The sequence below is a fragment of the Streptomyces sp. ISL-66 genome (assembly GCF_018614135.1).
Lineage (GTDB): Bacteria > Actinomycetota > Actinomycetes > Streptomycetales > Streptomycetaceae > Streptomyces.
Map to the genome: position 1 here is coordinate 1 of NZ_JAGGOW010000117.1, position 55,904 is coordinate 55,904.

The window sequence follows — 55,904 nt, forward strand, 5'->3', positions numbered from 1 at the left end:
TTCAGCCGGGAGAGCACTTCAAGGTTCCCGTGACGTTCAACGCGGTGTGCTGGAGGCATGAAGGGTGCTGACCTGGGGTGCGTGTGGTCCCACTGCTGTGGGTTTGACGAGCTGATCGCGCCGTACACGGTTGGCTCGGGAGAGACCCTCGATCCGCGCACGGACTGGGCGGCGCGCTGGACGGCAACCTGGCGGGTCGACGGAAGCGAGGTCGTCAGTCCTGCACGTGATCTGGCCGCCTTCCCCTGGAATCGCGCCCGGCCTGTTCGCGCGTTCTCCTGGTGTCCGGGACAGCGGCATCGGCCCGGGCTGGCGTTCATAGGGTCGACTGGGCGCGTGCACGGCCTGGCCCGGACGGCAACGGCTGGACTTTGCGGCAGCTTCCCGGCCGAGCCCTGTCGTCTTCGAGACCAGGGCAACTCATCGACCTCGAAAACGCCGTCGACTGTCACCAACACCGGCCCGGCGAGGCCGAGGAGATGCGTCGCCCGACACGGGCGGCGACCGGGGGCTACGTTGTCGCCCGTTCCGCGACACCGATGACGGAGGATCGCCGCGTGCCGACCCGTTTAGCTGAGGACGCCGGCAAGCGAGTGGTGTGGGGGGTATCCCTCGTCCTGATCGCGGTCACCGCGCTCCTCGGGGGAGCGCCCGGGGCCGCCACGGCGACAACCCTCGCCGCGCCACCGGGTCCCGTCCTGTCCTGGGGGCCCTGCGAGCGAGCGGACGCCGCCGGCCCGGCGGACGGGTTCGAGTGCGCGACCGCCCGAGTACCCCTGGATTACCGTCAGCCCACCGAGCGTACGATCCCGCTCGCGGTCACCCAGCGGCTCGCGGCCGACCAGGCCCACCGCACCGGTGTCCTTGTGCTGCACCCCGGCGGACCGGGCAACTCCGGCGTGGACTTCGCCCGTAACAGCCACGACGCGCTCCCCGCCTCCCTCCGTGGCTCCTTCGACGTCGTGGGGTACGACATGCGCGGCGTGGCGCGCAGTGGACAGGTGGAGTGCTGGAACGACAAGGAGCACTCCGCCGCCGATGCCGCGCGGGGCGTGCCCGGGCCCGGAGCTCTGCAAGGCGCCGTCCGGTAGGGTCTCGACTTCGCGGCCGCCTGTCAGGAACGCTCCGGAGACCTGGTGCCGTTCATCGGCACCGCGTCGAACGCCAAGGACATCGAGCTGCTGCGGCAGGCCCTCGGCGAGGAGACGCTCTCCTTCTACGGCCGTTGCTTCGGCAGCTACGTCGGCACCGTCTACGCGGCGCAGTTCCCCCGGCGCGTCCGCGCCATGGTCCTGGACGGGGCCTACGATCCGCGTCGCTATGTGCCGTACGCCTACGACGCCGGGCAGTTCGTCGCTCTGGACGGGGCGGTCGGCCGGTTCCTGGACTGGTGCGCGCAGAAATGCCGTCACCTGCGGATTCGGCGAAGGCCGGCCGCGGCAGGCCTTCGAAGACCTCAAGCGGGCGCTGGACGCCGACCCCGTCATCACCGTGAGCGGACGCCCGGCCACCGGCTACACGCTCGCCTACCGGCTGATGTTCAACATCAACGCGGGCAAGGAGATCTGGCCCTGCCTGGGACAGGCCCTGCGGGCGGCCCAGGCACACCAGGGTTCGTTCCTGCTGTCACCGCCCTCCCCCTGGCCGTGGAGTGCGCCGACCGTGTCTACCCGGCCAGCTACCTGCTCCTGGGCACGCTGGTCAGTGCCCACGTCGCGGAGTGGCCCGCACTGCGGCGGGACCATCGCCCGGGGAGCGGCACCCCCGGAGTGGGTGCCGCTCGGCGGTGGGGCGCGAGCCCGGCTACTGGAGGGTGTAGACCCGGCGGAGGCCGTTGTCGCTGATCGCGGAGATGGAACCCGGGTCGACGGTCTGGGACATGACCGTGCCTTCGGCCCAGCCGTTGCCGCCGTCGAACTCGCGGAGGCGGCCCTGGGAGTCGACGGCGTAGATCAGCCGGACGCCGTTGTGGATTACCGCCGAGACGGTGCTGACCGTCGTGGCCGACACCTGGGAGTTGGACCAGCCCGCTCCCCCGTTGACCTCGTACACCCTCCCGTTCTGGACGGTGTAGAGCATCCGGGTGCCGCTTCTGTTCACCGCCGACACCGCGGTCACCTGGCTGGTCGAGGGCAGCGGGGAGTCCGACCAGCCCGCGCCGCCGTTCACCTCGTGGACGACTCCGTTCTCGACGACGTACACGAGCCGGACGCCGTTGAGGCTGATCGCCGAGACCGCCGTGACGGGCGCGGTAGTGGGTATGAGGCCCATGGCCCAGCCGTTGCCGCCGTCCAGTTCGTACAGACGGCCGTCGCGGATGACGTACACCAGCCGGACGCCGTTGTGTTCCATCGCGCTGACCGCGCTGATGTCCCCGCCGGTGGGAATGTACCCGTCACCCCAGCCGGTGGCGGCGCTGCGCTCATGGAGCTGGCCGTTCTGGATCGAGTACACGGTGCGGTATTCGTTGAACATCATCGCGCTGACCGCAGACGTCGAAGCCCCGGCCACGGTCCCGTCTTGCCAGCCCGAGGACAGGCCGCTCACCTCGTGCAGACCTGCGCCCAGACCCACGGGGGCGATGTACGCGCTCGCGTGCTGTCCTCCCGCGTTGGTCCCTTGGCGCCAGTTCCAGCTGGTCCGCTGAATGGTGTTGCTCTCGTTGCCGCCAACCGTGGTGACCGTGTCGCCCGAGACGGCGACGACGACGTTGACGTGGTCCGCGTAGGTGCCGTCGCTGTTGAGGTTGTAGACGACCGCGTCACCGACGTTCGGTGTCTGGTCGACGGTGTTGTGCCGCACGCCGTACTGGTAGAAGTCCTTCGCGCTGATGCCGAGGCCGCCCAGATCGGTCACGCCGGCCTGCCGCCAGACCCAGGTGGCGAACACCGCGCACCAGCCTCCGCCGGGGCAGTCTCCGTAGTACGAGCAGCTGTGCGGCTGATTCGCCTCCTGGTTGGCGACGCGGGCGATGTCCCCGGTGGTGGCCGCTTGGGCGGCCGGGGCTGCCGTCAGTGCCGTGGCGAGCAAGGCCAGCATGCCAAGCACTATGGTGAACAGGCGGTTCAGCAGGGGTGGTTTCACGAGCTACTCCTCCATCGGACAGGGCGCTTCGGGCGCTGGTGGAGAGACTCTCGTGGGGCGCTGTAGAACCACTGCAAGAACTCAGGAAGAGCGGGGGGCGCGGGCAGCGGTCCGTGCGGACAGCTCTGCGTACTCACGCGCGCCGAACTCGGCGAATACCAGTAGAGCTTGTTCGCGGCACCGAGCCGCCGCAGCGTGGTCGCCGGTGGCCTCGTGTACGTCGGCCAGGTCTCGCCGGGCGCGGGCGCAGAAGAGCGGCAGGTCCAGACCCTCCCAGATCCGGAAGGCCGCCATGAGGTGCCGTTCGGCCGCAATGAAGTCGCCGTCGGCCAGAGCCAGTTCGCCGAGCGTGCGCAGCACCAGCCCCTCGCCGAGCGGGTCTCGGTGGTCGACGCATTCCCGCAGGGCCGCTGCCAGGATGCCCCCGGCGCTCCGGGTCTCGCCGAGCCGAATGCGCGCCTTGACCAGCGCCTGGTCGGCATATGCGGCCATGAGCCGGTCGTCGAGCCGGCGGAACATGATGCCGGCCTCGGCGCAGAGGTCGGAGGCCGTGCGGTAGTCCCCGGCGGCCCGGTACACCAGGCCGCGCGTGCGCAGGGCAAGCGCCTCCCCTCGTACGCTGCCGATCCGCCGGTAGGCCGCGAGGGACTCGGCGAGCAGTCCGTGGGCCGCGGGGTAAGCCCCCTCCTCCAGGTAGACGGAAGCCGCCAGGCGGGCCGTGTGCCCGATTGCCGCGTGGCCACCGAGATCCTTGAACGTGTGCAGGGCCCGGGTCAGTTGATCGCGTGCGACGGCGAACCGTGCGCGTTCCCTGTTCACGGAACCGAGACCGGACAGCACCGCGGCCACGCCGCGGGTGTCGCCGGCGGATTCGAGGAGAGGCAGGGCGTGGTGGAAGTGCCGCTCGGCGTCGGTGTACCGGTCCTCCTCGTAACGGAGTTGCCCAAGGCCCGTCAGGACGCCGGCTTCCGCCGCGTGGTTTCCCGCCTGGCGGGCAGCGGCAAGGGCCGTGGCGTGCACACGGTCCCACTGCTCGAAGCGGTTGCCGACGGCGTACGCGGAGGCGGCGAGCGCGGTGGCCAGTTGGCAGGCGGCCGTGTCCAGTCCGAGTGCCGCGGCCTGATCCACTGCGGCCACCAGCGCCCGTTCCTCCACCGCGAACCAGGCCAGCGGGTTGGCGGTCGCCGCGGCGGCCGCCTGCTGGAACACGGGCGGGAACACCTTACGGGTGGTCGGGGGAGGTACGGCTCCCGAGGGCTGGGCGGCCGCGGCACGCCCGACGAGCGCCAGCCACCCGTCGAGTACACGGCTCATGGCGGCGGATCGTTCCGGCATCGTCTGGGTCCCCTCGGCCTGTTCACAGGCGTAGAGGCGCAGGAGGTCGTGGAGCCGGTAGCGGGGTGGCTGCACCGGGGTGCCGTAGCCGGTGCCCCTGAGCTGGAGGGCGCTGTGAGCGGTTGCGTCGGCGTAATGTCCGAAAGATTCCAGGAGCTGGGAGTCCACGAGGCGTTCGCAGACCTCCTCGGCGACCCGTTCCGGTACGTCCAGCAGGAGGGCGAGCACCCATCCGGCGAAGTCCGGCACGCCGAGGAGGCCCAGGCGGGCGAAGGCCGTACGGGCTTCGGGGTCGAGGGCGCGAAAGCTGAGGTGGAAGCAGGAGCGGACCTCAAGGTCACCGGCCCGCAGTTCGTCCAGGCGTCGTCGTTCGTCGGCCAGCCGGTCCACCAGGGCCGCGAGCCCCCAGTGGCTGCGGGTGGCGAGCCGAGCCCCGGCGATGCGGACGGCCAGCGGCAGGTTCCCGCACAGCCGGACCACCTCGGCAGCGGCGCCCGGCTCCTCGGCGACCCGGTCCGTACCGGCGGTGCGCGCCAATAGTTCCACGGCGGCGGAATCGGAGAGCACACCGAGCTCGATCCGGTTCGGTCCGACGAGTCCCGCCAGCCGGTTCCTGCTGGTGATCACCACTCCGCAGTCGGGGTTTCCGGGCAGCAGCGGTCTGATCTGGGCCTCGTCAACCGCGTCGTCCAGCACGAGCAGCATCTGCCGGCCGCCCAGCTCGCTGCGCAGTCGGGCGGTCCGGGCCTCGAGCCCCTCGGGTATCGCGGCATCCGGCGTGCCGAGGGCGCGCAGGAAACCGCCGATGGCCTCACCGGGCGGGACGGACGGCCCCAGGGTCCCGCGCAGGTCCACGTACATCTGGCCGTCCGGGTAGGCGCGGGCCAGCCGGTGTGCGGCGTGGACCGCGAGTGCGGACTTCCCCACTCCGCCGCTGCCGGACACCAGCCACACGGGTTCGGCGGCGTTCAGCCCTCCGACAAGTGCGGCAAGCTCCCGATCCCGGCCCACGAAACCACGAACGGCCGGGGGCAGTTGGGCTGGAGCCGGTAGGGCCGGAGCCGGTTGGGGAATCCCTGCCGGTGCGGACTCCGGTGGTGGTGGCGACACGGTGCGGGGGTCCGCGGTATCGGGCTCGCCGCGCACGATCAGCTCGTACAGGCGCCGTAGTTCCGGGCCGGGGTCGACCCCCAGCTCGTCGGCGAGTAGCCGACGCCCCTCGTGATAGACCTCGAGGGCCTCAGACTGCCGGCCGGTCCGGTAGAGGGCACTGATGAGCTGGGCCCGGAACCGCTCTCGCAGGGGCGCCTCGGCAACCAGCGAAGAGAGTTCGCCAATGAGGTCGCCTGCCCGTCCGAGGGCCAGGTCGGCGGCGGTCCGTGCTTCCAGGGCCGTCAGCCGCAACTCGGCCAGGTGCTGCGCCTCGCCCCGCAGCGCCCCGCCCGTCCCGTCCAGCGCGGTGCCGCGCCACAGGTTCAGCGCCTCGCGGAGCAGGCCGGCGGCGCGTACCGGGTCTCCGGACGCGAGCGCGTCCCGGCCCTGCCCGGCGCGTTCCTCGAACAGCGCGATGTCCAGACGATCGGCGGGTACGTGGAGAGCGTAGCCCGGAGGGCGGGTCTCCAGGAGCCCGTTCACTCTCAGCGCGCGGCGCAGCGAGGAGACGTACGTCTGGACGAGCGCCCGCGCGGTGGACGGCGGCTCCTCGCTCCACACCTGGTCGACGAGGCGGTCCACGGACACGACACGCCCTCGTGCCAGCATCAGGGCGGCGAGCAGGGTCCGCGGCTTAGGCCCGCCCAACGCCAAGGACTTTCCCTCACGGACCACTTCGACCGGTCCGAGCAGTCGGAACTCCATCGCTTCCCCCGAGTGTGACGATGCCGGGCGCAGTCTACGGTCGGCTCCGGCCGCGATCACAGAGTTCTGGCCCACGTGCGCGAGAGCTGGCCCGCAGGAGAGCGCGCCGATCTCGGGGACGGCGGGCCGCCGCTGTCTCGGCAGCCCGTCCCAGAGGTGTGCTACGTCATGGCAAAGTGATCACGTTGGACTGTCTGTGGTGGGGGGAGACACGTGAAGCAGCAACTTAGGTCGGTGGCGGTGGCGACGATGGTCGCGGCAGCGCTGGCTGGCTGTGGCGGTAGTGGAGAAAGTGGAAGCCCGCCGATGAACGGCCCGGGTCAGGCCTCCGTTCCGTCAGAGCGCTACCGGTTGCAGTTGCCTGGGGCGGTACTCAACGGGACCTTCACGGGGTCCGATCATTCCGAGCCCGATCAGAACATCGCGTCGATGCTCTCCGGCCAGATCGACAACGGCATCTCCGCATTCGCCGCCTATCAGCCGACCGACCGAAAGTCGCAGACATCCGGGCCTGTGCTGGCGGTGACTGGGGTGTACGGAACCGTGCTCAGCCCGGTCACGGCTCGCGACGAGTTTCTTAAGATCCTTGACCGCCGACACACCTTCCCCACGCAGTCCACCGTGATCATCGGTCCCCGTACGATCATCCCCAAGGGCTCCTCGGAGCCCGTCTCATGTCGGATCGTTCAAGAGACCGATGAATTTGGAACGACCTGGGGCCCGGACTGCTCCTGGGCGGACGGATCGGCCGTTGTCGACGTAACCCAGAGCGTGGACTTCACCAAACAACGCCCAGCCGAATTCGACCTTGAGGCCTTCGCGGCCAAGACCGCGACCATCCGCAATGAGGTCCGCGCCCCTATGGCGCCATAGCCGTTCGAGCCTTGTCGAACCGAGCCGGTGCCTCAGCCCCCTGCAGTCCTCACGGGGCGGTTCCGATTCTGAGCATCGCAGTTGTCCATCCGGGCCAAGTATCGCGCTCAGTCACAGCCGCCTGCGCGGCGGCCGTCGCGGGGACATGGGTGTTCGCCGGACTGCGCAACCTGGAAAACGGCTCCATGCCGACGGTCCTGGCTCAGGCGGTGGTCTTCCCGGCGATCTCCTGCCTCGTCGGGCGTGGGGCCGCGAGACTCGCCGAACGCAACAGGCAACTCGCCGAACTGGCCTCTCAATTGCGCAGGGAGCAGGAGGCGCGTGCCCAGCAGGCGGTCACCGAGGAACGGGTCCGCATCGCGCGCGAGCTGCACGACGTCGTCGCCCACCACATGTCCGTGATCTCCCTCCAGGCGGGCGTGGGGGCCTACGTGTTCGAACGCCGATCCGGCGACGAGCAGGCAGGCGCTGGACACCATCGCGGTCACGAGTCGGGAGGCGCTGGAGGAGATGCGACGCCTTCTCGTCCTGCTGCGCGTCGGCCCGGAGGGGCGAGCGGGGCACACGGCGACCCTGGACGAGGACTGCGTGGGTGACGCCCCCGCCCCCGGAGTCGATCGCCTGCCGGAGCTGACCCGACGTGTCACAGCCGCGGGAGTGCCCGTCACGCTCGAGATCACTGGAGAGCGTTCTCAGCTCAGCCCCGGCATGGACCTGTGCGTCTACCGGGTGGTCCAGGAGGCACTGACCAACGTACTCAAGCACGCGGGCCCGGCAAAGGCCGTCGTCAGCTTGGCCTTTGCCGATCAGGCCGTCACGGTTCGCATCAAGGACGACGGGAACCAGCCGTACGCTCCCGAGGCGGGCGCTCCCTCCGGCCACGGGCTGATCGGGATGAGGGAGCGCGCGCGGATCTACCACGGGACGGTCACCACGGGCCCTCTCGCTCTCGGCGGGTTCGAGGTCCGTCTCGTTCTTCCGACGCAGGCCGGCACCGAACACCACGGAACCGGCGCCGCCCCGTAACGCCTCCGGCGGGTTCAGCCGGGGTGACCGGGGCAGGCGCGAGGGTGTCCAGTCCGTTCCGACGATTCGGAGCAGCGCCGTGACCTCCTCCGCACAGCGCCGGCACAAGGGCCGCAGCCCCTACGCGAGGGCCGCCGACTACGTGGCCCTGGCCCTGATCTTCCTCCGGGACAACGTCCTGCTGACGGAGCCGCTGCGCCCGGAACACATCAAGCCGCGGCTGCTGGGCCACTGGGGCACCTGCCCGGGCATCACCACGGTGTACGCGGCCCTCAACACCCTGATCCGGGAACGCGGCGCCGACGTCCTGCTGGTCACCGGGCCGGGGCACGGCGCGCCCGCCCTCCACGCCAACCTCTGGCTGGAGGGCACCCACGAGGACCACGACCCCGCCCTGGCCAGGACCGGCTCCGGCCTGCGGGAGCTGGCGCGCCGCTACTGCGCCCCGGACGGCTTCCCGAGCCACCTCTCCCCGTCGGTGCCGGGCGTCCTCCACGAGGGCGGAGAACTGGGATACGCCCTGGCCACGGCGTTCGGCGCGGCCCTGGACGCCCCCGACCGGATCGTCGCCTGCATCGTCGGCGACGGTGAGGCGGAGGCCGGCCCCACGGCAGGGGCCTGGCACTCGAACAAGTACCTCGACCCGGTGACCGGGGGAGCGGTCCTGCCCGTCCTGCACCTCAACGGCTTCAAGATCTCCTCGCCGACGGTCTTCGCGACGATGTCGGACGAGGAACTGAACGCCCTCTTCCGGGGCTACGGCTGGGACCCGCGCATCGTGGACGTCACCGGCGACGCGACGGGAAATCCCATGGACGCCGCCGTCCTGGACGCGCACGACGTCATCCGCGACCTCCAGGGCCGGGCCCGCACGGGTGACCGGCCGGTCCGCCCGGCCTGGCCCATGATCGTATTGCGGAGCCTCAAGGGCCAGGGAGCACCGGCCGAGGTCGAGGGCACGGCGATCGAGGGGACCTTTCACGCCCACCAGGTGCCCCTGCCGGACGTGCGCGAGGACCCCGTACAGCTGCGGGCCCTGGAGGACTGGCTGCTCTCCTACCGGCCCCGCGAGCTGTTCGACGCGGAGGGACGGCCCGCGGCGGAGGTCCTCGCCGGACTCCCGGAGGGAGACGCACGCCTCGGAGCCCAGCCCGCCGCCAACGGCGGAAAGCTGCGCCGGCCGCTCGACCTGCCGCCGCTCGAACCCCACGCCGTCGAGGTCGGCCAGGGCCCCGGGTCGGCTACGGCGAGCCCCACCCGCGTCCTCGGCGGCTGGCTGGCCGACCTCATGCGGAGCACTGCCGTCCGCCGTGACTTCCGCATCGTCTCGCCGGACGAGCTGGCCTCGAACAAGCTCGACGCCGTCCTGGCCACCAGCGGCCGCGCGTACGTCTGGCCCGTCGAGGAGTACTCGGAGGACCTGACCCGCTCCGGCCGGGTGATGGAGATGCTGTCCGAGCACAACTGCCAGGGCTGGCTCCAGGGCTATCTGCTCACCGGACGGCACGGTCTCTTCCCCACCTACGAGGCCTTCGCGGCCATCGTGGACAGCATGGCCAACCAGCACGCCAAGTGGCTGAAGATGTCCCGCGAAGTCCCCTGGCGCACCCCGGTGAGCAGCCTCACGTACCTCCTGAGCAGCGAGGGCTGGCGCCAGGAGCACAACGGATACAGCCACCAGGGCCCGGGATTCATCAACAACTTGCTGAACAGGAAGTCCACCGTCACCGGCGTTTACCTGCCGCCCGACGCCAACACCCTCCTGGTCGTCATGGAACGCCTGCTGGAGGAGACCGGCAAGATCAACGCCGTGGTCGCGGGGAAACACGACGCCCCCCAGTGGCTCGGCCTCGATGCCGCCCGAGCCCACTGCCGGGCCGGCGCGTCCGTGTGGGAATGGGCGAGCGGCAACGGCGGCGAGGACCCGGAAGTCGTCCTCGCCTGCGCCGGAGGAATCCCCACGGTCGAGTCGCTGGCCGCCGCCGACCTCCTGCGGCGCGACCTGCCCGAAGCCCGGATCCGCTTCGTCAACGTCGTCGACCTCTGCGCACTGGCGCCCCCGGGCCGCCATCCCCACGGAATGCCGGAGGATGCGTTCCGCGGCCTGTTCGGCGACACGGCTCCGGTCGTCTTCGACTTCCACGGCTACCCCTCCGCCGTCCACCAGCTGCTCCACGGACGCCCGCACCCCGACCGGTTCCACGTCCGCGGGTACGTCGAGGAGGGCACCACGACCACCCCGTACGACCTGCTCGCACTCAACGGAACCACCCGCCACGACCTCGCCCTCACCGTGCTCAAGCACCTCGGGACGCACGCCGGCAGGTCCGCCCGGCTCGCCGACCGCTACGCGGACCACCGCGACCGGCTCCTGCGGGAACTGCGCAGCACCGGCGTGGACCCGGCGGAGATCACCGAATGGCGGTGGACGGCATGACCGGCGAGGTTCTCGTTCCGCATGGTCACGGGCGCCGCGGGCGGCCCGCTCCCACGCGTCGTGGATGACCGTTCTCAGCGGGCCGGCCGCCTTCCATCCGGTGGAGATTTCGTGAAACGGCGCGTGCCTCGTCCCTGGGTGGCGGAACGTACCGGGTACGTCCCGGACGAACCGGGTCAATGGCATCCGACCACCAGGAGATGCGGATGAAGCGCTTGAAGAAGCGGTTACGCACACCACAGCTGATGGGCGTCGGCGTGATGGCGCTGTTGCTCGGTCTGGTTGTTTCCCCCACCGCCCAGGCGGCGCCGGTCGCGGCCGCTGCCGCCGCGGAGTGCACCGGCAGCTGGGACGGCAAAACGTACTGGGCCCACAGTCGGGCGACGGGGCGCAGCGGGGGCGGCTACGCGCGCACGTACTGGAACGGCTCGACCAAGAAGAACTGCGTGAAGTTCTGGTCCAGCCCCTACGACGGCCTCGCCTCACACATCACCCTGGCGATCTTCGACGAGAGCGGCGACTACTCCATCGACCCGCCGAAGGAGCACCCCGCCAACTACCACTACTACGCGGGGCCGCTGTACACCTGGTTCGACTCCACGGGGCAGTGCATCAGCGTGAGCGGCTCGCTGGTCCGGGGCGGAGTGACCTACGACCTGGAAACCGGGCCGATCCGGTGCGGCTGATCCGGCGCTGCTGAACCCAGGGGTCGGCAGCGTCCCGGCCCCGACGCACGGCGGGCCCGACACCTCGGGCAGCTCGTCGACCGGCCTGCCGGTCGACGAGGTCCGCCGGAGCCCGCTGCACGCGCGTGCCGTCGAACAGCGTGACGGGCGCTCCGGGGTCTGGCGGGCGGACTCACGCTGGCCCGCGTCCTCCACGTCCGCGGAATCCCGGTCACGGTCTACGAGGCGGAGTCCTCCCCGTCGGCGCGCACGCAGGGCGGGATGCTCGACATCCACGACTACAACGGTCAGCTCGCCCTCGAGACAGCCGGCCTGATGGACGAGTTCCATGCCATCGTCCTCGAAGGCCGCCAGGCGATGCGGGTCCTCGACCGGGACGGAACGGTCCTGCTCGACAAGGCCGACGACGGCACGGGCGGACGCCCCGAGGTGCAGCGAAGTGAGCTGCGCCGGATCCTCCTCGACTCGCTCCCGGCCGGCACTGTCCGGTGGGGGCGCAAGGTCACCAGCACCCGCGCCCTCGGCGAGGGCCGCCACGAGGTGACGTTCGCCGAGGGCGGCACCCTGGTCACCAGCCTGCTGGTCGGCGCGGACGGCGCCTGGTCACGGGTCCGGCCGCTGCTCTCCGCCGCCACACCCGAGTACGCCGGCACGTCGTTCGTCGAGACGTACCTGTTCCACGCCGACACCCGGCACCCTGCCGCCGCGAAGGCGGTCGGCGGCGGCATGCTGATCGCGCCCGCGCCGGGCAGGGAGATCTTCGCCCACCGGGAAAGCGGCGACACCTTGCACACCTACGTAGCACTGGCCAGGCCGCAGGAATGGTTCGACGCCATCGATTTCACCGATCCGGCAGCGGCCCGCGCGTGCATCGCGAGGGAGTTCGACGGCTGGGCGCCGGAACTCACGGCCCTGATCACTGACGGCGACACCGGGCCGGTCCTGCGTCCCCACTACGCTCTGCCGACCGGGCACCGGTGGGACCGGGTGCCGGGGGCGACCCTGATCGGCGACGCCGCCCACCTCGCGGCCCCCAACGGCGAAGGCGCCAACCTCGCCATGCTCGACGGCGCGGAACTCGCCAAGGCCCTCGCGGCGCACCCTGACGACATCGAGGCCGCACTCACCGAGCCCGATTCAGGTCGCTGTCGGGCCGTCGACGGGAATGTGCAGTCCTGCGGCCAGGGTGGTGAGGGTCATCCCCAGGGGGAGGGCGACCCGCGTGAGGGCGTGCTGGTCGCCGCGGGTCGGGTCCTGGTTGACGATCAGAACGGGCTTTCCGGCGCGGGCTGCCTGGCGGACGAACCGGAGACCGGACATCACGGTGAGCGAAGACCCCAGCACCAACAGCGATGTGGCCTCCCCGACCAGCTCGCGGCAGTGCTCGACCCGCGGCGGCGGAACGGATTCGCCGAAGAACACCACATCGGGTTTGAGGACGCCGCCGCACTCCGCGCAGGGCGCCACCGAGAAGTCCTGAACCTGCTCGTCGGTGAGGTCGGCGTCGCCGTCGGGGTTCAGTCCCGCGGCTACCGGCTCGAATCCCGCATTGGCCTCCTCCAGCCGCCGGGCGAGATCGCGGCGCGCGCTGGAAGCGCCGCAGGAAAGGCAGACGACCCGGTCCAGACCTCCGTGGAGTTCCACCACGCCCTCGCTGCCGGCCCTCTGGTGCAGGCCGTCGACGTTCTGGGTGATCACACCCGAGAGCAGGCCGTGCCGACCGAACGCCGCCACCGCCCGGTGCCCGGCGTTCGGCAGGGCCCGGCCGAACGTACACCAGCCGAGATGGCTGCGCGCCCAGTACCGGCGCCGGGCCCGGTCGCTTGCGGTGAACTCCTGGTAGGTCATCGGGGTGTGCCGGCTCAGGCTCCCGCCCTTGCCCCGGTAGTCGGGAATCCCGGACTCCGTGGAGATGCCCGCCCCGCTGAGGATCAGGACACCGCCGACCCTCAGCGCATCGGCCAACGGCTCCGGATCGGCGGTGCCGGGTCGCAGGTCCTCGGTGGGGGTCCAGCTCAGAGTGGGGCGCATGCGCATGCCGCCAGCGTACGGAACGGGCCGGGCACGTGTTATTGGTCCAGACCTATTGACCCGCCACGCCGGCCCTCCTACGATCCGGTCCGGCACAGCCCCACATGTCCCCACCTCACCCGAGCCGGGCGTCACGCCCCCACGCGCCGATATGTCCCTGGCGCTCGGCGGGAAGGGAGCACAGCATGTTCCGGATGTCCCGCATGTTCCGTCGGAGGTCACGTACTCCACGTCCCTCGGGTCCCGTTCGCCCTTGCTCGGATGCCGGCCGTCTCGAAGGCGACCGGGCACCGCACGTGAACCGGTCCACCCGCGCCAAGCGCGGACCGACCGTCTTGAACCGCTACCTCGCCGGGCTGAGCGCCGCTGCCGTCATCGGTGCGGGCATGGCCGTGGTCGGCTCCGTCACGGCCGGGGCTGCCACCACCAACCTGGTGGCCAACCCCGGATTCGAGAGCGGACTCTCCAGCTGGAGCTGCTCCAGCGGCTCCGGCGCGGCCGTCAGCAGTCCGGTCCACTCCGGTGCCTCCGCGCTCAAGTCCTCGCCGAGCGGCCAGGACAACGCCCAGTGCACCCAGACCATCAGCGTGCAGCCCAACTCCCCGTACACGCTGACGGCATACGTCCAAGGCAGCTACGTCTACCTGGGCGCCACCGGCGCCGGCCTCACCGGTGCCCCGTCCACCTGGACACCGAACAGCTCGTCGTACGGCCAGCTCAGCGTCGGCTTCACCACCGGGCCGAACACCACCTCGGTGACCGTCTACCTGCACGGTTGGTACGGCCAGCCCGCGTACTACGCGGACGACGTGTCGCTCGTCGGCCCGGGCGGCGGCACCCCCACGCCGACCGCCACTCCACCGACGACCACTCCACCGACGACCGCCCCGCCGACGACCGCCCCGCCCACTACCACCCCGCCCACCACCACCCCGCCGGACGCGACCTGCCCCACGAAGCCCAAGCCGTCGGGCAAGGTCCTCCAGGGATACTGGGAGAACTGGGACGGCGCGGTGAACGGCGTTCACCCCGGCATGGGCTGGATCCCCATCACGGACAGCCGGATCGCCGCGCACGGCTACAACGTCATCAACGCCGCCTTCCCGGTGATCCTCTCGGACGGCACCGTCCTGTGGCAGGACGGCATGGACTCCAACGTCAAGGTCGCGACCCCCGCTGAGATGTGCCGGGCCAAGGCGGCCGGGGCGACGATCCTGATGTCGATCGGCGGCGCCACCGCGGGCATCGACCTGAACTCCAGTACGGTCGCCGACCGGTTCGTGGCGACCGTCGTCCCGATCCTCAAGAAGTACAACTTCGACGGAATCGACATCGACATCGAGACCGGCCTGTCGGGAAGCGGCAACATCAACACGCTGTCCGCCTCCCAGGCCAACCTGGTGCGCATCATCGACGGCGTGCTGGCCCAGATGCCCGCGGGCTTCGGCCTGACGATGGCCCCCGAGACCGCGTACGTCACCGGCGGAAGCGTCACCTACGGGTCGATCTGGGGCGCCTACCTGCCGGTCATCAAGAAGTACGCCGACAACGGTCGACTGTGGTGGCTGAACATGCAGTACTACAACGGCAGCATGTACGGCTGCTCCGGCGACTCCTACGAGGCCGGCACCGTGCAGGGCTTCACCGCGCAGACCACGTGCCTGCACAACGGCCTGACCATCCAGGGCACCACGATCAAGGTGCCCTACGACAAGCAGGTGCCCGGCCTGCCGGCCCAGCCCGGCGCGGGCGGTGGCCACATGGCGCCGAGCCTGGTCGGCCAGTCGTGGAACGCGTTCGGCGGTTCGCTGAAGGGCCTCATGACCTGGTCGGTCAACTGGGACGGCTCAAAGGGCTGGACCTTCGGAGAGAACGTCAAGGCCCTACAGGGCCGTTGACGACCCTTCAGTACAGGCGACGGCCCGTCACGCCAGCAGGTTCACGGCGTGCTGGAACAAACCGGGGAAGCGGGCCGCGGCGGGGGTGATCAGGGGCGCCAGCCGGGGCTGGTTCCGGGCCCACAACAGGGACTTGGTCAGCAGCCTGTAGTTGCGGGAGAGCCGGCGCCACGCGCGTTCGTAGGCCTGCGGCCGGCCTTCGCGCAGGCAGCGCACCAGTTCGGCGGCGGCCGTCAGGGCGAGCGCGAGGCCCTCGCCCGTCAGGGCGTCGACGTACCCGGCGGCGTCGCCCACGAACAGGACCCGCCCGGCCACCCGGGAGCGGGCCTGTTGGCGGAGGGGACCCGCGCCGCGGACCGGCGTCCGGGCCGCCGTGGCGAGCCGGGACGCCAACAGCGGGAAGCGGGCCAGCTGGGCGTCGTACGGGAGCTGGTCGCACGTCAGGACGGCGATCCCGACCTGGCGCGGCCCCAGCGGAGTGACGTACGCCTCGCAGCCGGCCGACCAGTGCACCTCCACCAGGTCGCTCCACGGCTCGACGCAGTAGTGGCGCCGCAGTCCGTACCGCGCCGGTCGGCGCCCGGCGGTCGGCCGCTCGTCCAGGCCGAGCGCGCGCCGGATCGGCGAGTGCAGTCCGTCCGCTGCCGCGAGGTAGCGGGCGGCCATCCCGTCCGCCGTGACGTACTCGTCGTACTGGCTCACCCTGCGAACGCGGCGGGGGAGGACCGGGATGCCGAGCTGGGCGGCCCGGGCGGCGAGCGCCTCGTGCAGCAGGGTGCGGCGCGCGCCGAGGCCGTGGCCCGCCCGGAACACGGCTTCGGCGCGCCGTTCGCCGGCGGCGTCCACGTAGCTGATGCCGCGCAGGGGCCGGCCCGGTACCTCGACGCCCAGGGCGCCCAAGGCCCGTACGGCGCCCGGCATCAGGCCCTCGCCGCAGGCCTTGTCGATGGGGGAGGGGCGCGGTTCGGCGACCACGACGTCGAGCCCGGCGAGCGCTCCGTGGATCGCCGTGGCCAGGCCCGCCGGGCCGCCGCCGACGACGAGGAGGTCGATCACCGGGCCGCGCCGGGGGCGGGGAGGGGGCGTGCGGGCGCCAGCGCGTCGTCCTCGCAGCGGATGCGTACGGTCAGCAGGGCGGCGTTCAACAGGGAGAAGCCCACGGCGGTCACCCAGGCGGTGTGCACCAGGGGAAGGGCCATGCCCTCGAGGGCGACCGCCAGGTAGTTGGGGTGGCGCAGGTACCGGTAGGGGCCGCGGGTGATCAGCGCAAGGCCGGGGACGATCAGCACGCGGGTGTTCCAGCGGGGGCCGAGGGCGCTGATGCACCACCACCGCAGGCCCTGGGAGGCCAGCACCAGGACCAGGGCGGGCCAGCCGAGCAGGGGCAGGAAGGGCCGGTCGGCCGCCCAGGGCTCCACGAGACAGCCGAGCAGCAGGGCCGTGTGCAGGGCGACCATCGCCGGGTAGTGCCCGGCCCCGTGTTCGAAGCCGCCCCGGGCCCGGCTCCAGGCACCGTTGCGGCGCGCCACGGCGAGTTCCGCGAACCGTTCGGCGATGACCAGCAGGACCAGCACGGTGTACGGAGTCATGGAGCAGTCACCAGTCCAGCAGCACGAGTTCGGAGGAGAAGCCCGGCCCGAAGGCGATCATCAGGCCGGTCGACCCCGAGGGCGGCGCCGCGGCGCGGGTGTCGCGCAGGATCTGCAGCACCGAGGCGGAGGACAGGTTTCCCGTGGCGGCCAGCGCACGGCGGGAGGGGGCCAGGGCGGAGTCCGGCAGGCCGAGCTCGTCGGCGAGCGCGTCCAGGATCTTCGGGCCGCCAGGATGGCAGATCCACGCCGCGACGTCCCGGGGCTTGAGGTCGTGAGCGGCGAGGAAGGACTCGATCTCCTCCGCCACGTGCAGCCTGACGAGCTCGGGGACCTCCCGGCCGAGAACCATGCGGAAGCCCCAGTCGCCGACGTCCCAGCCCAGCAGGTGTCCGGTCCCCGGGTAGAGGCGGCTGCGCGTGGCCGCGACCACCGGTCCGGACGAACAGGCCCCGTGCGCTGTTGCGCGAGCGCGGTCGTCGCCGACCGCCACCAGCGCGGCGGCCCCGTCCCCGAACAGGCTTCCCGCCACCAGATTCGCCATCGAGGTGTCCGCGGGCTGCAAGGTGAGCGAGCACAGTTCGGTGGACAGCAGGAGCGCCGTACAGCCCGGCCGGCCGGTGAGGAAGTCGTGCACCCGGGCCAGCCCGGCCGCACCGGCGGAGCAGCCGAGCCCGAACATCGGTACCCGCTTGACGTCGGGCCGCAGGCCGACCTGCGCGGCCAGGCGGGCCTCCAGGGAAGGCGCCGCGATGCCGGTCACGGTCGTCGAGACGACCAGGTCGATCTCCTGCGCCCGCACTCCCGCCTCGTCCAGTGCCCGCTCGACCGCTTCCGCACCCAGGGCGACGGCGAGTTCGACGAACAGGCGGTTGGTGTGGCCGAAGCCGCCGAGCTCGCGGTACCGGTCCAGGGGAAGGGCGAGGTGACGTGTCTCCACCTGGGCCGCGCCGTGCAGCCGGCGCAGGAGCGCGCTGTCGGCCCCGGACGGCAGACAGGAAGCGAGGACGTCGGTGATCTCCTGCTGCGTGTAGCGGTGTGGCGGGAACGCCGTGCTCACCGCGAGGACCCGTGTCATTGCTCCAACATAGGGACAGCGGGGCGTCGGCACGCTGAACACGGCCGCCACGGGCGCGGCGGACGCATAGCGTGGTGCGGTGCCCGCCACCACCGACGAAGGAACCACCGCGCCGACCGCGCACGCAGGGCCGACGACGGCCCGGCGGCCCGCCCTCGCGAGCTTCCTGGGGCTCCTGAAGGCCAGTCACCCCGTGCCCGCCGCCGCGGTCACCCTCCTCACGGCCCTGCTGGCGGCCGCCGTAGGGCTGGGGCCGGTGGCCGGGACCACAGCGGCGGCCGCGGTCGCCGCGGGCCAGCTTTCGATCGGCTGGTGCAACGACCGGCTGGACATGCGGCGCGACGCGGCCGCCGGGCGCCGCGACAAGCCGCTCGCCACGGGGGAGGTAGGGCCCGGTGCGGTGGCCGCGGCCTCCTGCACGGCCCTGCTCGCCTGCGTCCCGCTGTCGCTGGCCTGCGGCGCACGGGCCGGCTGGGTGCACATCGCCTGTGTCGCCGCGGCCTGGTCCTACAACCTGTGGCTGAAGCACACTCCCGCCTCCTGGCTGCCGTACACCGTCGCCTTCGGACTGCTGCCCGCCTTCCTGACCCTGACCTCGCCGTCGGCCGCCTGGCCGCCGATGTGGCTCACCGCCGCAGCGGCTCTGCTGGGGACCGGCGCCCACTTCGCCAACGCCCTGCCCGACCTCGACGAGGACATCGCGGGCGGCGTACTGGGACTCCCGCAGATGCTGGGGCGACGCGCGTCCATCGCGCTGGCAGCCGGCCTCGCCTTCGCCTCCTGCGCGGTGGTGACCCTCGGCCCGGCCGGCCCGGTGCCTCCCGTCGGCCGGTTGCTGCTGGGCGTGACACTGGCCCTGTGCCTGGCGGCGCCGGCCGCACCGCCCGTCCTCGCACGCGGCCGGTTGCCCTTCCTGATCATCCTGGTCCTGGCCGGAGCCGACGCCGTGCTCCTGGTCCTGGCCGGCCGCGCCCTGCCCCTCGGCTGAGCGCGTTCTCCGGACCTCCGGGGAACCGGCTCAGCGCGCCGGCCGCGGGGGCGGGGCCATCGCCCACCGGATCGTCCGCGTCAGGGCGTGCCCGGACAGGCGTACGCAGGTTGCCCTCGGGCCCCTCGCGGGGCGCAGGCCGAGAAGGCCGGGAGCCCACGGCGGCAGCAGGTCGATCGCGTTCGCGGCGAGCAGTGCGTACGGGGCGCGGGCGGCCCTGGGCAGCGGCGGGTGGCGGAGGATGAAACGGGCCGCGTCGAGGGCCTCGGGCGTGGCCCGCAGCTCCGGCCGGTATTGCGTCAACAGGGCTGTCAGCGCCGCCCGGTCACGGGGCGGGTCCACCACGCCGAGGGCCGCAGCCACCAGCGCGGTGTCCGCGACGTAGCCGTCACAGCCCGCCGCGTCCAACGGGTGCGCGCCGAAGCGCTGGTGCGCCCGCAGGAAGCTGTCGACCTCGGCCGCGTGCACCCATCCCAGCAGGTGGGGATCGGCCGCGTGGTACGGCTCGCCCGCCGCGGTGGTGCCCCGTATCCCTTCGTGGACCGTCCGGACCCGGTCGACGGCGTCCTGCGCGTCCTGCGCGGTGCCGTAGGTGGTGACGGCCAGGAAGGTGCTGGTGCGCTGGAGCCTGCCCCACGGGTCGCCACGGAAGCCGGAGTGCCCCGCGACGGCGGCCATGGCGAGCGGGTGCAAGGACTGGAGCAGGAGTGCGCTCAAGCCCCCGATGAACATCGAGGCGTCGCCGTGCACCCTGCGGATGGGCCGCTCGGCGCCGAACCAGCGGGGGCCGGGCGTGTCGTGGATGCGCGCGCGGTTGGCGGGCCCCGACGGGCCGGCCACCCGGCTGAACAGCATCGAGCCCAGCCCCTCCCGCACCTTCCGGCCTCCGGACGCAGGCATGTCCATGCTGGTGTCCTACCCGCCGTGCGCTCCGCTCATCGCTCCGAGCGGGTCCGTGTGAGACGGCTCGCTGCGGCGGCGAGCCGAGTCCTATGCGGCGGGCTGCGGGGCGATCTCGGCGATCAGGCCCTCGATGAGAATCTTGATCTCGTCGCGGATGGGGCGGACCGACTCGAGGCCCTGGCCGGCCTCGTCTTCGAGCTTCCAGTCGAGGTAGCGCTTGCCGGGGAAGACGGGGCAGGTGTCACCGCAGCCCATGGTGATGCAGACGTCGGAGGCCTTGACCGCGTCGACGGTGAGGATCTTGGGCGTCTCGGCGGACATGTCGATGCCGATCTCGCGCATGGCCTCGACCGCGGCCGGGTTGACGGAGTCGGCGGGGGCGGAGCCTGCGGAGCGGACCTCGACGCGGTCCCCGGCCAGGTGCGTCAGCCAGGCGGCGGCCATCTGCGAGCGGCCGGCGTTGTGGACGCAGACGAACAGGACGGAGGGCTTCTTGGACACGGCAGGCCTCTTCTCGGGACTTCTCAGGTTTGCGCGACTTCTCACGACAGACAGACGGGCATCAGTCGCCGGTGACATCGCCACCCGATGGTGTCAGTCACCACTGATGTGAAAGTATCAGTCCATGATGACGTCAGTCGACACTGAACTGATCCGAGTCCTGGCAGACCCCCTCAGGCTTCAGATCGTGACCCTGCTCTCCCGCGAGACGCTCTGCGCCACGCACCTCGTGGAGGAGACCGGTGCCAAGCAGACCAACCTCTCCAACCACCTGAAGGTGCTCAGAGAGGCCGGGCTCGTGGACACCGAGCCGTGCGGCCGCTTCGTCTACTACAAGCTGCGCCCGGACGTCATCGCCCAGCTCGCCGGCCGGTTCGCCGACCTGGCCGCCTCCGCTCGCACCGCCGCCGAGAACAAGAGGGCCTGTCCGTGACCCCCACCCGAGCTGCCGCCGTTCAGGACTCCTCGGTCGTCGCGAAGCTCTCCACCCTCGACCGCTTCCTCGCGGTCTGGATCCTCCTCGCCATGGGCCTGGGGCTCGGGCTCGGCCGCCTGATCCCCGGTCTCAACGACGCCCTCGCGAAGGTGGAGATCGGCGGGATCTCCCTGCCGATCGCCGTCGGCCTGCTGGTCATGATGTACCCGGTCCTGGCGAAGGTCCGCTACGACAAGCTCGACGCGGTCACCGGCGACCGCAGACTGATGATCTCCTCGCTGGTCATCAACTGGCTCCTCGGCCCCGCGCTCATGTTCGCCCTGGCCTGGATCTTCCTGCCGGACCTGCCCGAGTACCGGACCGGCCTGATCATCGTCGGCCTCGCACGCTGCATCGCCATGGTCATCATCTGGAACGACCTCGCCTGCGGCGACCGCGAGGCCGCCGCCGTCCTGGTCGCCCTCAACTCCGTCTTCCAGGTCGTCGCGTTCGGCGTCCTGGGATGGTTCTACCTCGACCTGCTGCCCGGCTGGCTCGGCCTCGGCGACGGCGAGCACCTCGACATCTCCATGGGGAAGATCGCCCTCAACGTGGTCATCTTCCTCGGAGTCCCCCTGCTGGCGGGGTTCCTGACCCGCCGTATCGCCGAGGGGAAGCTGGGCCGCGAGACCTACGAGGCGAAGTTCCTGCCGCGGATCGGCCCCTGGGCGCTGTACGGCCTGCTCTTCACGATCGTCATTCTCTTCGCGCTCCAGGGCAGGACCATCACCTCCCAGCCGCTCGATGTCGCCCGCATCGCGCTCCCGCTCCTCGTGTACTTCGCGGTGATGTGGTTCGGCGCCTTCCTCCTCGGCAAGGCCATCGGTCTCGCTTACGACCGCACCGTCACCCTCGCGTTCACCGCGGCGGGCAACAACTTCGAGCTGGCCATCGCGGTCGCCATCGCCACCTTCGGCGTCACGTCCGGCCAGGCCCTCTCCGGCGTCGTCGGCCCCCTCATCGAGGTCCCCGTCCTCGTCGCGCTCGTGTACGTGGCGCTGGCCTGGCGAGCGAAGTTCACGGAGCGGCACATCACCTCGTGACACGTCGCGCTGGCGTGCCGGTGATCGGCGGCGGCCGGTCCGGGCCGGGGGCGGACCTCACATCACGCGGGGGCTGCGGCGCTCCAGCAGGACCACGTCCCGCCAGGCGCCGTGGTGGCGGCCGATGCGCTCACGGGTCCCGATGATCCGGAAGCCGGCCCGCGCGTGGATGGCGAGGCTGGCGGCGTTCTCGGGGAAGACGCCGGACTGGATCGTCCAGATCCCCGCCGCCTCGGTCGACTCCACCAGGGCGGCCAGGAGCCGCCCGGCGACGCCGCGGCCCCGGGCGGCGGGGTGGACGTAGACGGAGTGCTCGACGACTCCGGCGTAGGCGCAACGGTCCGATACGCGGGTGACGGCGACCCAGCCGAGTACCGTGCCGTCGGTGTCGAGTGCGGCGAAGCGGTGCTCGGGCAGCTTCGCCGCGTCGAACTCCGCCCAGGTGGGGGCGGTGGTCTCGAACGTGGCGTTGCCCTCGTCGATGCCGGCCTGGTAGATCGCCAGCACCTCGTCCGCGTGCGCGCCGTCCAGTGGCGCGATGGTCAGGGTCACGCCGTGGCCGCGCGGGTGAGGAGCCGGCCCATGGCGGCGAGGACGGCGGGCTCGACGCGGTAGTAGACCCAGGTGCCGCGCCGCTCCGAGGAGAGCAGCCCGGCGTCCTTGAGCTTCTTCAGGTGGTGGGACACCGTGGGCTGGGAGACGCCCACGTCAGAGATGTCGCACACGCACGCCTCGCCGCCCTCGTGGGACGCGACGGCGGAGAACAGCCGCAGGCGTACCGGGTCGCCCAGGGCCTTGAACATGACCGCGGTCCGTTCGGCTTCTTCGGCCGTCAGCGGGCGCTCGGACAGGGGCGGGCAGCACGGGGCCACGGCCTGCGGCTCCAGCAGCGGCAACACCTTCGTAGGGGACATGCCCCCATCATCCTTCGAAATTCGACAGATGTCTATGTTGACGTTTATCGATTCAGGGTGTCACTCTGGAGCCGTCAGGACATCGACATCTGTCGAATCAATTGGGGAGCCCCGTCGTGAACGCATCCACCGAAGCCCTGCCCGTCGTCGTGATCGGAGCGGGCCCGGCCGGCCTGGCCGCGGCCGCGCACCTCACCCAGCGCGGGATCGAGCCCTTGGTCCTGGAAGCCGGACCGGCCGCCGCCTCCGCCGTGCGGGAGTGGGCCCACGTCCGGCTCTTCTCCACCTGGTCGGAGCTCGTCGACCCCGCCGCCGAAAAGCTCCTCGCCCCCACCGCCTGGGTCCGGCCCGACGGCGCGGCCTACCCGTCCGGCGGCGACTGGGCCGAGCTCTACCTCCAGCCCCTCGCCGACGTCCTGGGCGACAAGGTCCGTTACGACAGCACCGTGACCGGCGTCTCCCGCACCGGCCGCGACCGCGTCGTGGACGCCGACCGCGACGAGCAGCCCTTCACCGTCCACTACACCGGCGCGGACGGAACCGAGCGGCGCGTCTTCGCCCGCGCCGTCATCGACGCCTCCGGCACCTGGTCCACCCCCGGCCCCGCCGGCGGCAGCGGCCTGCCCGCCCTCGGCGAACGCGCCGCGGCAGACCGGATCTCCTACCGCATCCCCGACCTCAAGGACCCGGCCACCCGGGCCCGGTACGCCGGCAAACGCACCGCCGTCATCGGCTCCGGCGCCTCCGCCTTCACCGCCCTCGCCTACCTCGCCGACCTCGCCAAGGCCGAGGACGCCGCCGGCACCCACGCCGTCTGGCTCCTGCGCCGCGGCATCTCCGGCTCCACCTTCGGCGGCGGCACCGCCGACCAGCTCCCCGCCCGCGGCGCCCTCGGCCTCGCCGCGAAGGCCGCCGTCGACAACGGCTACGCCGACGCCGTCACCGGCTTCCGCACCGACACCTTCGAACGCGCCGGCGACGGCCGCCTGATCCTGGTCGCCGAGGACGGCCGCCGTCTCGACGCGGTCGACGAGGTCATCGTCCTCACCGGCCTGCGCCCCGACCTCACCTTCCTCGACGAACTCCGCCTCGGCCTGGACTCGCGCCTCCAGGCCCCGGTCGACCTCGCGCCGCTGATCGACCCCAACCAGCACTCCTGCGGCACCGTCTACCCCCACGGCGCGGGCGAGCTCTCCCACCCGGAGAAGGACGTCTACCTCGTCGGCATGAAGTCCTACGGCCGTGCCCCGACCTTCCTCGCCATGACCGGCTACGAGCAGGTCCGCTCCATCGCCGCCCACCTCGCCGGCGACCACGAAGCCGCCGAACGCGTCGAGCTCACCCTCCCCGAGACCGGAGTCTGCGGCGGCGCCGGCCTCTTCGACGAGCCCGCGGCCGAGACCGAGGAGACCGGCGGCGGCTGCTGCGCGGCACCGGCCACGCTCACCATCGGCGCCCCGGCCCGCTCCGGCGGCTGCTGACCGAAGTGACCGACCTCCAAGACGGCGGCGCCGCGACCGGAACAGGGGACCGGTCGCGGCCCCGCGCCGTCCTGCCCGCCCTGTGCCTCACCCAGATCACCAGCTGGGGCATCCTCTACTACGCCTTCCCCGTCCTGAACCCGGCCATCACCGCGGACACGGGCTGGGGCACGGGCACGACCACGGCGGCATTCTCCGCCGCCCTCATCGTCTCCGCCCTCGCCGGAATCCACGTCGGCCGCGTCCTGGACCACCGCGGCCCCCGCACCGTCATGACGGCCGGCTCCGTCCTCGGCGTCCTCAGCCTGCTGCTCATCGCCGCGGCCCCCACCCCGGCCGTCTTCCTCACCGGCTGGCTGCTGGCCGGAACCGCCATGGCCGCCACCTTCTACCAACCCGCCTTCGCAGCCCTCACACGGTGGTGGGCCCCCGACCACATCCGCGCGCTGACCATCGTCACCCTCGCCGGCGGGCTCGCCTCCACGGTCTTCGCGCCCCTGACCGCGACGCTGGCCGACCACATGTCCTGGCGCGCCACCTACCTGGTGCTCGCGGGCATCCTGGCCGCCCTGACCATCCCGGCCCACGCCCTCGCCCTGAAAGCACCCTGGCCACCAGCACCTCCGAGCCCGTCGCACGTCACCGGCGGCAGCGACCAAGCCGTGCGCAGCCGGGCGTTCTGGATGCTGGCCGCCACGTTCACCCTGTCCTCGTTCGCGATGTACGCCGTCGTCATCGGCCTCGTCCCCCTGCTCCTCGAACGCGGCTACACCACCACGCAGGCCGCATGGGTCCTGGGGATCGGCGGCGCGGGACAAACCCTCGGCCGCACCCTGTACGCGGCGCTCTCCCGCCGCCTCGGCGTCACCGCACGGACCGTCACCTTGACCGGACTCGGAGGACTCACCACCGCGGCCCTCGCCGGCGTCGCCGGCCCGTACGCCCTCCTCATCGCCGTATCCGTCCTCGCCGGTGTGGTCCGGGGCAACCTCACCCTCCTCCAGGCCACCTCCGTCACCGACCGCTGGGGCACCACCCACTACGGCCGGCTCTCCGCACTCCTCGGCGCACCCGCGCACGCCGCCGCAGCCCTCGCGCCGTTCGCCGGAGCACTCCTGGCCGGGCCGATCGGCGGCTACCCCGCACTGTTCGTACTCCTCTCGGCGATGTCCCTCCTCGCCGCCGGCGCGGCCCTCGCCACCCACCCCGCGCGTACAACGGCCGACCCGACGGCTCACCCGACGGCTCACCCGAACCGGCGATGAGCCCACCCCTGTTGCAGCGGCCGCGTCGGCCGCGGGATGGGGCCTGACGAAGGGGAGACCGGCACGGTGCAGACGGCTCCTGACGGGCCCGGTCCGGCGGGCCGTACCCGTTTGCTTGCTCCGTATGGTGACGTTCTCCGATGTGCTGCATCGTTACTTGAAGTGCACATTCATGCGCGTGCCGCAATGAGGCGAATGTATTGCGCCGCCCGCGCACGCCGGTGTATCGGACGGAGCGATCCATGAGTGACTACGCCATACCCCAGGCCGAGCCCGAAAACGGGGACGGGCGAGAAGCCGCGGAGACTGCGGAACCACAGCCCGTACCGTTCTCGTCAGCCTGCGAACCTGCCGCTTCCCCCTCGGCGGAAGAAGCCGGCGAGGCGGACGATGAGTCGCGTGCCGCTGAAAGCACTGCCTGGTTGCACACCCTGCTGGAGACGGCGGTGACCCATCGGTCCGTGGACGAGGTAGCCGATCTGGTACGGCTCCTGCGGCGGTCCGGGCAGGTTCCCGACGCGGCGGACCAGGCCTTGCGAGCTGCCGCGATCAGCCGCCCCATCCCGGACGTCCTCTCCCTCGTCGTGCTCCTCGCGCAGGACGACGAGCCGCAGCACCGGCTCCCGTCCGAGCCGCACGCGGAGCCGCAGCTTCATCCCGATCCCCAGCCCGAGTTCGAGCCGCAACCTCGGTCTGAGCCGGCGGCAGAGCCCGGCCGGGCGGAGCCGGGGCGTCGATCCGCTGGGCGAGGCTCTCGCAAGCGCGGCGATCGCCCGTCGCGGGAGGGACCGGAGGCGGATGCGCCGCCGACCGTGCCCGGCCGCGCGCTGCGGTGGCCGGTGGCGGTGGCCCTGGTCGTCTCCGCGCTTCTGTACCTGCCCCGCGATCCCTCCCGCGACCTCGTCCAGGGCGGTGGGACGGCATGGCTTCAGGTGGGCTTGGCGGCCGTGTGCCTGGCTCTCGGTGTGCTGGTGACGGTGCGGGACCGTGTCTGGGTGTGGTCGGCCACGACCCTGACGGGAATCGGGCTGGTGTCGATCCACGTGCTCGCGAACGTGATGGGCCTCGACCTCTCGGGCGCCCGGACCGGCAGCTTCCTGCCCTGGCCCACCGGCGCCTCGATGCTCGCGGCCGGCCTTACCGCCATCCTGTCGGTCATGGCCCTGCTCTATCGCTCGGACGGGCCGCAGCCCGCAGCTGACCTGCCGCTCTTCGTCCCGCCGGAAGCGGTGCCCCATCCGCTGGACGCACCGCTCGATCCGACGACCGACCTCGCCCGCGAAGACGAGGTCCCAGCCCCTTGAGGACGAGGTCGCAGCGCCGCGAGGTGGCGGAGCCGGTGCTCATGCTGCATCAGGCGGTGGCGGTCGGTACCGGCTCCGGCGAAGGGCTCGGGCATGACCGCGCCGAAGCCCGAGGGATCGCCTGGTGACGCATCGATTCCTGGACTCGCACGCCAATCGCTCCATGCTCGACCCTGCCCCTGTTGCGCTCAGGGCCTGCCGGACGGGCCGGTCGGGCGATCCGCCGTGACGACCCACGACGTGCTGCGCAGCCGGACCGTGCCGTCCGCTGCCTCGTGGGCGCGCAGGTGGTCCGTCAGCGTGCGCAGGGCGCGGGCCCGTGCGGTCGTGTCGGCCTGCTCCATCAGGTGGCGACCGGGGCCGGTTCCGAGCAGGAACTCCGCCGCGTCTCCGGCTCCGCGCCCCCACGCCCCGTACGCCTGCGCCTGGTTGACGGTGACGTCGGTGAATCCGGCTGTGGTGAGGACGTCGCGGATGCGGTCCGGCGAGGCCAGGGAGAACATGCCGGGCAGCCCCTGCTGACCGAAGTCGCCGACCGGTAGAAAGTCGCGCAGAGATGCCACTGCCGTCACCCAGTCGTTCAGCGTGGCATCGGCCGGGCAGACGAACGCCAGGCGCCCGCCGGGTCGCAGCGCCCGGCCGACGTTGCCGAAGGCGGCTACGGGGTCGGCGAAGAACATCACCCCGTAGCGGCTGATTGCCGCGTCGAAGGCGCCCGCTTCGAAGGGGTGCACCTGCGCGTCGCCTTGCGCGAAGGAAACGTTGACGATGCTCTCCCGCTCGGCGCGGGCTCGCGCCTCGGCCAGCATCGGGCCGGACAAATCCAGGCCCAGCGCGCGGCCTTGGGGTGCCCGGAGCGCAGCGAGGCGCGTGGTCTGCCCGGAGCCGCAGCCGAGGTCGAGGGTCCGGTGGCCCCCGGTGATCCCGGCGGCGTCCAGGAGCGGCTCGTTGAAGCCCTCGTTCACGGCGTTCCAGCGGTCCTGGTTGCGGGCCCAGTGGGCTCCTTCGGGGCCGTTCCATGCCTGTGCCTGCTCGGTGTTGACGATGTCCGGCACGGGTGCCTCCTGTGGTGGACGACAGAGAATGGGCGTGTGCCCAAAGAGTATGGGCAGACGCCCAAACTGGCAATACTCGATACTCTCTCTCCAGGCGGTTGTGCCTTTGGGAGCGGCGGAGCCGGAACGGAAGGGGAGAGCCATGTCACCGCGCGGAGTGGCGACGCCGGACGTACGCGAGCGGCTGTTCGCGGCCGCCGAGCGCGTCGCGGAAAGAGATGGCCCCGGCGCGCTCACCAGCCGGTCCGTCACGACCGAAGCGGGCTGCGCCAAGGGGCTGTTGCATACGCACTTCGCGGGGCTCGACGAGTTCGTGGCCGAGCTCTGCCTCGACCGGTTCGCACGGACGGCGGCGAAGGCGCAGGCATTGTCGGAGCTGGCCGGGCAGGGCGAGGTGGCGCACAACCTCGAGGCCGTCGCCTTGGCACTGTTCGACTCCGGCGGTCCCGCCATCTCGGGCCTGGCCATGACCCGCCCCGCCGCCGCGCTGCGCATCCGCGAGGCCCTGGAAGGCGGGGCGCCCGGCTTCGCCGCGGTTCAGGAGGCCATCACCGGCTATCTGAAGGCCGAGCAGGGGCTCGACCGGGTGGCGGAGACCATCGACCCGGACGCGGTAGCCCTCGCCATCGTCGGCAGTGCCCACCACCTCCTGATGACCGGATGGCCCGGCACGCCGGACCCCCGGCCTCCCATGGCGCGCCTGGTGGCCGCGCTGCTGGACGGCTAGTCAGGAGCAGGGCCGCAGACGTACGGCGGCACCCGGCCGGCCCGCGGTAACCGGCTCTCGGGTGTCCACGCGCACCCGTAACCAATAGGAGTGATCAAATCACTGTCTGCGTGCGATGCATGGTTCGCGGACAGCTCCAGCAGAGCGGCCTGAACACGACCGAACGCCCGGTCCGACTGGGAGAGGACGTTCCGGGCTGAAGGACCCTGCCGCGAGCCGGACTGGAGGGACGCCGGGGGCGGCCACGCTCGCTGCCCGCGCGGCCCCCGTCCGTTCTCGGGTGACTCGTTTGACAGGCGCCAGCCGGGTAGGTGCCAGACAGAGCGCGGCTGACACTGGTGGATCTTCCACTCGGTCGCGTAGAAGGAGTGAGGTGTCATGCGTAATCGTCTGTTGGTGGCGGCCGTCGTCACCGTCGTGGCCGGGATATGCGGGCCTGCAGCTGCCGCTGGGGCACCGGCCGGAGACCAGGACACCACGTTCGTGAACTCCTCTCACCAGGGCAACCTGGCGGAGATCGCCGCCGGCCAGGACGCTCAGGAGCATGCGACGACCTCGTGTGTGAAGGACGTCGGCGCGAAGCTGGTCACCGATCATGAGGACCTCGACAGCGATCTGAAGGCGCTGGCCACGAAGAGCGGGATGACGCTGCCCACCGCGCCCACGGTCGAGCAGCAGCAGAAGTTGATTGCTATCCAGGACGAGGCCGGAACGGCGGAATATGACACCGCCTGGCTCGCTGACCAGGAAGCCGCCCATACCAAGACCCTGGCGTTGATCGACACGCAGATCCGCGCTGGAAGCGACACGGCCGTCACCAACGCCGCTCAGAAGGCGCGCCCCGTGGTGGCCATGCACCTGGAGATGGTCCGCGGCGGCACCTGCCACCCCATGTAGACCCTCTCGAACCTTGCGCCGCACCGCCAGACCCCGCGCTGCCTTCAGTACCGCTCCTGGCCGCCGCGAGCCGGCCCTGCGGTGTGCACAGCCGTCTCGGCTGTCACCCGGTTCGGCGTCCGCGTACGCACACGGGCCCCGGCCACCGCGCCATGATCCGTCCCCGCACGTCACACGGCTTTGAACATGGGCAGGTAGTCCCACTTCGCGGACCGCCACGACGACCGTGAAGTCCCGGGTCTGACTCGTCCCGCGGCCCGCGTGACCCGGATGGGTGAATTCGCGGACCCGGCCGAACCCTGATGCCGGTAGGACCGTTGGGCTGGCGGATAACCGGATGATCGCTCTTCGGTCATCCCCAGACCATTCCTGCGCACGTGCTTGAGGAGACGTCCCCTTGGCTACCACTGAACTTCCTGGACCCGATTCGCTGCTGCGCCGCACGCTGGGGGAGTGGCGGATCGGCTTGGTGGCGTGGCGGCTCCTGGTTCTGCAAACCGCGGATCCGGCGGTCGCCGCCGGCATGGCCAACTTCTCCACCTACCGCGCGCACCCGTGGCGGCGCGTCGAGCACACCATGGACAGCGGGAAGCGACTGTTCTTCTCCGACCGTGAAGGGCTGCGCCGTGAGGTCGCCCGTCTGGAGCGTACGCACCGCCGTCTGGCCGGGACCGATGAGCAGGGCAGGCCGTTCACAGCGTTGGACCCGGCGGTGCGGGTGTGGGTGCTGATCACCTTGTACGAGTGCATGACGGCGATGCGGGAACTGTCCGGACGCCCCCTGGCGCCGCCCGAACTGGATCAGATGTACGGAGAATTCCGCGCCGTCTGTACCGAATTCGGCTTGCCCGAAGATCTACTCCCGAACACGGCCGCGGACGTACCCGCCTACATGGACCGCACGATCCGCGAGCGCCTCGAGTACAGCGAACCCGTGCGCTACCTGCTTTTCGACATGCTCCGTGAAGCACCCGCACCCCGCCGCCTCGGCCTTCTGAAGCCGGCCTGGCCGCTTCTGCGCACGGTGGCCGCCCACGTGATCGGTGCGCTGACCATCGCGGACCTGCCGGAAGCCTTCCGCGAGCGCTTCAGTCTCCCCCGCACCCGCCGTGCGGCCTTGCTGTCCTTCATCCTCCACCGCGGTATGCGCGTGCTGATGAACGCGCTGCCCGAGCACCGCCGCTACCGCACTCCACTGGCCGGCATCCCCTCGACTCCGCACCCTCCCACAGCTTCCGCCGACCGCCCTTCCCCGCCGGAGGCAAGCCCCGTCCGGCTTCCCGCAGCACGCCGCCGCAAGCTTGCCGATTCCCGCCCGGCGCGTCTGCGGACCTTTTTCCGCCAGGTCCTGGACCAGACCGGCGACGGCCGCATCAGCTCGGCCGATCTGCAGGCCATGGCGCACAACGTGTGCTGGCCGCTCGAACTCGCCCCTGAGCGCGAAGCCCACGTCTACGCCGCCTTCGAGACCTGGTGGCAGCAGATGCGGGCCGGGATGGATGCTGACGACGACGGACAGGTGACCTGTGAGGAGTTCGTCACCGCAATGCTCACCGGAATCGACGCCGGACCGGCCTATCTCGAGCAGGGGCTGCATGTCGCGGTGCGGGCGATCTTCCACGCTACGGACGCCGACGACAGCGGACACCTTTGTGCCGACGAGTACCGCACGATCTTCGGCGGCTCCCGGGTCCACCCCGCCGAACTCAACCACGGTTTCCGCCAGCTCGACCACGATGGAGACGGCCGGATCACCGAAGACGAATTCGTCCAGGCCTTCACCGATTACTTCACCGCCCGTACCGACAACACCGCCGGCACCCAACTCCTCGGACGCCCATAGCGGCCGACGAAGGTCCGGGGCAGCCACGGAGGTTCTTCAGCGGTGACGCTCCAGCGTGAGTACGGCTTTGGCAATTGACGTCATGTGGTTGCAGCGGGCGGGACGGAAGGTCCTCCAGGACTTGAGGTGGGCGAGGCCTCGCTCCGAGACCCAGCGAGCGGGGGTTGACCCTCCCCTTACGTCAGGCTTGAGGCTGTGAACCGACGAAAGGGCAGGTGGATGAGCTACTCCGTGGGGCAGGTCTCGGCCTTCGCCGGGGTGACGGTGCGGACACTGCATCACTACGACAAGGCGGGGCTGCTCTCGCCCAGTGACCGCAGCCACGCCGGATACCGGCTCTACAGCGAGGCTGACCTGGTCCGTCTCCAGCAGATCCTCTTTTACCGTGAGCTCGGCTTCCCTCTCGACGAGATCGCCGCGATCTTCAAGGATCCGCAGGTGAACCCCTTGGAGCGGCTCCGGGCCCGGCAGCGGCAGCTGAGTGAGGAGATCGCCAGGCTGCAGCGGCTGGCCGAGGTGGCGGAACGGGCGATGGAGGTCCAGAAGACCGGCGTGTTCCTGACTCCTCAGGAACGCTTCGAGGTCTTCGGTGAGATCACCTTCGACCTGAGCTATGCCACAGAAGCAGAACTGAAGTGGGCGGACTCGGATGGACAGCGCGAGGCGATGGCGCGCGCGGCTGCTCACACCAAGGAGGATTGGCGTCAGCTCATGGGCGAGGCCGCCGCTTGGCGCGCGGAGCTGCTCGCGGCCTTCGATGAGGGGGAGCTGAGCAACGGCGAGCGGGCCATGGACCTCGCCGAGGAGCACCGCTTGCACATCTCACGATGGTTCACCTCCTGCCCGCCCGACATGCACCGGCGCATCGCGGACGACTTCGTCGCCGACCCGCGCGCATTCGCTCTGGTCATACCGCCGTCGCAGCAACGCCCGGGCCTGGCCGCCTATACGCGCAAGGCGGTTCACGCCAACGCGGCCCGCCACTCAGGTGGCCGTACCGATTCCGAGGAAGACCGATGAGGATCCTGATCGCCGCAGCCGGATCGCGCGGCGACGTCGCGCCCTACACGGGTCTGGGCGCCGAACTATGCCGCGCCGGATACGACGTTACCCTCGCCACCACAGACACCTTCGCACCCCTCGTACGCGACGCAGGGCTGGAATTTCGCAGCCTCCCCGCCGACACACGCGTGCGTGGCAGCGTCACAGGCAAACGTGAACTCATGCGCACTGCCGCCGCGTTCATTACCGAACTGGGTCAGGGCTTCGCCGACGTGATGGACGATGGCACGGACCTGCTCCTGCTGTCGACCACCACGGCCCCGCTCGGCTGGCACCTCACCGAGGCCACGGGCACACCGAGCCTCGGCGTGTACCTCCAACCCACCGCACCGACCGGCGACTTCCCGCCCGTCGTGACAGGCTCCCGCTCACTGGGCCGTCTCGCCAACCGAGCCACCGGACGCTTCGCACTGCGCATGGCCGACCGCGTCTACGAACAGGCTGTCGCAAAGCTTCGCCGCCGCCTCCAGCTGCCCCCGGCCTCACCTTCCGAGATACGTCGACGACAGGGACAGGCGAATTGGCCCATCTTGCATGGCTTCAGCACGGTCCTGGTGCCTCGTCCCTCCGACTGGCGCTCTGGCCTGGAGGTCGTGGGCAACTGGTGGCCCCATCATGAGGCGGCCGAACGGCTGCCTACTGATCTGGAGGACTTCCTGCGTGCCGGACCCCGACCCGTCCTCATCGGCTTCGGAAGCATGGCGGCCGGTGACGGGGAGCGGCTGAGCGAGATCGCTGTACAAGCCCTGCGCCGCGCCGGGCTGCGCGGCATCCTCCAAGCCGGCAGTGCCGGGCTCGCCGCCGACGGGAACGACGTGCTCACGATCGGGGACGTACCGCACGCCTTGCTGTTTCCACGGCTGGCTGCGGTGGTCCACCATGGCGGGGCCGGCACCTCGGCCGCCGCGTTGCGTGCCGGAGTGCCCGCGGTCACCGTACCGGTGACTGCCGACCAGCCGTTCTGGGCGGGGCGACTTGCCGCCATCGGCGCCGCCACCGATCCGATCCCCTTCCGATCCCTCACCGCCGAACGGCTTGCCGACTCACTTCACCAAGTAGTGAAGCAGCAGGCACACAGTCGAGCCGCCGCAAAGGCGGCGCAACATCTGATGACCGAGAACGGAGCGGGTCAGGCGCTCAAGGTCATCCAGCAGCTGACCGGTGGATGACGCCAATCCGTTCCTCGTGGGCTGCTTGGTTGAGACGTCAGACATCCGATCCTGGAGCGGCGCCGCTGAAGAACCTCACTGATGGGCCTTGGCTGCTCGTGGCGATTCCCGCAGGGGCATGACGAGTGTGGTGGGGGAAGAGTGCGTTCTCGTGCTCGCCGCCTCGTCCGGGAGAGGGTCGACGCCTTCGGTGACGCCGCCGTCGCCGCCACCATGCTCGAACGGCTCCTGCACCCGGCCGTGGTCGTCGGCATCGATGGCCTGTCCCACCGGCTCCGCGGACGCCAGCAGCAGGCCCGAGTCCTGCAGCAGGGAGCCAACGCACGTGTCTCCTGACCAGGACGGCCGGTAGGCCTGCTGGGACGCCCAGACGGGGGAGGCGGATCGCTCCGTTGGGCGAGGCCGGTAGGCGGAACCGGACCGGAGTGGTCGGCTGGCTCCAGCGCCGGAGCACCGGATGAGTGCTTCACGGCGTAGAAGGAGGAGCACCCGATGTTCTGGCAGTGGTTCCGAAACAACGGCCCCGTGACGCCTGCGCGGCTTTCACGACCCGACCGGGCCGCCGGTCTTGCCCACCCCCTCCCGCGGCCGGGCGGCCTCCGCCGGAGGCGGCTCGGGATGTGGGCACTGCTGCTGGCCGCGCTCATGCTGGCCCTGCCGGCAACAGGCGCCCAGGCCGTCCCCCGTCACCCCCAGTCGGTCGCGGCCGCCCAGGAGGCCGCCAACCCCCCGCAGCACGGGAACGAGGACCGGCTCGGCCGTCCGACGACCACGCCCCTCGGGTCGTTCGGCGGCATCCGCTACGTCCAGTACGACGGTGTGTTCGAAGGCCGGACGACGACCGGCCGGTTCCGGGTGCCCTACCGGATCAGCGCTCCGGCCGAACCGCATCGCTCCAACGGCAGCGTGCTCGTCGAGCCGCCGCACTTCGTGGTGGGCCTCGGCGCGCTCAACGTCTACTTTGGCAAGGATTTCCTGTTCAGGCGCGGATTCGTACACGCCGCCGTCGGCTGGAGCACCCTCGGTAACCGCATCCTCGACCCGTCCGTCCCCGGCACCTTCATCGACGGAGGAATCGAGGAGGACGGAGCGAGGGTCGACGACGAGATCATCACCGACTTCGCCAAGGCACTCTCCTCCGGTGGCCGCTCGATGGTCGGAAAGGTGTCCCGGAAGTACGTCACGGGCTTCTCCGACAGCTCGTACCCCATCCTCCGCCTCGTCCACTCCGGCGCCGCCGCAGGCGTGTTCGACCTGGCCGTGCCGATCACCACGGAGGGTTTCGACCCGCAGGCCGACCTCGTGGCCGGCCGCTTCGACGGCAAGATCGTCATCGTGAACTCGGAAGCCGACGACTCCACGAACCTGCCCGACCGAGGCGTCGCCCTCAACCGCTACCGCTTCTACGTCGTCGCGGGCAGTCCGCACATCCCGGATCCGCTGGACGCGCCGCTGGACCTCCCGTTCCCGGTGAGGCAGACGACACCGGCCTCCTTCGTGCCCGCGCTGCGCGCGCATTTCCTGCAGGGGCACGACTGGGTCCGCAAGGAGTCTTCGCCGCCGACGAGCACGCAGCTGCGTACTCAGAACGGCACCGTCGTCCGCGACGCCGTCGGCAACGCGATCACCGAGGACCGCACCGGCCGACGGGTGCCCCGGCTGCCGTTCGTCGAACTCGGTGAGGCGCGCTACATCTCCGGCTTCGTCGGCAGCTACGACAACGTGCGCAACGTACAGCAGCTCGGCTTCAGTTCCCACGAGGCCTACGCCAATGCGTTCGCCGCCGAAGTCCGCGCCTACCAGAAGGCCCGCTACATCCTGCCCGAGGACGCGGATGACATGCGCCGGCGGGCACGGCTGTGCCCGCCGCTGACGTTCACCGAGACCTACCGCGACCACTACACCGAGTTCGTCGCGATCCAGCCCTGCGCGGCCGCGGCACGCTGAGCCCCCGTCTGCGCACTCGCGCACGTGAGCGATGGAGCTGACGGTGCGCACACCGGCGGCCACGGCATCACAGCCTGACAATGCTCCATACGTGGGCGTTCTCGTGGAGTGCGGGGAGCTGTCCGTGTAACGTCAGGGCTAGCTGTCATGGTTCCGAAGTACCGGTCGCCCGTGAGTACGCGTTCACGGGCGACCGCGCTGTTCACAGTTTCTGAGGACCAGGGCGATCACCTCCGGTTTCCGCACGGTGCGGGACCGGTTTCGAGTCCCCTTGGAGGGCAACATGGCTACGGGAACTGTTAAGTGGTTCAACGCGGAGAAGGGCTTCGGTTTCATCGAGCAGGACGGCGGCGGCCCGGACGTCTTCGCCCACTACTCGAACATCGCCAGCTCGGGCTTCCGTGAGCTCCAGGAAGGCCAGAAGGTCAACTTCGACGTCACCCAGGGCCAGAAGGGTCCGCAGGCAGAGAACATCACTCCCGCCTAGACAACTCGCTGCGCCCGCCCAGGACACTTCCTCGGCGGGCGCTGCGTGTGGGGCTCCTTCCCGGCCGGCCGGCCTCGCGGTACTTGAGGCTTCGGGTCAAGCCGGGTACGGGCAAACCACGAGCCTCGCCGAGCAGGCGGGGATGATGCTGCTGCGCGGCGATGGCCCCGGCGTGGACGGCTACGGCCAGGCGACCTGACCCACCCACTCCCTGGTCGTCCCGTCGCTCACTCGGCAACGCCCGGCTGCGGCCGGGTCCGTATGCCCCAGCGGGCAAGAGACGGGCCTACAGCGCCCAACGCCCCGAAGAACACCGCCAGCAGCAGCCAGCCCGCCGTACCGAGGCCGAGCACCACCGTGGTGAGGATCGCGGGGGCAAGAGCCTGGCCCGCGCTGAAGCCGAGGCCGAGGAGACCTTGGTACTGGCCCTGGGCATGGTCGGGGGCAAGACCGAAGCCCAGGGCGAAGCCCGCCGAGGACTCCCAGACCTCTGCCAAGCTATGGACGAAGATCGCTGCCAGGATCAGTCCCGCTGCCGCCCAGACAGGGGTGTACGCCGCCAGCGCCATCATCGGGCAGCTGACGAGGAAGAGCAGCCCCGCGGTGCGGAACGCCCTGCCGCCGTCGTGCGGGGTTTCGATACGGGAGCCGATCCTGGTCTGCATCAGCACGCAGAAGGCGGCATTGACGGCGAACAGTGCGGCCACCGTCCAGCGCGGCGCTTCGGTGTGTTCGGAGATCCAGATCGGCAGGAGCAGGGAGACCACCGGGTATTGCAGTCCCATGGCCCCGTAGAGGGCGGTGAACGTCAGGAACGGGCGGTCCGTGAAAGCGAGCCAGCGACGCTGCTGCGGCGGTGCTGCCAGCACGGAATAGCGGGGCAGCAGGAGCAGAAGCACCGCGCACAGGGCGAAGCTCGCCGCGTTGCCGAGGATGAGGGTGACATAGGCGCCACGGGTGTCCGCGGCCAGCGCAAGCCCGGCACCTACCGTTCCCAGAATGACGCCCAGGTTGACGAAGGTGCGCAACTTCGCCCGGAACAGGGCCGGGCGATCACCCCCGACCCGGACCACCAGAGCGCCCCAGGCCGCACCACCGGCCGCTGCCGCGATCTGGTCGACCGTCGCGATGATCGTGAGTGCGGCCCAGCTCTCGACGAGGACGAGGGCCGCCATCGACATCGCCTGGACCGCGAGGGCCAGCATCATGATCGTGCGCGCCCCGCGCCGGTCAGCGAGATGTCCTCCGGGTATCCCGGCGCACAGGCCGATCAGTCCGGCGATGGTGAGCGCGGCGCCGACCTGCACCGCGGGCAGGCCCACGACCAAGGTGAAATAGAGCGCCGACGCCGCGTTGAACAGACCGTTGCCGACCCGGTTGACGAAACTCGCGGCGATCAGCACGCGCTCCGGCCTGCTGTCTCCCACCATGCGGCCTATTCGGCCCGTCGGGATACCTTTGATCATGGACGGCAGGCTAGCAACGCTCGCAGAGTCCGCCGCAGTTGCCCGGAGCGTCGCGTGGAGGCGCGGCAGTCGCCTGCCCAGGGCGCGACCCAGGACTTGCGTCCCAGCTGGACGGCCCCGGTGACCAGGTACGACGCTGTCCAGGTGCGGGCGGCATCGGCGTTGGTGCCGACGGGCCCGGTACACGGGGTCCTCGAACGGGGGCCTGCCCACGGCTGCCGCAGCGTCCAGGACTGGAACTGCACCACGGCGATCTCCCGCGCCGCGGCCACTGCGGGAGCCGGGCTGGCCCACGCCACGCCTGTGTCCTTTGCACGCTGGTCGGCCAGGTGTCGCAGCGCTGTTGGCCGGTGTTCGAGACGTTGCCGGGGCCCTGGTGCGCGGTTGGCATCCGGGCAGGCTAGTTTGCTCGGATGAGTCTCCTTGATGATGTGGCCGAGCGCGATGGCTGGCGGTGCTGGGTGTGTGACGAACCGGTCGACCCCGACGAGTCGGTGAACGACCCGCGGGGGCCAAGTGTCGACAGCCGGACCGCCGACCGGAAGGCCAAGGTCGCCGAGCGGCTTGCGCACCGCGGGTGCAATACCCGCAAGGGCGCGGTCAAGGTGGTCATCGCCTGGCCGGAGCGCCTGTACGTAGTCGAACCCGCGCCGCTGATCGCCGTTGCCGACAGGCTGGAGCGCAAGGGGGGCCGCGAGATGGTGGGCCGTTGTCCGACCAAGAAGGACGCCCAAGAGGCGGCGGATTGGCTGGTGGACCGGTTCTCCCGACTGGTACCGGGGCTGCCGGTGACCGCCGACATCCAGGCCGGCGGCGGTCAGTTCCTCGTCGTCCTGGCCACCGGCCGCCGCTGAAGGTAATCGGCGACAGTCGCCATGTGGGCATCGGCGCAGTCGCGGCCGGACTGCTCGGCGGCATGCCCTACGTGCGGTGGTCGGCGACCCGCGAGGCAGACCGGATTCGCGGCTAGGCCGATCCGTCCTGCCCTGTGTCGTGGTTCAGCAGCGGATCACGGCCGGGTAGGAGGGTGGGAGCTCGGCGGTTTACTTCTCTTCCGCGATCCGCTCCCGGTCCCGGATGAGCGCGTCTTCTCGGGCCTCTGGGGAAACAGGCTCGCCGTAGGTGATCGCCGCAGCGTCGCCGATGGGGGCCAGGGAGTACCGGATGGGGGAGCGGGTCGTGCTCGTCGGCAGGCGCAGGCGGGCGACACCGACCGGGAGTTCGGCCCGCAGCGCTCCGTGCCAGCGGATCCACCCGGTGAAGGTGAAGCCGGATTCGGACAGGTCCGCGCGCAAGGAGGCGGCGAGAGATTCCGACTGGCCCGCCGCCGTCGGTTCGTGGGACATCCGCTGATTCTCCGGCCCGCCACTGACAACGTGGGCAGAGGCTTGAGATCGCAGAGGTCGCCCTGTTGGGCAGTTGACGTCCGCAGGTCGCTCGCGGGGAGCACCGTCCGGGTGAGGAGTCCAGAACGGAGAGGTGCCCGTCATGACCCAATCCCCAGACACCGGCACCGGGGCGCGCGTGCGCGTGGCCCGGATCGCGGCAGGCCTGACGCAGGCGGAGACGGCCGGTCTGGTGGGCCGATCCGAACGCTGGGCCGAGGACGTCGAAGCCGGCCGGCTCCCGCTGGACGGTACTCCCTGATCACCGCCGTCGCCACGGTCTGCGAGGTCGACGTCGTGGCTGCTCGGACAGCCCTACCGGCTCCGCCGCGAGCAGGGCTCCGCCGTCCCGCACGTACCCGCGCTTCGCGCAGCCCTGCGCCGCTCCTCCCGCATCCTCTCCGGCCACCCCGGTCTCGTGCCGTCCGCGCCGGCCGCGGCCGGGGCCGCGACCCATCTGGACGATCCGATCGTGAAAGCGGCCGTGGCCTGGGACCGGTGCGGCGCCCTGCTTCACCAGGGCTCGTTGCGCGAGACGCAGGCGGTCGCGGACGCCGCCCTGCGCGATCTGGAGCCGATCTCGGCGACGGGGGACACCGACGCCCTCGTGCTGGAAGGCACGCTGGTGCTGCGTCAGGTCGTCGCCTGCGCCTGCGCCTGCGCCGGCGACGCCGACGGTGCCTGGAGCCAGTCCACCCGCGCGGTGGAGGTCTCCGAGCGCCTCCCGGCGGTCATCACGATCTGCGGTGGCAGACCGTGTTCTCCCGGGCGAACGTCCTCGTGCACACGACCGAGGCCGGGGTCGAGGTGGACGCGCCCGACACCGGGCTCTCGTTCGTCGACGACGTCGACGTGACGGCGATGCCGAGCCGGGAGGGCATCACCCACTACCGGATCGACGAGGCGCGGGCCATGCACCGCATGGGCCGCTCCGGCGAAGCCGCGGTGACGTTGCGGGCGGCGGCGCAGCGGGCCACGCACTACGTGCACGCGTACCCCATGGCCCGCGAACTCGTCGGCGACATGGTCCGCCGGGGCGTTCCCTCGCAGGCCGTTGCCCCGTCCGGGCTGGTCCGCAGGAGGGAACGGATGTCCTGACATCAGGGTGCATATGCCAGTTGGGCGGCTTACGGAATTCCTGTGGCTCGCCCTACTTCTTCGGCGGGACGACCCTCATGCCGCGACCATCACCTACGGTTCCCAAGCCGACACAAGGGGTGACATGGGCGGCATCCTGCACGTGCGCGACACGATCGGGAGCGCCGCCGCATGGCCTGGCGACGACGGCAGGAGGGGCCTGGTCGGCGGGGTGCCCGGGTGGCGCCAGCCGGGCACCCCGCCGACGCGGGTGAGGATCCGCCCCGAGAAGACCGAAGACCGGGGTGGGTGTGCATCCCGGCCTGGCAACGAGCCTGGCCGGAAACGGTTCCGCGGGCCTTGCCATCCGTCGCGCCTCTTCTGCTGCGAGAGGACCGTCAGCGGGCGCACTCGGCCATGGGTGATCCACTTCCAGGCGGCGCCGGTGTCGGCCGTTGCCGCGCTTCTTGCGGGGTAGGAGCGGCTCATATGTCAGCAAGGGAAAGAGGGGGCGGCGATGAGCGGAGCGTTGACGGCGGGAGGGTGGGGTTTGTTCGCGGGGGCGGCTCTGCTGGTGGGCGCGGCTACCGGCTCGCTGGTGCGCGTTCCGCCCCGGCTGATCGCTCTGGTCATGGCGTTCGGGAGCGGTGTGCTGATGGCGGCGGTGTCGTTCGAGCTGATCGCCGATGCCTACGAGCGTTCGGGGATCTGGCCGGTCGTGGCGGGCGCGGTCGGCGGCGCCGGCGTGTACTCGGGGGCCAATGCGCTGCTGGCGCGGCATGGTGCGCAGCACCGTAAGCGTTCCGGGGAGCAGCAGCCTTCCGAAGCCGAAGCTCCGGGGTCGGGCAACGCCATCGCCCTGGGGGCGCTGCTCGACGGGATCCCGGAGTCCGTGGTCATCGGGACAAGTCTGTTGGGTGGTGGACACCTCGGGGTCGCAACGGTGGGCGCGGTGTTCATCAGCAACATTCCCGAGGGACTGGCCAGCTCCGCCGGCATGAGGAGCGCCGGACGGAGTCGGACGTACGTGTTCGTCTTGTGGGGCAGCATCGCCGTGATCAGCGGTTTGGCGGCGCTGGCCGGGTACGCGCTGCTCGGCGGGGCTTCGGAGGCGACGATGGCGGTGATCACCGCGGTGGCCGCCGGGGCGATCCTGGCGATGATCGCCGACACGATGATCCCCGAGGCATACAGCAAGGTGCATCTCTTGACAGGACTGGTGACCGTGGTCGGCTTCCTGTCCGCGTTCGCACTGTCTCACCTGTAGACACGTGGTGCCGGGCGGACCTTGCTGACGCCGAGTGTGCCGGGTAGCTGCCTGTTCTCGCGCGTCGCGGGGCCACCGGCAGACACCTGACTCCGCACCCCCGTGAAGCCAGTACCCGCGGCAGCCCCCCAAACAACTGCATGGCCAGCGACGTAAGTGTGGCCTTTCTTCACCCCGCGTCCGCGGACGCGGTTCTCGGCGCCAGCACCGGGCAGGTGTGTGGTGTACGGAGACCGCCGGACGGAGGGAGGGGTCATGATCGCACCCGTACTGGAGCGCTACCTGCCTCGTGTGAATGAAGCAGCAGCGGCAGCGCGCGAGGCGACCCGCGCCTTCCTCGATCAGGCTGGCCAGGCCCGCCCACCCGCCGGGTCTCGCAGCGCCGACGACGCCGTGCTGCTGGTTGTCGGCGAGCTGGTCAGCAACGCGATCCGCCACACCGACGGCCCCTGCACTCTCCGCTTGGCATTGCGGGGGGACGGCGTCGACATCCGTGTCACCGACACCAGCCCCCACCCGCCCGAGCCGCGTGCGCCGCACACCGAGGGAAGCGGCGGCTGGGGATGGCTGGTGGTGAACCACCTCGCAACCGACCTGCACATTGAGCCGGCCCCCGGCGGCGGCAAAACCATCTGCGCCCGCGTCCCCTGGTAGAAGACCCATGAACTTCGGCGCCGACACCCTCGGCCTCCTCACCGCGGTTCGGGTCACGGTGGCCGGCCCTTCCGGCAACGCCGACGGCATCCAGGTGCTCTCCGGGATCGCGGGATTTGAGGGTGGCCTTCGCACCCCTCCCTTCATGCTGCGGCCGGGGTGAGCCACATCACCTCCTCGCTATGCATCCGTTCGGTCCTGCTGGAAGTCCCATGGAGGGATACATTCCGGATAAGAGGAGTAAAGAACAGTGGGCAAGCAGAAGTCCGTGGTGATGGCGGTGCTGTGTGTGATGGTCGCTGTCGGCGTGACCGCCTGTGGCGGGGAAGTCAACAAGCCGGCCGCCAAGACGCCGCCGAGCGCCTCTCCCTCGCCGCAGCCCCCAGTGGACCCGTTCGCCGGTCTCTCCGCCGACCAGATCGCCGACAAGGCACTGGACACGACGAAGGCGGCCGATTCCTTGAGAGTCAAGGGCTCCGATGCTTCCGATGAGGAACCGATGGCCTTCGATCTCGCCCTCGCCAAGCAGGGCGACTGCGACGGCAACATCACTTCCGAAGGCGCCACCGCGGCCCTGCGCAAGGTGAGCCAGACCATGTATATGAAGGGCGACGAGAAGTTCTGGCAGCAGATGGGCAAAGGGGAGGCGACCTCCGCCGAGGAGGCCGCAGCAGTAGCTGAACTGCTCAAGGGCCGCTGGGTCAAGATCTCCGCCGAGGAGGCGAAGAAGGAGGGCTTGGCCGCCATCTGCGACGCGGACGCCCTCCTGGAACCGGCCGACAGCACGAAGACCGGTCTCACCAAGGGCGCCGACACCACGCTCGACGGCAAGAAGGCCGCCGTCCTGACCAAGAAGGACGGCGCCGAAACTCTTACCTTCTACGTGGCCAAGGAGGGCGAGCCCTACCTCCTCAAGTTCACCAGTCAGGGGGGCAAGGAGCCCAAGTCCGCGGAGTTCTCCGACTTCAATGCGCCGATCACCGTCGCGGCACCGCCCGCCGAGCAGATCATCGACCCCTCGAAGATGGGCGGCTGATTCCCACCCCGCCCGCCTAGCGGTGGCTCGTTGAACCGGGGCGGGCGGGCGGGGTTGTCGGGGTTCGGTTGAGCCCCCTTCCGGGGGCGGCCCGGGTACCTGGGCGGTGTCTGGCGTCGCCGTTGCGGGCGAAACGTCGGTTGGACGGTTGAACCAGGTGTCCCAGCAGAACGAGAACGCGCAGGTGACCCGGGGTCTGGTGGCGTCGGATACCGATGTCGGAGCGGACCTGTAAGTCAGTCCAGCCGAGTTCGTCATCGATGCGGCTCCAGCCGCCGGGGTGATCCAGGTCAGGGCGTGTGCGGCGTCTACGGGCGTGTAGGCGTCTTTGCCGTAGGCCCAGCGTGCCGACTCCGGCTGAGGCGGGGCTCCGCCGCAAGTACCTGGTACCGCCGCCCGAGGTCGGGTCGCTGGCCGAGCTGAACGAGCGCCTCGCGGCGATCGACCTCGCCGAGGGTGCCCGGCACGTCCTCGGACGGCCACCTCGATCGGCTTCGGCTTCGACTTCGACTTCGACTTCGAGCAGGCACGCCTGTGCTGCGGCCGCTGGGCGGGGGAGGAGTACGACTGCGGGATCGACCTGATCCGGCGGTCCCCGCAACGGCCGCGTCGCCGTCCGGCAGTGGGGAACGCCGACAGCTGATCGAGGTTCTGCTGCTGCACCGTCAGTGGCCCGGGCACGCGGTGATCGCCGCAATGGCCACAGTTGTCAGGATCGGCTCTTCGTCCTTCCGCTGCTGTTCGGAAGCGGCGTGGACTGGAGGTGCAGTGGTGCGGGCGGTTTTGCGTCAGGCGTCTACGAGGGCCCTCGGGCCGATCCTGCGCTGTGCGAATTCCAGGTTCCGGGTCACGCGGTCGCGCTCCCCGAGGGGCAGGTTGGCGCCGTCGAGGAGGCGTCGGCCGCATTCCGCCGACTCTTCATACTCGCCGACCCAGTAAGCGGCCACGGCGAGTTCGTCGAGCGCGCGCCAGTCGTACCACTCGAACTCGACGAACAGGATGTCCGCCGGGTAGGGGGCCTGCGCCGCCTGCCGCGCGAAGAGGTAGGCGAGCGGCCATCGCCTGTCGTTACGGCACATGCGCGCCAGGTCACCGAGGGCTTCCGCCCGCCCGGGACGGCTCTCGTGCGCGCGGAGAAAACGGTCCATCACCTGCGCCGACGGCCGACCCAGGTCTGCCGCGAGCCGGGCGGCGTAGAGCTGGGCACAGAAGACCTCCTCGGCGAATCCACCCATGGCCGCCCGGCGGTCGTAGGCGGCCAGCGCCCTCTTCGGCTCCCCGGCACCACGCCAGCTCTGGGCGAGGTAGAAGACGTATCGGGAGTTGTCGGGTTCCTTGACCAGCCCCTGCTGCAGCACCTTGGCGTCGCGCAGGTACCGGCCGTCAGTGCACGACGGGCCCGTCGTGTAGCGCGATCTGGTAGGCGTCGTGCGTCAGCTCCGGCATGCGGAAGCCCGCCCGCACCTCCATCAGGTCGTCGGCGTCGATGAACAGCACGTAGTCCGCTTCGGTGCGTGCCAGCTCGATCGCTTCGCTGCGGCTCGCGTCGAAACCCTTGAATGTGCTCTGGTGAAGGGCGCCGGGCAGACTTCCCGGACGACATCCTGGGTGCCGTCCGTCGACCCCCGTGTCCAGGACGACCCAGCTGTCGATCAGAGGGCGTACGGATTCGAGGCAGCGCCGGATGACGGGCGCCTCATCCTTGACGATCATGTTCAGGCAAACCGTTTGGTTCACAGCGCGTTCCACCCCGGGCCGCGAGGTGTGAGCGGGAGAGTAGGCGTCGTCACGGCACATTCATGCGCCCCCGGCGCGACCGTCCTGCCCCAGGCGCGGTCGGGAGGGCCAGCCTTTCCCCTGTTCGGTCCCGGTTTGCCACAGAACGCGACAAACTGATCCCTGTCGGGTCAACGGGAGTGGGCCAATATGTTGATCGGCCGGAGTGGAGCGGTTGCGCGTCCCCTTGCGGACGAATCATGCCGAGTGAGGCGCGTCGAGTTCCTCAAGATCACTCCGTTCGGTTCCAGGAGGAGCAATACCCATGAGTCGTCAGAGAACGACAGTTTCCCGTTTCGGCCCGCTTAGCCGTCAGGGCGGCTGGCTCGCTGGGGGCGCGGCGGCATCGCTGGCCGTGGTGATCCTCGGCTTTGCGAGCCCCGCGCTGGCGGCCCCCGAGCCGCCCAGCGCGGCCGGAGTGGCGCCGTCCGCCGCCTCGGGTGGCGATAGGTGCCACGACGGGCGGGGCCATGACGACGACGATGAGGACGACCCTGGCGTACGGGGCAGCGACGACCGTCACGACGGAGGGTGCAAGGGGACCAGCGGCTGCGGTAACACGATCGACTCCATCCTCTCCAACAACACCGAGGAATTCAGCGTCTTCCTCATCAACGGAGTCGCCTACGCGGGCCACCGCGACGACCCCCAGACGGGGAACTACAAGCGCGAGGACCTCACGACGGCCGCGCAGAACCCCGGCTACCCCGCCCCGGCCACTGTCTGCGACGCCACCATCTCGTCGCTCGGCCAGGTGACGAACTTCAAGGTCCTGACCACGACCGGGGCCACGTACGAGCTCCAGTGCTCCTCCAACGGAACGACCCTCGACTGCGGCAGCCCCGCTGTCCCGAGGTCCTGGCAACTCGTCACCATCCAACCGGTGGCCAGCGGGCCGCTCAGGTCAGGCAGCGCTGCGCCCCAGCGGTCAGGCCCTGCGAACCCGGCGGAGCTCGCGAAGAGTTCCGAGCGGTCCTGACTCCCAGGCGGCCGCGCTGACGCGTGCCGTGCCCGGGATCGTCCGGGCACGGCACACCTGCGAGCTCCATCCGCGCATCGGCCGAAGCGTCGTGCCTGTTTGTGAGGCTGCCAGGCAGCGAGCCGGGCTGGCGCGTGGTGGCGCAGCGTGGTCAGGATCCTTCGGTTGGCCCGGCCCGGTCCCATCCAGGTGCCCGCACGTCGATCGTGAGGCCTCCCGACGAGACCCCCTCGCCGCAGGTCCGGCACGTCGATGTCAGATCGAGGCCGTGCTCGGCGTCATGCTCGGAGCCGGGTCCGCCGCGATGCCTGAAGACCACCGGCGGAGTGTCCACCGCCCAGCGGTCGCCCCAGGCCAACAGCGCGTGCATCACCGGTGCGAGATCGCGGCCGGCCTCCGTGAGGTGGTATTCGAAGCGCAATGGCCGCTCGTTGTAGGCGCGGCGCTCGACCACGCCCGCTTCTTCCAGTGCGCGCAGTCTGGCGGCGAGGCGGTCGCGGGGGGCGCCGGTGTTACCTTGACCCGTTCATCGTCAACGTTGCCCTCCCGGAGATCGGCCGCTCGTTCGGCACCAGCGGCCTCGGCTCCCTCTCCTGGGTCCTCAACGGCTACGCGATCGTCTTCGCGGCGCTCCTCGTGGTCGCCGGCCGCGTCGCCGACCGATCCGGCCACAAGCCGGTCTTCCTGACCGGATTGGCGGTGTTCACCCTCGCCTCGGTTGGCTGCGCACTCGCTCCCAACGTCGGGACGCTGGTCGCGGCACGGCTCGTGCAGGCCGCCGGAGCTGCGCTGCTGATGCCGACGTCGCTCGCGCTGCTGCTCGACACGACAGCGCCCGAGAAGCGCGCCGGGGCGGTGCGGGCCTGGGCGTCGATCGGCGGGATCACCGCCGGACTGCGCTCGGCCTGCCACCCCGTGCCGATCGTCGAGCTGCCGCTGCTCCGGGTTCCGGCGTTCGCATCCGCCGCGGCCGCTCTGACGCTGTTCACCGTCGCGTTCGCCGGAATGCTGCTCGGCGCGGTGCTGTGGTGTCAGGGCGTGTGGGGCTACTCGGCTCTGCGCACCGGCTTCGCCATCGCGCCGGGACCCTTGCTGGTGCCGCCGGTCGCGTTGCGGATCGGGCCCGCCGTCGCCAGATTCGGTGCGGGCCGCATCGCGCTGGCGGGAACTGTCCTGTTCGCGGCCGGCATCCTGTGGTGGGCCGCGGCCCTCGACACCGGCTCGGCCTACGCGGCCTCGCTCCTGCCCGGCATGATGCTGACCGGCCTCGGCGTAGGCATGACGCTCCCGGTCCTGACCGGGGCGTCGGCGGCCGCCCTGCCGCCGGCCCGCTTCGCCACCGGCTCGGCCATCACCTCGATGGGCCGTCAGATCGGCGCGGTCCTCGGCGTCGCGCTCCTGGTCGGCATCCTCGGCACCCCGGCCCCCGGACACGCTGTCGCCGCGTTCCAGCACGGCTGGTACGCGGTCGCTGTAGCGTCCCTGCTCGCCGCGTGCGCGACGGTCCCGCTCGTCCGCAAGCCGCGACCGGCCGTCGCCAAGGCCGACGTCGCAGAGGCCGCGGTGCGACACCGCGGATGAAAGCTGTCCCGTAACTGCTGGTCAGGGGGGAGATGATCTCGCGGTGGCTGGTGTGATCACGGCGTCGGAGCCGTCTTGGATATCCCCGCTCATCGGGCCGAGCCCGCCCTGTATCGGGAAGCTGGTGACCGTTCTGCGGCGCGAGGGTCCTCCGCGACTGCCGCCTCAAAGGCGACCGCGTCCAGCACGCCATGCCCGGCGTCGCCCGCCTGCACAGCCTCGCCCTCGCCGGATGGGCAAGCCGACCACACAGCGACCAGCCCTGCCCGAGGCGGCTCCAAGGCAATTTATTCAGGCGTAGCCGTCCTCGATAGCGACTCGTCGCACTGTACGCAGCGTCGACTGGAGACGATCCAGATCGGGCGAGCCCAGAGCGAGGCGGAGCGCCTGTGGTGTGTGTATCGAGGTGGTGAACGGCTCCGCCGTGGAGACCGAAATGTGCTGACGCGCAAGGGTGGCGGTCAGGCGATCGGCGCGTACGTCGTCGGGCAGCGGCAGCCATGTGAAGTAGGACGAGGGGTGGCTGACGATCGGTAGGCCCGCCAGCTCTTGTCTGGCGAGTGTCTGGCGGGCCTTGGCGTCGTCTCGCTTCTGCGCTTCCAAGTGGTCCACCGTGCCGTCTTCGAGCCAGCGGCAGGCTACCGCGGTGGTGATGGCCGGAGTGTTCCAGGTAGTCGCCCGGATCGCTCGTTCGAGCGACGGCACCCTGGACGGCGGGGCGACGACGAAGCCGACCCGCAGACCGGTGGCGATGCTCTTGGAGAGTCCTGAGACGTAGACGGTGATGTCCGGCGCGGTCGCGGCCAGAGGCGGTGGAGGGTCCTCGACCAGGTATGCGTACGAGGCGTCTTCGATGATGAGCGGACCGTGCTCTCGAGCGATCTCGACCAGGCGGGTGCGGTCAGTTGCCGGCATGACCCAGCCCAGAGGGTTGTGCAAGGTGGGCATGGTGTAGATGGCGCGCACAGGACGGGTCGCGCACAGTTCCTCAAGGGCATCGAGATTCGGCCCGTTGGCGGTTGCGGGTACGGGCTCCAGGTCGAGATGAAAGGCGTGGGCGAGGACCTTGAAACCCGGATAGGTGAGTGCGTCGACAGCGATGACGTCGCCGGGGTCGAGCGCGGCCATGACGGTGATGGCCAGACCGTGCTGGGCACCGCTGGTGATGAGGATCTGATCCGGGTCCGTGGTGATTCCTCGACGCCCCAGGTGCCGTGCGATCGAGGCTCTGTCCTGGGGACGGCCTCGATGTGGTTGATAGCGCAGCAGCGAGTCGAGGTCACCGGAGGCGGCCACCTCTCGCAGGGCCTGCCGCAGGAGATCGGCTTGGCCGGGCAGCGACGGATAGTTGAAGCTGAGGTCGACCGCGTCCGCGGCGACGACCTGCTGGTCGATGCCGTGACCCGTGGGAACCGCGATGTCGCGCACGAACGTGCCGCGGCCCTGTTCCCGGCTTACCAGGCCCATCGCTTCCAGCTCGGCGTACACCCGAGTTGCGGTCACGACGGCGATGCCCTCACGGGCGGCCAGCCTGCGGTGTGTCGGCAACCGCGCCCCTGCGGCGAGCCGCCCCGTCCGGATGTCCAAGGCCAGCGCGTCGACCAACTTCTTGTACCGCGAGGCAGCCATGCACCGGATTGTATCCATGACAATTCTTTGACTGTCCTGTTCTCGGATCCTTACCGTCAAGACCCACTCTCCGGAAGGACAGCCGCCGTGCACATCGCCATCCTCACCTTCGAGGGCTACAACGAACTCGACTCTCTCATCGCGCTCGGTGTGCTCAACCGCATCAAGACCGACGACTGGCGCGTCACCATCACCACCCCCAGCGCCAAGGTGAAGTCGATGAACGGAGTCGTCATCGAGCAGATGTCCACTCTTGAGGAAGCGTGCGCAGCCGACGCCGTCATCGTGGGCAGTGGCATTGCCACCCGCGAGGTCGTCGAAGACCCGGCCATCATGAAGGTCCTGCGCGGCCTGGACCCCTCGCGCCAACTCATCGCGGCGCAGTGCTCCGGCGCGCTCGTGTTGGCCAAGCTCGGCCTGCTCAACGACATCCCGGCCTGCACCGACCTGACCACCAAGCCCTGGGTCGTCGCTGCAGGCGTTGAGGTGCTCAACCAGCCCTTCTATGCCAAGGGCAACATCGCCACCGCCGGGGGCTGCCTGGCCTCGCACTACCTCGCCGCCTGGATCATCGCACGCCTTGAGGGCAACGACGCCGCCGAAAGCGCGCTGCACTACGTCGCCCCGGTCGGCGAGAAGGAGGAATACATTGAGCGCGCGTGGCGCAACATCACCCCCTACCTCCCCGCTCCCACACCGGCACTCGTCTGAACCAACCGGACACAAGGTGCCGTCCGCGTCACGGGCAGCGTGGACGGGCAGGCCGTTGCCGGACCCGGGCAACGGCCTGTCGCGCGGCGGTCACATGCCGTGCGTGGGCATCCCCTCCGTGCACGTGAGGTGAATGACCAGATCGGCGGGTTCCACGTGGGGGTCCTTGCTGCGCTCGGGGTGCTCGGGGTGCTCGGGGTGCTCGGGGTAATCGGGGTAATCGGGGTGGTCCGGGTTCCCGGGGTGGTCCGGGTGCTCGGGGTGTCCTGAGCGGAACTGGTGCTTGCGTACGGTGACGATCCAGCCGGTGGCGTTCGCGTTCGGGTGGCTCTCGATGACGTCGGTCGGTTCCGGTGCGAGGCGGGCGCCCTCGCTCGCGGAGATGGCGAAGCCGCCGCTGTAGGCGCTCTGCGGCGCAGGGCAGAACAGCTCGTGGGGCTGGCCGTCGGCGCCGCCGGGGATGACCTGGCCGGTGATGTGGATTCCGTCCAGGGGTAGGGCGGTGGCCTGTGCGGCTGCGGGACCGAGCAGGGCCGCTACACCTGCAACAGCCGCAACGGCGATACGAGTTCTTGTGTCCATGGCAGTAGTACTCCTCCACAGCGATGGGGTAGGGGTCGAGGCCATTGCAGCAGCGCGGCGGCCCACCCCGCAGCGGACACGCAGAGTGACACACCATCGACGGAGGATGAATCGTTTCGGTCGAGCGTCTGCGCGTTCGTCGCTACGACGTGTGCTCTACTGTGCGCGTCCAATTACTCTGCGTGGTCGTCCTGCGCTGTCCTGGGGACTGCCATGCCCTCTTGAGGAGCCTCATGTCCCGCAGAGGGAGGTGGGCTCTCGCGGTCGGTTGTGCCGCGATTGCCCTGTCCATCACCGCGCCCGCCGGCGCGACCGTTCCATCCGTCCGCTCCGCGCCGTCCACGGCGCACGCGTCCGACGTCCGGCCGGGCGGAGTACGCATCACAGACGACCAGGTCCGAAAGGAGGTACGGCCGGCCGAGGTCAAGGCGCTCGGCCAGGCTGCCGCCGAACAGCGGGCCCGTGACCGCATCGGTCTGCACACCATCACCTCGGACTACCCGCAGACCACCCGGACCCTGCGCTACAACCGGCTCGCCGACTCGCAGCGCAAGCTCAACGCCGCGTTCGACGCAGCCGAGTTCGGGAAGTTCACCGACTACTTCTCCAGCCCCGACTTCGGCGACCACGTCGCCCTCCTGCCCACCGGGAAGGTCCTGCTCTTCTCCTTCGAGGCCATCGAGGAGAACCCGACCAAGGAGCCCGCGCCCACCGACATCATCGGCAAGGAGAACGCCGGACGGGCGTACGTGTGGGACCCCGCCAAGGGCGAAGGACGCGACGCCTTCAAGGCCGTGCCGCCACCCGTAGTCGACATGCCCGACGGCAAGAACGAGCCGCGGCCCGCGCCGGTCTTCTGCGCCGGACACGCCTATCTGCCCAACGGCATGGTCGGCGTCTTCGGTGGCAACCTGGGAGGCAACGGCGGCACCGGTGCGAAGCTCGCTCTCGTCTTCGACCCGTGGAAGGAGACCTGGCACCAGCAGAAGGACATGGCCGAAGGACGCTGGTACCCGACCGTGGTCACCGGCGCCGACGGACGGCAGTTCGTCACGTCCGGTCAGTCGGACATCGGCTGGGGCGATCTGTCGACCGGGATCGAGCGCTTCCCCGCCAAGGGCACCCCCGTCTCGTACGACCCGTCCGTCGCACCCAAGGGCCGGGCGCTCGACCAGTGGAAGACGGACGCCCCGTACAAGATGGACTACCCCCATCTGTTCTCCCTGAGGGACGGCCTGATCTACGGCTTCGGCCGCAACTTCGACGAGCAGTTCGTCTTCGACCCGCAGACCGAGACCCGCCGCAAGCTGCCCGACCGCCCCGACGGCGGCATGCGCAACTACGGCTCCGCCGTCGCCCTGCCCAACGGGTCCAACGGCCCGGACTCCGCGCTGATCCTCGGCGGGAACCGCAACGACCACAACACCTACAAGTTCGCCGAAGGACGCTGGACCAAGGACACCCCCCGTGCCTTCGGCCGCACCCAGGACAACACCCTGATCCTGCCCGACGGCAAGCTGTTCACCGTCAACGGCGCCTACGACATCCGCGACTACGGCCACGGCCCCTATAACCCCAACGCCGACCCGAAGTACCGCCAGACAGAACTGCGGGACGGCAACGGCACGTGGCGGCTCGGGCCGCACCAGCGGCTGCCGCGCGGATACCACTCCAACGCCGTCATCCTGCCCGACGGCCGCATCATGCTCACCGGCGACGAACTCCAGCAGATCGCCAACAACCCCGACATCAAGTCCGGGATGAACGGCACCATCGAGATCTACGAGCCGTCCTACCTGCACCAGGGCCCCCGGCCCCAGCTGACCGCCGTCGCGCGGGGCGCGCAGCGCTACGCCTCCACCTTCCGGGCGCGCACCAGCACCCCGGACCGGGTCAGCCGGGCCGTCCTGGTCGCACCCATCACCTCCACCCACTCGGTGAACACCAGCCAGCGGCACCTGGAGCTGCCCATCGCCAGCCGTTCCGGCAACGACCTCGTGCTGCGCACCCCGCAGTCCGCCAAGGAGGCGCCCCCCGGGTACTACATGCTCTTCCTGCTCGACGAGAAGGGCGTACCGAGCACCGCGCAGTGGGTACAGCTGCGCCCCGGCGCCTAATGGGAGCTACGGAACCGGGCAATGCTCGGTTCCGTAGCCGCCGACCGGTGAGTACTTTCGACGCCGGGCCTTCGAGCTCTGAAGTCAGACCGTGCCCTTGCGGGTCGGCCGGGAGGCCAGACCCCTGATGGGGTAGCGTCCCCGCCCCTCGGGGCGTGAGCACTGATCCAGAGTGCGCTGCGCGAGCGGCAGCTCGGCCTGCCCGAGTCGGTCACCGCCGCCTACGCGGCCGCCCCTGCCTCTGCTGCTCTCCAATGAGGAGCGGGCGGTGTTGGAGCGGTGGACGCGCCGGGCGACGCCGGCTCAGGCGTTGGCGCTGCGGGCACGGGTTGTGCTGGCCCGTGCGCGGCCGGGGCGCCGCCGATCGTCGCGGTCGCCCGGGATGGGCCTCGGCCGGGCCGGCCGCCCACCATCAGTGTCGACCAGGTCGAGGCGGTCGGGGTCACGACGCTGAAGGAAGTCCCGAAGAACGCCACCCACAGTTCGCGGTCGTCAGTTCGCACTCCGCCCACCTATTGGCCGCTCCCGTGACCGTCGGCACATGCTCTGGTCCACGAGCCCCTTGCTCAAGGTCACTCACGCCGGGCGATTGCCCGGTACCTGAGTAGGGGTCCCAACACCGTGCTCCGGTACGCGAACGCCCCACGTTGGTAGGGCACCTTCCACGAGAGCCGGCCCCGGCCCAGCAGGCTGCCCCCTACAAGCCCTACCTGGAGCGACGCTTCGCCGAGGGATGCACCAGCGTCACCCGACTGCACAGCGAGCTGGTTGCCGAGCACGCGCCTGTCACCTACGGCATGGTCCGCGCGCACAGTCGCCACGTTTGCGCGGCGCTCCGTCCGAGGCACCGCCCCGGCCGCCATCGGTGCGGTAGGTGACCGGCTGGCTCACCCGGCACCCCACGACCTTGACCGAGGAAGACCGGGCTGGCCTGAAGGGCGTCGTGGCCTGCTGCCCTGAACCGGAGATGGCCGCGGGGCACGTCCGCGACTCCGACCGACCGCCTCGGTTCACACTTCCCACCTGGATCGACGCAGTCGACGCCAGCCGGCTACCCGGCCTCACCGGCCTCGCGCTCCACCTGCTGCGAGACCTCGACACAGTGACAGCCGGGCTCACCCTCGACGGGAGCTCAGGCAGCATCGAAGGCACCGTCAACCGCATCAAGAAGCAAGCGACAGCTCTGCGGCCGAGCCGGATTCGAGCTACTGCGCAAGATGATCCTGCTCCGGTAACACCCCAAAGATCTTTTCCTCATGGAGTCACATCGCGTTGGTCGGGGCGGTTCCTAGGCAGTCCGAAGCCTGCCATCTCCTTCTCTTCGTACGACAGGAAGCCCAGGCTCCGGTAGAACGCGTGGTTGCGCTTGCCTTCTGGTGACGACTCGTGGTCCGTGGACAGGAGGAAGAACCGGCAGTGGGAGTAGCGCCGCATAAGGTGCTCGACCAGCCCCCGGCCTACCCCCTGCCTGTGGTTCGCCGGATTCACCACGACGTCCTGGACGTAACAGATGTGCTCGTCATCGGAGATGGTCCGAGCCAGTCCAAGGAGCGTTCCCGATCGATCTCGTGCCGTGATGACGAGGTGAGAGTTCACGAGACCGCGACAGAGCTTGTCCACGTCACTGGTATAGCCCTCCCAGCCGACCGAGTCGTAGAGGTCGAGCATCTCCCCAGGATCGAAAACGCCCTCTTCTGCTATGAACATGTCGATCCCCTGTGCGTTGGTGTCGCTTCTCGCCATCGGTTCAACACCACATGGGACTCCATACACGGCGGCACGTCAAAAATCGACTGCTCTGGCAGCGGCCGGGGCGAAAAAGTCCGTGCACGGCTCTTGACCATCGATACCTACCGGTCAGTACGCTCACGCCACCGCGCACCGACACCGACGTCCTGCCCATTCGGCTGCGACGACCGGCCTATGGCACGCCCCCGCATGCCCGCAAGTACTGCTCCCGTGACCCGGGAAGTGCCCAGCGCACGCACTCCCTCCGTAAAACGCACCGTTGAGCGGTCTTCCGAAACCCACCCCTGTGAGGCCCCGCGTGAAGAGATCTCTCGTGACCGCAGCCGTTGCCGTAGCCGGTGCCCTTGTTGCCGTGCAAGCGTCAGGTCCCGCCCAAGCATCGAGCAGCCCCACCTTCAACCAAGGCAGCAGCAATCCCATCCTATTCGTGCACGGCTACAGCGGTGACGGCAGCAACTGGAGCACCATGGCCAACCGCTTCAGGACCGACGGCTGGCCGTCCTCCCACCTGAACCAGTGGACTTACGACTGGCACCAGTCGAACGCCACGACCGCCCAGCAACTGTCCACCGAGGTAGACCGTCTACTCGCGGCCACCGGCGCAACCAAGGTAGACATCGTCAGCCACTCCATGGGCGGGCTCTCCTCGCGCTACTACCTGAAGAACCTTGGCGGGACCTCCAGGGTGGACGCATGGGTGTCACTGGGTGGCCCGAACCACGGAACCGACACCGCCAACAGCTGCTTCGACACGTCCTGCACCGAGATGCGCATCGGATCGAGCTTCCTCGCCGCCTTGAACTCCGGCGACGAAACACCGGGTTCGCCCCGTTACGCGACCTGGTGGTCGCCTTGCGACACGACGATCAACCCGGACAGCTCCGTGTCCCTGTCCGGCGCAGGCAATACCCAGACCGCCTGCCTCAGCCACACGGGCTTGCTCACCGACGCCACGGTCTACGCCCAGACTCGGGACGTGATCAACCGCTGACCCGTCCCCAGCAGCCGGCAGGTGCCGCAGCCGCCATGGCCGCTCACCGCGGTCTCTGTCGGCACCACAGCCACACGGACCCTGCTATCAGCCACTTCGGGATCCGGGACCACATTCCGACCCACCAGACCGACGACGTCGACAAACGGAAGTTTACCGGGAACCAGCAAACCTCGACCACTCGTCGGGAGAGCCACCTCCACCTGCGCCGAGGCGACCGGTCATGGCGTAGGGCGCGGGTGAGGCGGCGCCGGGCCGGCGCCCCGAAGACGTCCCCGGCGATCGACTTCCTCCATGGCGGCTGGTCAGGAGCGCACCGGCCGGGCTGGGTGGGATTTGCGGCGCGTGATCAGCTTCGCCTGGTCGCTTCTCTGAACCAGGAAGGCATACGCCTTGTGCGGCGCTCTGGGACCTGCGGTGAGGAGGCCGGCGCGCGGCAGGGCGTGGCGGCCTCCTCGCGGCAGGTGGCCAACCAGGTCGTGCTACCTGATCAGTTGTTCAGGCGACCCAGCTACGCGCCGGGCGTGGAGGAGCACGTGGGCACCCTTATGGTCCCGTCCCCCTTGACCACATCCTTCGCAAGTGACCCACTCCTGGCGGTTGGTGACCCCGCGAGATGCCGGGGGTCTTCAAAGTCCTCGAAAGACGCCGTTGTCGTCGGCTGCGTCGGTGAAGTCTTCGTAGCTAACAGCTCCTGGCTCCCGATGGGTCCCCGACCCCGGCAACGGGGCCCCAGCGCGTACGGGGCGCCGGTCGGCCACCCTGCACGCCACAGACGACGGTGTCCCGACGTTGTTCCACCTCTGCGGCAGCCTTCTTCACCCGGCGCAGCCAGAGGCCACCGAAGCTGCACGGCCGCTTCCCGGACCTGGCCTGAGCTAGGTTCAGCCTCATGAATGACTTGGCACAGATATACGACAGAGAGTTTCGTGTGCGGGGACTGCGCGCA

At 70.3% G+C, this 55,904-nt stretch carries 55 protein-coding genes and 4 pseudogenes (1 of these 59 running past the window's edge); 39 read left to right on the forward strand and 20 right to left on the reverse strand.

Annotated elements, in window-relative coordinates:
• Positions 1-557 precede the first annotated feature (557 nt).
• Positions 558-1,091 carry a hypothetical protein gene (locus J7E97_RS37075; protein WP_374224209.1) on the forward strand — a complete coding sequence of 178 codons (534 nt, stop codon included), beginning with the start codon at positions 558-560 and terminating at the stop codon, positions 1,089-1,091.
• A 45-nt stretch (positions 1,092-1,136) separates the two neighbouring features.
• Positions 1,137-1,844: an alpha/beta fold hydrolase gene (locus J7E97_RS37080; RefSeq protein ID WP_374224210.1), complete on the forward strand. Its 708-nt coding sequence runs from the start codon at positions 1,137-1,139 to the stop codon at positions 1,842-1,844.
• Here the strand turns inward: J7E97_RS37080 and J7E97_RS22255 are convergent.
• Positions 1,804-3,084, reverse strand: coding sequence for a CHAP domain-containing protein (locus J7E97_RS22255; RefSeq protein ID WP_308346659.1), 1,281 nt, complete (start codon positions 3,082-3,084; stop codon positions 1,804-1,806). The two genes, J7E97_RS37080 and J7E97_RS22255, sit on opposite strands and share 41 nt — an antisense overlap.
• An 81-nt stretch (positions 3,085-3,165) precedes the next feature.
• A complete protein-coding gene (locus J7E97_RS22260) occupies positions 3,166-6,276 on the reverse strand; it encodes a BTAD domain-containing putative transcriptional regulator (protein ID WP_215030122.1) in 3,111 nt (1,036 codons plus the stop codon).
• Positions 6,277-6,489: 213 nt separating this feature from the next.
• Between J7E97_RS22260 and J7E97_RS22265 the strand changes: the two genes are divergently transcribed.
• On the forward strand, positions 6,490-7,149 hold the full coding sequence (locus tag J7E97_RS22265; protein WP_215030125.1) for a hypothetical protein: 660 nt from the start codon (positions 6,490-6,492) through the stop codon (positions 7,147-7,149).
• Between the two features lie 107 nt (positions 7,150-7,256).
• On the opposite strand, the gene J7E97_RS36080 is transcribed toward J7E97_RS22265, so the two are convergent.
• On the reverse strand, positions 7,257-7,637 hold the full coding sequence (locus tag J7E97_RS36080; protein WP_251054979.1) for a hypothetical protein: 381 nt from the start codon (positions 7,635-7,637) through the stop codon (positions 7,257-7,259).
• Between J7E97_RS36080 and J7E97_RS36085 the strand changes: the two genes are divergently transcribed.
• From J7E97_RS36085 to J7E97_RS22285, 5 genes and pseudogenes are all read left to right on the forward strand, one after another.
• Positions 7,542-7,745: a hypothetical protein gene (locus J7E97_RS36085; RefSeq protein ID WP_251054968.1), complete on the forward strand. Its 204-nt coding sequence runs from the start codon at positions 7,542-7,544 to the stop codon at positions 7,743-7,745. The two genes, J7E97_RS36080 and J7E97_RS36085, sit on opposite strands and share 96 nt — an antisense overlap.
• The gene (locus J7E97_RS36090) at positions 7,660-8,175 is read left to right on the forward strand and encodes a sensor histidine kinase (protein WP_251054958.1); all 516 of its coding nucleotides are present in this window, start codon (positions 7,660-7,662) and stop codon (positions 8,173-8,175) included. Before J7E97_RS36085 ends, J7E97_RS36090 begins: the two co-directional genes overlap by 86 nt.
• 79 nt (positions 8,176-8,254) lie before the next feature.
• Positions 8,255-10,612, forward strand: a complete 2,358-nt coding sequence (locus tag J7E97_RS22275) for a phosphoketolase family protein (RefSeq protein ID WP_308346661.1) — start codon at positions 8,255-8,257, stop codon at positions 10,610-10,612.
• A gap of 206 nt (positions 10,613-10,818) precedes the next feature.
• Positions 10,819-11,298, forward strand: coding sequence for a hypothetical protein (locus tag J7E97_RS22280; RefSeq protein ID WP_251054959.1), 480 nt, complete (start codon positions 10,819-10,821; stop codon positions 11,296-11,298).
• 159 nt (positions 11,299-11,457) lie between these two features.
• Positions 11,458-12,429 (forward strand): annotated as a pseudogene (locus J7E97_RS22285) (FAD-dependent oxidoreductase); the annotation flags it as partial.
• Positions 12,430-12,435: 6 nt separating this feature from the next.
• On the opposite strand, the gene J7E97_RS22290 reads toward J7E97_RS22285, so the two are convergent.
• On the reverse strand, positions 12,436-13,335 hold the full coding sequence (locus J7E97_RS22290) for an NAD-dependent protein deacetylase (RefSeq protein ID WP_215030128.1): 900 nt from the start codon (positions 13,333-13,335) through the stop codon (positions 12,436-12,438).
• Positions 13,336-13,715: 380 nt separating this feature from the next.
• Here J7E97_RS22290 and J7E97_RS36095 point away from each other — a divergent pair.
• Both J7E97_RS36095 and J7E97_RS36100 read left to right on the forward strand, forming a co-directional pair.
• A pseudogene (locus tag J7E97_RS36095) lies at positions 13,716-14,048 on the forward strand (carbohydrate binding domain-containing protein); the annotation flags it as partial.
• 90 nt (positions 14,049-14,138) lie between these two features.
• Positions 14,139-15,227 carry a chitinase gene (locus tag J7E97_RS36100; RefSeq protein ID WP_374224213.1) on the forward strand — a complete coding sequence of 363 codons (1,089 nt, stop codon included), beginning with the start codon at positions 14,139-14,141 and terminating at the stop codon, positions 15,225-15,227.
• A gap of 27 nt (positions 15,228-15,254) precedes the next feature.
• On the opposite strand, the gene J7E97_RS22300 is transcribed toward J7E97_RS36100, so the two are convergent.
• The 3 genes from J7E97_RS22300 to J7E97_RS22310 are packed head-to-tail and all read right to left on the reverse strand — an operon-like array spanning position 15,255 to position 17,894.
• Positions 15,255-16,283 carry an NAD(P)/FAD-dependent oxidoreductase gene (locus tag J7E97_RS22300; RefSeq protein ID WP_215030131.1) on the reverse strand — a complete coding sequence of 343 codons (1,029 nt, stop codon included), beginning with the start codon at positions 16,281-16,283 and terminating at the stop codon, positions 15,255-15,257.
• Entirely contained in the window at positions 16,280-16,816 is a 537-nt protein-coding gene (locus J7E97_RS22305) for an isoprenylcysteine carboxyl methyltransferase family protein (protein WP_215030134.1), read from the reverse strand. Before J7E97_RS22305 ends, J7E97_RS22300 begins: the two co-directional genes overlap by 4 nt.
• A 7-nt stretch (positions 16,817-16,823) precedes the next feature.
• The gene (locus tag J7E97_RS22310; RefSeq protein ID WP_215030136.1) at positions 16,824-17,894 is read right to left on the reverse strand and encodes a type III polyketide synthase; all 1,071 of its coding nucleotides are present in this window, start codon (positions 17,892-17,894) and stop codon (positions 16,824-16,826) included.
• Between the two features lie 79 nt (positions 17,895-17,973).
• Between J7E97_RS22310 and J7E97_RS22315 the strand changes: the two genes are divergently transcribed.
• Positions 17,974-18,882: a UbiA family prenyltransferase gene (locus tag J7E97_RS22315; RefSeq protein WP_308346666.1), complete on the forward strand. Its 909-nt coding sequence runs from the start codon at positions 17,974-17,976 to the stop codon at positions 18,880-18,882.
• A 30-nt stretch (positions 18,883-18,912) separates the two neighbouring features.
• Here the strand turns inward: J7E97_RS22315 and J7E97_RS22320 are convergent, their stop codons facing one another.
• Together J7E97_RS22320 and J7E97_RS22325 are read right to left on the reverse strand one after the other, a co-directional pair.
• Entirely contained in the window at positions 18,913-19,788 is an 876-nt protein-coding gene (locus J7E97_RS22320) for an oxygenase MpaB family protein (RefSeq protein WP_215030138.1), read from the reverse strand.
• An 84-nt stretch (positions 19,789-19,872) separates the two neighbouring features.
• On the reverse strand, positions 19,873-20,286 hold the full coding sequence (locus tag J7E97_RS22325) for an arsenate reductase ArsC (RefSeq protein ID WP_215030140.1): 414 nt from the start codon (positions 20,284-20,286) through the stop codon (positions 19,873-19,875).
• A gap of 124 nt (positions 20,287-20,410) precedes the next feature.
• On the opposite strand from J7E97_RS22325, the gene J7E97_RS22330 reads away from it, so the two are divergent.
• Together J7E97_RS22330 and arsB are read left to right on the forward strand one after the other, a co-directional pair.
• A complete protein-coding gene (locus J7E97_RS22330; protein WP_215030142.1) occupies positions 20,411-20,719 on the forward strand; it encodes a helix-turn-helix transcriptional regulator in 309 nt (102 codons plus the stop codon).
• Positions 20,716-21,804, forward strand: a complete 1,089-nt coding sequence (gene arsB, locus J7E97_RS22335; protein WP_215030144.1) for an ACR3 family arsenite efflux transporter — start codon at positions 20,716-20,718, stop codon at positions 21,802-21,804. The genes J7E97_RS22330 and arsB overlap by 4 nt, the downstream gene beginning before the upstream one ends.
• Before the next feature lie 57 nt (positions 21,805-21,861).
• On the opposite strand, the gene J7E97_RS22340 is transcribed toward arsB, so the two are convergent.
• Both J7E97_RS22340 and J7E97_RS22345 read right to left on the reverse strand, forming a co-directional pair.
• Positions 21,862-22,356 (reverse strand): GNAT family N-acetyltransferase, encoded by a 495-nt coding sequence (locus J7E97_RS22340; RefSeq protein WP_215030146.1) that lies wholly within the window; start codon positions 22,354-22,356, stop codon positions 21,862-21,864.
• A complete protein-coding gene (locus tag J7E97_RS22345) occupies positions 22,353-22,718 on the reverse strand; it encodes a helix-turn-helix transcriptional regulator (RefSeq protein ID WP_215030149.1) in 366 nt (121 codons plus the stop codon). The genes J7E97_RS22340 and J7E97_RS22345 overlap by 4 nt, the downstream gene beginning before the upstream one ends.
• Positions 22,719-22,834: 116 nt before the next feature.
• Here J7E97_RS22345 and J7E97_RS22350 point away from each other — a divergent pair, with 116 nt between their 5' ends.
• The 3 genes from J7E97_RS22350 to J7E97_RS22360 all read left to right on the forward strand — a co-directional run bounded on the left by J7E97_RS22350 (position 22,835) and on the right by J7E97_RS22360 (position 26,768).
• Complete coding sequence (locus tag J7E97_RS22350) at positions 22,835-24,199, forward strand: NAD(P)-binding domain-containing protein (RefSeq protein WP_215030151.1); 1,365 nt, start codon at positions 22,835-22,837, stop codon at positions 24,197-24,199.
• A gap of 5 nt (positions 24,200-24,204) precedes the next feature.
• A complete protein-coding gene (locus J7E97_RS22355) occupies positions 24,205-25,464 on the forward strand; it encodes an MFS transporter (protein WP_215030154.1) in 1,260 nt (419 codons plus the stop codon).
• 242 nt (positions 25,465-25,706) lie between these two features.
• Positions 25,707-26,768 carry a hypothetical protein gene (locus tag J7E97_RS22360; RefSeq protein WP_215030156.1) on the forward strand — a complete coding sequence of 354 codons (1,062 nt, stop codon included), beginning with the start codon at positions 25,707-25,709 and terminating at the stop codon, positions 26,766-26,768.
• 188 nt (positions 26,769-26,956) lie between these two features.
• On the opposite strand, the gene J7E97_RS22365 is transcribed toward J7E97_RS22360, so the two are convergent.
• A complete protein-coding gene (locus J7E97_RS22365) occupies positions 26,957-27,823 on the reverse strand; it encodes a class I SAM-dependent methyltransferase (protein ID WP_215030158.1) in 867 nt (288 codons plus the stop codon).
• A gap of 142 nt (positions 27,824-27,965) precedes the next feature.
• On the opposite strand from J7E97_RS22365, the gene J7E97_RS22370 reads away from it, so the two are divergent.
• The 8 genes from J7E97_RS22370 to J7E97_RS22410 all read left to right on the forward strand — a co-directional run bounded on the left by J7E97_RS22370 (position 27,966) and on the right by J7E97_RS22410 (position 35,955).
• The gene (locus tag J7E97_RS22370; protein WP_215030160.1) at positions 27,966-28,550 is read left to right on the forward strand and encodes a TetR/AcrR family transcriptional regulator; all 585 of its coding nucleotides are present in this window, start codon (positions 27,966-27,968) and stop codon (positions 28,548-28,550) included.
• A gap of 378 nt (positions 28,551-28,928) precedes the next feature.
• Positions 28,929-29,447, forward strand: coding sequence for a DUF4142 domain-containing protein (locus J7E97_RS22375; protein WP_215030162.1), 519 nt, complete (start codon positions 28,929-28,931; stop codon positions 29,445-29,447).
• Positions 29,448-29,844: 397 nt separating this feature from the next.
• Complete coding sequence (locus J7E97_RS22380; protein WP_215030164.1) at positions 29,845-31,290, forward strand: oxygenase MpaB family protein; 1,446 nt, start codon at positions 29,845-29,847, stop codon at positions 31,288-31,290.
• A gap of 219 nt (positions 31,291-31,509) precedes the next feature.
• Positions 31,510-32,310, forward strand: coding sequence for a MerR family transcriptional regulator (locus tag J7E97_RS22390; RefSeq protein ID WP_215030166.1), 801 nt, complete (start codon positions 31,510-31,512; stop codon positions 32,308-32,310).
• A complete protein-coding gene (locus tag J7E97_RS22395; protein WP_215030169.1) occupies positions 32,307-33,521 on the forward strand; it encodes a glycosyltransferase in 1,215 nt (404 codons plus the stop codon). Before J7E97_RS22390 ends, J7E97_RS22395 begins: the two co-directional genes overlap by 4 nt.
• A gap of 141 nt (positions 33,522-33,662) precedes the next feature.
• On the forward strand, positions 33,663-33,857 hold the full coding sequence (locus J7E97_RS36695) for an ATP-binding protein (protein WP_215030171.1): 195 nt from the start codon (positions 33,663-33,665) through the stop codon (positions 33,855-33,857).
• Positions 33,858-34,139: 282 nt separating this feature from the next.
• Positions 34,140-35,468, forward strand: a complete 1,329-nt coding sequence (locus J7E97_RS22405; RefSeq protein WP_215030174.1) for an alpha/beta hydrolase domain-containing protein — start codon at positions 34,140-34,142, stop codon at positions 35,466-35,468.
• A gap of 283 nt (positions 35,469-35,751) precedes the next feature.
• Positions 35,752-35,955 carry a cold-shock protein gene (locus J7E97_RS22410; RefSeq protein ID WP_215030177.1) on the forward strand — a complete coding sequence of 68 codons (204 nt, stop codon included), beginning with the start codon at positions 35,752-35,754 and terminating at the stop codon, positions 35,953-35,955.
• Positions 35,956-36,182: 227 nt separating this feature from the next.
• Here the strand turns inward: J7E97_RS22410 and J7E97_RS22415 are convergent, their stop codons facing one another.
• Entirely contained in the window at positions 36,183-37,358 is a 1,176-nt protein-coding gene (locus J7E97_RS22415) for an MFS transporter (protein ID WP_308346673.1), read from the reverse strand.
• 476 nt (positions 37,359-37,834) lie between these two features.
• On the opposite strand from J7E97_RS22415, the gene J7E97_RS22420 reads away from it, so the two are divergent.
• Positions 37,835-38,275 carry a hypothetical protein gene (locus J7E97_RS22420; RefSeq protein WP_215030183.1) on the forward strand — a complete coding sequence of 147 codons (441 nt, stop codon included), beginning with the start codon at positions 37,835-37,837 and terminating at the stop codon, positions 38,273-38,275.
• Between the two features lie 189 nt (positions 38,276-38,464).
• Here J7E97_RS22420 and J7E97_RS22425 read toward each other — a convergent pair whose 3' ends face one another.
• Positions 38,465-38,767, reverse strand: coding sequence for a hypothetical protein (locus tag J7E97_RS22425; protein WP_215030186.1), 303 nt, complete (start codon positions 38,765-38,767; stop codon positions 38,465-38,467).
• A 142-nt stretch (positions 38,768-38,909) separates the two neighbouring features.
• Here J7E97_RS22425 and J7E97_RS36110 point away from each other — a divergent pair, with 142 nt between their 5' ends.
• From J7E97_RS36110 to J7E97_RS22450, 6 genes are all read left to right on the forward strand, one after another.
• Positions 38,910-39,068, forward strand: coding sequence for a helix-turn-helix domain-containing protein (locus tag J7E97_RS36110; RefSeq protein WP_251054961.1), 159 nt, complete (start codon positions 38,910-38,912; stop codon positions 39,066-39,068).
• Positions 39,069-39,562: 494 nt separating this feature from the next.
• Entirely contained in the window at positions 39,563-39,904 is a 342-nt protein-coding gene (locus J7E97_RS36115; protein ID WP_251054962.1) for a hypothetical protein, read from the forward strand.
• Positions 39,905-40,400: 496 nt separating this feature from the next.
• Positions 40,401-41,150: a ZIP family metal transporter gene (locus J7E97_RS22435; protein ID WP_215030189.1), complete on the forward strand. Its 750-nt coding sequence runs from the start codon at positions 40,401-40,403 to the stop codon at positions 41,148-41,150.
• Positions 41,151-41,405: 255 nt separating this feature from the next.
• Complete coding sequence (locus tag J7E97_RS22440) at positions 41,406-41,804, forward strand: ATP-binding protein (protein WP_215030191.1); 399 nt, start codon at positions 41,406-41,408, stop codon at positions 41,802-41,804.
• A gap of 7 nt (positions 41,805-41,811) precedes the next feature.
• Positions 41,812-41,967 (forward strand): hypothetical protein, encoded by a 156-nt coding sequence (locus tag J7E97_RS22445; protein WP_215030194.1) that lies wholly within the window; start codon positions 41,812-41,814, stop codon positions 41,965-41,967.
• Positions 41,968-42,054: 87 nt separating this feature from the next.
• Positions 42,055-42,840 carry a hypothetical protein gene (locus J7E97_RS22450; protein ID WP_215030197.1) on the forward strand — a complete coding sequence of 262 codons (786 nt, stop codon included), beginning with the start codon at positions 42,055-42,057 and terminating at the stop codon, positions 42,838-42,840.
• A 788-nt stretch (positions 42,841-43,628) separates the two neighbouring features.
• Here J7E97_RS22450 and J7E97_RS22455 read toward each other — a convergent pair.
• Positions 43,629-44,198 (reverse strand): hypothetical protein, encoded by a 570-nt coding sequence (locus J7E97_RS22455; RefSeq protein WP_215030199.1) that lies wholly within the window; start codon positions 44,196-44,198, stop codon positions 43,629-43,631.
• A gap of 25 nt (positions 44,199-44,223) precedes the next feature.
• Positions 44,224-44,577: a hypothetical protein gene (locus tag J7E97_RS22460; protein ID WP_215030202.1), complete on the reverse strand. Its 354-nt coding sequence runs from the start codon at positions 44,575-44,577 to the stop codon at positions 44,224-44,226.
• A 304-nt stretch (positions 44,578-44,881) separates the two neighbouring features.
• On the opposite strand from J7E97_RS22460, the gene J7E97_RS22465 reads away from it, so the two are divergent.
• Complete coding sequence (locus tag J7E97_RS22465) at positions 44,882-45,595, forward strand: hypothetical protein (RefSeq protein WP_215030206.1); 714 nt, start codon at positions 44,882-44,884, stop codon at positions 45,593-45,595.
• Positions 45,596-45,746: 151 nt separating this feature from the next.
• Here J7E97_RS22465 and J7E97_RS22470 read toward each other — a convergent pair whose 3' ends face one another.
• Complete coding sequence (locus J7E97_RS22470; RefSeq protein WP_374224211.1) at positions 45,747-46,049, reverse strand: winged helix-turn-helix transcriptional regulator; 303 nt, start codon at positions 46,047-46,049, stop codon at positions 45,747-45,749.
• Between the two features lie 14 nt (positions 46,050-46,063).
• Here J7E97_RS22470 and J7E97_RS22475 point away from each other — a divergent pair, with 14 nt between their 5' ends.
• The 3 genes and pseudogenes from J7E97_RS22475 to J7E97_RS22485 form a co-directional block, all read left to right on the forward strand.
• On the forward strand, positions 46,064-47,176 hold the full coding sequence (locus tag J7E97_RS22475; RefSeq protein WP_308346677.1) for an MFS transporter: 1,113 nt from the start codon (positions 46,064-46,066) through the stop codon (positions 47,174-47,176).
• A 43-nt stretch (positions 47,177-47,219) separates the two neighbouring features.
• Positions 47,220-47,360 (forward strand): annotated as a pseudogene (locus J7E97_RS22480) (IS5/IS1182 family transposase); the annotation flags it as partial.
• Positions 47,320-47,409, forward strand: a pseudogene (locus J7E97_RS22485) (IS5/IS1182 family transposase); the annotation flags it as partial. The pseudogenes J7E97_RS22480 and J7E97_RS22485, both read left to right, overlap by 41 nt.
• A 58-nt stretch (positions 47,410-47,467) precedes the next feature.
• Here the strand turns inward: J7E97_RS22485 and J7E97_RS22490 are convergent.
• Positions 47,468-48,805: a PLP-dependent aminotransferase family protein gene (locus tag J7E97_RS22490; RefSeq protein ID WP_215030213.1), complete on the reverse strand. Its 1,338-nt coding sequence runs from the start codon at positions 48,803-48,805 to the stop codon at positions 47,468-47,470.
• A gap of 87 nt (positions 48,806-48,892) precedes the next feature.
• On the opposite strand from J7E97_RS22490, the gene J7E97_RS22495 reads away from it, so the two are divergent.
• Positions 48,893-49,516, forward strand: a complete 624-nt coding sequence (locus J7E97_RS22495) for a DJ-1/PfpI family protein (RefSeq protein ID WP_215030216.1) — start codon at positions 48,893-48,895, stop codon at positions 49,514-49,516.
• A 90-nt stretch (positions 49,517-49,606) separates the two neighbouring features.
• Here J7E97_RS22495 and J7E97_RS22500 read toward each other — a convergent pair whose 3' ends face one another.
• Positions 49,607-50,098, reverse strand: coding sequence for a hypothetical protein (locus J7E97_RS22500; RefSeq protein WP_215030219.1), 492 nt, complete (start codon positions 50,096-50,098; stop codon positions 49,607-49,609).
• Positions 50,099-50,331: 233 nt separating this feature from the next.
• On the opposite strand from J7E97_RS22500, the gene J7E97_RS22505 reads away from it, so the two are divergent.
• The gene (locus tag J7E97_RS22505) at positions 50,332-52,215 is read left to right on the forward strand and encodes a galactose oxidase early set domain-containing protein (protein ID WP_215030221.1); all 1,884 of its coding nucleotides are present in this window, start codon (positions 50,332-50,334) and stop codon (positions 52,213-52,215) included.
• A 1,254-nt stretch (positions 52,216-53,469) separates the two neighbouring features.
• On the opposite strand, the gene J7E97_RS22510 is transcribed toward J7E97_RS22505, so the two are convergent.
• The gene (locus tag J7E97_RS22510) at positions 53,470-53,958 is read right to left on the reverse strand and encodes an N-acetyltransferase (RefSeq protein WP_215030223.1); all 489 of its coding nucleotides are present in this window, start codon (positions 53,956-53,958) and stop codon (positions 53,470-53,472) included.
• 304 nt (positions 53,959-54,262) lie between these two features.
• Between J7E97_RS22510 and J7E97_RS22515 the strand changes: the two genes are divergently transcribed.
• Complete coding sequence (locus tag J7E97_RS22515) at positions 54,263-54,955, forward strand: triacylglycerol lipase (RefSeq protein ID WP_215030225.1); 693 nt, start codon at positions 54,263-54,265, stop codon at positions 54,953-54,955.
• 892 nt (positions 54,956-55,847) lie between these two features.
• Positions 55,848-55,904: the 5' portion of a hypothetical protein gene (locus J7E97_RS22520; RefSeq protein WP_215030228.1), read on the forward strand. The gene runs 324 nt beyond the window's last position; 57 of the gene's 381 nt are visible here — the first part of the coding sequence; it begins with the start codon at positions 55,848-55,850; the stop codon falls past the right edge of the window.

What these genes read in the sequence shown, in the direction of transcription:
- J7E97_RS22260 (WP_215030122.1), bottom strand. Translation starts at nt 6,276, where the DNA reads ATGGAGTTCCGACTGCTCGGACCGGTCGAAGTGGTCCGTGAGGGAAAG.
- J7E97_RS36085 (WP_251054968.1), top strand. Translation starts at nt 7,542, where the DNA reads ATGTCCGTGATCTCCCTCCAGGCGGGCGTGGGGGCCTACGTGTTCGAA.
- J7E97_RS36090 (WP_251054958.1), top strand. Translation starts at nt 7,660, where the DNA reads ATGCGACGCCTTCTCGTCCTGCTGCGCGTCGGCCCGGAGGGGCGAGCG.
- J7E97_RS22280 (WP_251054959.1), top strand. Translation starts at nt 10,819, where the DNA reads ATGAAGCGCTTGAAGAAGCGGTTACGCACACCACAGCTGATGGGCGTC.
- J7E97_RS22290 (WP_215030128.1), bottom strand. Translation starts at nt 13,335, where the DNA reads ATGCGCATGCGCCCCACTCTGAGCTGGACCCCCACCGAGGACCTGCGA.
- J7E97_RS22305 (WP_215030134.1), bottom strand. Translation starts at nt 16,816, where the DNA reads ATGACTCCGTACACCGTGCTGGTCCTGCTGGTCATCGCCGAACGGTTC.
- J7E97_RS22310 (WP_215030136.1), bottom strand. Translation starts at nt 17,894, where the DNA reads ATGACACGGGTCCTCGCGGTGAGCACGGCGTTCCCGCCACACCGCTAC.
- J7E97_RS22320 (WP_215030138.1), bottom strand. Translation starts at nt 19,788, where the DNA reads ATGGACATGCCTGCGTCCGGAGGCCGGAAGGTGCGGGAGGGGCTGGGC.
- J7E97_RS22330 (WP_215030142.1), top strand. Translation starts at nt 20,411, where the DNA reads ATGATGACGTCAGTCGACACTGAACTGATCCGAGTCCTGGCAGACCCC.
- J7E97_RS22345 (WP_215030149.1), bottom strand. Translation starts at nt 22,718, where the DNA reads ATGTCCCCTACGAAGGTGTTGCCGCTGCTGGAGCCGCAGGCCGTGGCC.
- J7E97_RS22360 (WP_215030156.1), top strand. Translation starts at nt 25,707, where the DNA reads ATGAGTGACTACGCCATACCCCAGGCCGAGCCCGAAAACGGGGACGGG.
- J7E97_RS22370 (WP_215030160.1), top strand. Translation starts at nt 27,966, where the DNA reads ATGTCACCGCGCGGAGTGGCGACGCCGGACGTACGCGAGCGGCTGTTC.
- J7E97_RS22375 (WP_215030162.1), top strand. Translation starts at nt 28,929, where the DNA reads ATGCGTAATCGTCTGTTGGTGGCGGCCGTCGTCACCGTCGTGGCCGGG.
- J7E97_RS22390 (WP_215030166.1), top strand. Translation starts at nt 31,510, where the DNA reads ATGAGCTACTCCGTGGGGCAGGTCTCGGCCTTCGCCGGGGTGACGGTG.
- J7E97_RS22395 (WP_215030169.1), top strand. Translation starts at nt 32,307, where the DNA reads ATGAGGATCCTGATCGCCGCAGCCGGATCGCGCGGCGACGTCGCGCCC.
- J7E97_RS22405 (WP_215030174.1), top strand. Translation starts at nt 34,140, where the DNA reads ATGTGGGCACTGCTGCTGGCCGCGCTCATGCTGGCCCTGCCGGCAACA.
- J7E97_RS22410 (WP_215030177.1), top strand. Translation starts at nt 35,752, where the DNA reads ATGGCTACGGGAACTGTTAAGTGGTTCAACGCGGAGAAGGGCTTCGGT.
- J7E97_RS22420 (WP_215030183.1), top strand. Translation starts at nt 37,835, where the DNA reads ATGAGTCTCCTTGATGATGTGGCCGAGCGCGATGGCTGGCGGTGCTGG.
- J7E97_RS22425 (WP_215030186.1), bottom strand. Translation starts at nt 38,767, where the DNA reads ATGTCCCACGAACCGACGGCGGCGGGCCAGTCGGAATCTCTCGCCGCC.
- J7E97_RS36110 (WP_251054961.1), top strand. Translation starts at nt 38,910, where the DNA reads ATGACCCAATCCCCAGACACCGGCACCGGGGCGCGCGTGCGCGTGGCC.
- J7E97_RS22435 (WP_215030189.1), top strand. Translation starts at nt 40,401, where the DNA reads ATGAGCGGAGCGTTGACGGCGGGAGGGTGGGGTTTGTTCGCGGGGGCG.
- J7E97_RS22440 (WP_215030191.1), top strand. Translation starts at nt 41,406, where the DNA reads ATGATCGCACCCGTACTGGAGCGCTACCTGCCTCGTGTGAATGAAGCA.
- J7E97_RS22445 (WP_215030194.1), top strand. Translation starts at nt 41,812, where the DNA reads ATGAACTTCGGCGCCGACACCCTCGGCCTCCTCACCGCGGTTCGGGTC.
- J7E97_RS22465 (WP_215030206.1), top strand. Translation starts at nt 44,882, where the DNA reads ATGAGTCGTCAGAGAACGACAGTTTCCCGTTTCGGCCCGCTTAGCCGT.
- J7E97_RS22490 (WP_215030213.1), bottom strand. Translation starts at nt 48,805, where the DNA reads ATGGCTGCCTCGCGGTACAAGAAGTTGGTCGACGCGCTGGCCTTGGAC.
- J7E97_RS22500 (WP_215030219.1), bottom strand. Translation starts at nt 50,098, where the DNA reads ATGGACACAAGAACTCGTATCGCCGTTGCGGCTGTTGCAGGTGTAGCG.
- J7E97_RS22505 (WP_215030221.1), top strand. Translation starts at nt 50,332, where the DNA reads ATGTCCCGCAGAGGGAGGTGGGCTCTCGCGGTCGGTTGTGCCGCGATT.
- J7E97_RS22510 (WP_215030223.1), bottom strand. Translation starts at nt 53,958, where the DNA reads ATGGCGAGAAGCGACACCAACGCACAGGGGATCGACATGTTCATAGCA.